This window comes from Streptomyces sp. NPDC001220, assembly GCF_053597895.1.
Map to the genome: position 1 here is coordinate 1 of NZ_JBSFJE010000029.1, position 55,167 is coordinate 55,167.

The window sequence follows — 55,167 nt, forward strand, 5'->3', positions numbered from 1 at the left end:
TCCACGGCCGAGTACTCACACCGTCCCGAACGGCTGAATCGTCACATCGGTCACGCCCGACCAGGACACCTCAACAAGATCGTGTTACAAGCTCTATGAGGCAAATTCGAGATCCGCATCACAGATCTGTAGATCACTACCCGCTTGCCGGTCAGCGCGGCGGTGAGCTGGTCGGCGATCTCGGCGAACGGCGGTGCCACCCCGGAGACCATGGCGTTGGTGATGCCGTGCACGGCGGTCGCCTCCGGCGGAATCGGCTCGCCCGGATCGACGAGCGTGCTCATCACGACGTCCCCGGACTCCCGTTGCACACCGATCTCCACGATCCGCGCCTCGGCGTGGATGCCCGTGGTCTCGGTGTCCAGCACGACCGTGTCCGGGTCGTCGAGAACCTCCCGCGCCCACACGGCCAGCTTGCGCTCCTGACGGAGCCGGGCCTGCAGTCGTCAGCCGTACGGCCACTGCTCCCAGGCTTTACGCCCGCTCAAGGCGGCAGCGGGGACGCCCAGTTCGATCAGCGCGCCGGGGTACACGCGCTCGTAGGCCGTGTTGTAGGCACTGGCGAGGGCGGCATCGCCGAGCAGCCACGGTGCTGGGGCTGGGGCGTGATCGAGGTCGAGCACAGCGAAGGCGCCTTCGAAACGGATGCGGCCGTGAAGGAGGCCGCGCTCCAGCAAGGTTTGCCAGCCGCGCCCGACACGCTCGATCTCGGTCATGCCCTTGGGGGTGTCGATGACGGAAGCAACGTCGAACCGGCGGGGTGGGATCCGGGCGTAGAGCTTCGCGACCAGCCAGGGCAGGCCCAAGATCCCCCCGCACTGCGATCCCGTGTGGAATATCAGCGGTTTTGGGGCAGCTGAGTCCGTACCCTGGACGTCCGAGAGTTTCAATTCATGCCAGGTGAGGACAAGTTGAGCGGAGAAGGCGTTGTCGTCGTAGCGACGTCCGTTGGGGTCGCTACGATCGACGAAGTGCCCGGCTTGATGCAGAAGATCAGGCCGGACTGGCAGGCAAAGAACTTGATCGAGAGGGTGCGTCGCATCCTGCCTGTCGATCCCAGCAGTGCCTGTCAGCGTCTGTTCAACGCCGCAGTCCGGGACCTCAAGGACAAGATCCTGATCGTGGGCGTTGGCATTGCCGGCGAGGCCGCTAGGGCGGCGAACCCGAAACTCCCGCCGATCCAGACCGCTGAGGACGTTGAGCATTACACGACCTCCAACTTGATCAAACTCGCCTACCGCATCGGGCTTCTCAGCCGCGCCGAGTGGCGCAAGATGACACGGGTATACGACATCCGCAAGGACCTGGAGCACGAGGACTCCGAGTACGAAGCAGCCTTCGAAGATGTCGTGTACACCTTCGTGACGTGCATCGACGCCGTGTTGTCGAAGGACCCGATCACGTTGATCGAGGTGCACGAGGTCAAGCAGATCATCGAGGCCTCCGGCCCTATCACGCTGGACACCCGCCTTCTGGCCGACTTCGAGCATGCCCCGGACCAACGGCAGCAGGAGATCGTCCAAGTCCTCGTGAGTACGGCTCTGAGCAACTCAGAAGCCGATGTCGTCCGTGAGAACGCCTATCTGGTGCTCCAGGAGCTGCGCGAACTCATACGAAACGGTGTGCGCCTGGCCGTCGCCAAGATCCTGCTGGACCGGCTCGGGCGTACCTCGCTGGATGAGCTCACCGTGCGTGTGGCCCACGCCGCTGGGCTGCTGCCCTACCTCCACAAGGGGCAGCGGAAGGACTTTTTCGCGAAGCAGCTCGCCAAGCTCAACGACATCGGCCACCACTGGAAGCAGCACGAGGCCCACGGCCCCGCGCTGCGACTGTTCGAGGAGTTCGGCGGTCTCACTGAGGTTCCGGACGACGTCAAGCCCGGGATCGTGAAGTGGATGGTGCGCTGTTACATCGGCGAGCCCGGTGGATACGGCGCCGGGATCAACCGGAAGGTGTTCTACAGCAACCGTGCCGCACCCATCATCAAGGAGCTGTTTCTCAACAGCCGCAGCGACATCCAGAAGATCGTTGAGGATCTTCAGTCCGATAAGGACATTCGCCGCTCCTGCGAGAACGAGCATGTAAACCGCCGTTTCCAGGACCTGCTCGACATCGTCAGCAGCTGATTGAGGTCCACGCCCCGGCCGCCGCCCCCGTGGAGGACCGAGGAGTCCTAGCGTCGCCCTTCCCGTCGGTGTCGGCCGTCGGCGTGGACTGAGCTGCGGTGGCCGAGGGTGAGGACTCGGCGGCGGGCTCCGGCTCGTCGACCACTGGCGCGGCCTCAACGGCCGTGAGTACAGCCTCCGCCTCTGCGACTACGGCTTCCTCCGTCGCGGGCGCAGCCTCGGAGGTCACAACCGTGGCCTGGGAAGCGGCGACGGCGCGGCGGTCGCGGTAGTCCTTCAAGACCTTCCACCCAGCCACCGGCACGCTGACGGCAAGGGCACCGAGAATGAAGGCTCGCCGCTGGCCTAGCCGCCGCCCGAGCTGGACGTAGGCCGCCCGTAGTGCATCAGGGCCTCCTAGCTTGCGTGCCTCCGCGCTGAGTTCCGAGTAGTCCCACATCGCGCTCCCCGCACCTTTCGCTGCTGTCCAGTAACGGCCTGATCATCCCAGGGCCAAGCTGACGCGGGGGCGGATCAGGACAACCGGCCTACCGGACCCTGGATCTGAGGGCGGGGCGTTGCCGAAGCTGCGACCGCGCTCTCACTTACAACCCCCGCTCCCCGGCACAGGAGCGCCGCCGAAGCTGCACCCGTACCGGGAGGCTCCGGTCGGGCGGCCGGTGCGCTGCGCGGGGAGGACCTGACTCCCCGTCCATCCGTGACGTTCAGCGGGGGATGGAACCAGACACTGGCAAGAAGGTCCCGAGGTTAAGACCGTGTCCTAGCGCTACGCCCGGGCTTGCGGTCCGCCGCTTCCTTGGTCGTCGTCTTCTTCGCGACCGACGTCTTCTTCGCGGTGGTGGTCTTTTTCACGGGCGCCTTCGTCGCGGGCGTCCTGACCAGCCTATTCTTCGCGGGCATCTCGTCAAAAACCGATCCCTTCGAACCGTGGCGACCGACGGGGAGTCCCGCCGACCGCCACCTGAATGACCGCCTCGGTCCGAGGCTGATGCCCCTCGGTCGGCACATCCTCGAACGCCTCGCCCTCGTCCACGTACTCCCGGGCCATGGTCAAACTGCGATGAACAACTGCGGGAGGGCGGCAATCGTGGCGTGCGCGGCACGGTGCCGTTCACGTCGCTCTGCCTCTGTTCGCACCGCCTGAGCTAGGGCAGCGACGGTATCCGCATGGCTGCCCCACACGGCCACTTCGCGTTCCAGGTCGACGCAAGCGGAATGGAACGCCTGTTGTGCTTCCTTGAATGCTTCCTGTGCGCGGGTCACTTGCTGCTGCTTGGTCTCCACCGTCTCAAATGGGCCAGGCGGATCACTCAGCTTGCTCCGCGCGTTAGCGAGCGACTGCGTCCGCTCGTTCAACACGCCCCTGGCCGCGAGGGCGGCCATCGCTGCCTCCGATGCGTCTCCCGTGACCTTGAAACCGTGAGTGGTATTCATGGTGACGGTGTCGCTCACACGATCCCCGGTGTAACTGGGGACCTTCAACCACTGCTCGTCGGTCCGTCCCGTCAACCATTCCAGGACATGGCTCGTCACGTGCCGGTCCGCCGCCGCGCTGTGGAAGGTCTGGGGCACATGGCGCAGCGGACCGCGGTCGAACTCTGGAGTCTGAGGCACTGCAGCGCGAAACAGGTCGGTACCGTGCTGATAGACGACGTGCCAGTGGTGAGCGGCATCGGCGCACTTGTCGGGGTGGTAATTCACGACACCCCAGAGTTCGCCGTTGAGGGTGCCGTCCTCGCTGATGAGCGTTCCCTGGCGGAGTTGCCGGAACACAGCGAGGGTGACCTGCTTGCCGCTGATCGTGAGCGTCCTCACCTCGACCGAGGCAGTCGTGATCAGCGCATTCTGGGTGGTGAGCTGCTTGCCTGCCACTGCTTCTCCTTGCTGGTATATGACAATGAGCACGGGAGATCTGTGCGGTGTTCACCTCGCGGTCTCGGAGCGGACAGCCCGGGGCCGTGTGTGCCCAGGTCTCGGTCACAGTCCGATGCCCTCGGTCGCGTTGTCTTCCCAGTCCCGCCCTCGTCTACGTACTCCCAGAAGACAACAGGGCAAGCTACCCCGGGGGAAAGGGAGTTACCTCCGCCGCCGGCGCAAGCAGAGCGTTTTCCGGCCGTCCTCGTCGGTGAGCGGAATCTCCTTGCCGGCCACCGCTGCGCGCGGCTGCCTGCCTTTCGCGGTACAGGTTCCGCAGCGTGACCAACATGTCGGGGTCGGCGTCGGCTGCCACGGCGTCCCAGGCCGTGGCAGCCGGGGCAACTCCGGGAGCGGCCGCGCGGTGCAGTGCCTCCCGCAGCGCCGTGCGGGCGTCTGCGACGTCCCGGGACGCCTGCTCCAGGCGATGCAGCGCCTTCCAGGCTTTGGGACTCAGGGACTTGTACCTGGCGACCGCGTCGACGATGCCCTGCACTGAGCTGCATGTGGGTATCCGCTGGCCGCTGAGCGCGTTCAGGAAAGTGCTCCGGCTCAACGACCCCGCCTCGGCGACGCGGGTCACCGACCCGCCGTCGCTCGCCGCGCCGCGTCCCGCGGCCTCCCGACAGGTTCGTCGAAACCCCTCTCGACGGCGCCGCCGGCCTTCGGGAGGCTCCGCCGCCGCGGCGCTGCCTGTGAGCCGGTGCGCGCTGCCCTCACGCGCCGCAGTTAGACCTCGATGTAGGCGACGACAACCACGGTGCGCAGCGCGGTGACGAAGTACAGGATGCGGACGGCTTCAACGTCGTCGGTGTACTGGCGCAGCTGGGGGCCGTCGATGTCACTGGGCAGTGGTTCGCCGATGTCGGGGTCGACGAAGATGACGACCACGGCGCGGTCCAGGGCGTGATGTCCGCCTCGCTGGTGATGTTCTCCAGCTGCGTGGCGGCGGAGTCGGAGAAGACGATCCGGGCACGGCGGGGCCCGTGTCCTTGGGGCATCAGGCGACGGCCGGCCGCTGGGATGCAAGCCGGGCGAGGTGCGCCTCGCGCAGCTCCTCCCACGGGGTGCAGTCCTCCACCGGGGCAGCCCGCTGGCTGCGATGTCTTCCAGGACGGCGGCGAACTGGTCGGCGCGCTCGCGGGTCTGGGCCGCGTACGCGCGGACCACGTCCGCGGCCGCGAGCTCCAGCTGCTGCCGGACAACTCCGTCAGCGGGGACCGGCTGGTCGGTCACACCTCCGCGGGCGCGGAGCGGACAGGAAGCAAAGTTGGGGCTAAGCCGTGCAGGACCAGCGACCGGTCACGTGGAACAGCGGCTTCTCCTGGTCGTTCTCCTGCTCGAAGGGAGCAAGCCAGGCGTCCAGCGTGCCGGAGGTCAGGCCGGAGTCAATCGTGACCTCCGCCTGCCCCTTGTTCCGGTCGTCGGGCAGGTAAAAGGCGTACTGGAAGTCGCCGGCCCCGTTCCCGATCACGGTGCTGTCCGGGGCCTTGTCCGAGGAGACCTCGAAACTCAGCGAGTTCTTCACGAACCCGACATCGGTCTCGTGCACCGCCGGGTACTTGCCCGGCTTCGGGGCGCCGAAGGAGTCACCGTTGCTCACGGTGATCTGCCAGTCGATACCCTTCAGGCGCACGATGATCTGCGCGCTCCAGGCACCGTCATCGGCCGGCATGACGCACTGGGTGACCCCATCGTCCGTGTTGTAGTCGTAGTGGGCTCCAGTCTTGACCGACTGGATCTTCAGCGCTCCACGTACCGTCCCCTTGATGTCCCCGCTGAATCGAAGGTCGGTGGTGACGGGCCGCGGCGCGGGTCTCTTCTTCACGGCCTGGTGCGCCTTGGCGGACGGATGCTTGCTGGACCCGTGAACCGGCGCCGACGAGACCGCGTGGGAAACGGTGTGGGACGCCTCTGGAGCAGCCGTGCACGCGCTGAGCGCCCCCAGCACTATCGCGGTACCTATGGCCGCCCCCGTAGCACCCCTCATCGCTCCCCCACGCGTAGGTGTCTTCTGCACGTCAGCTCCCCTCCGAGTACGCCTGCACGCACTCCTTCTTCACCGAGGGCGCGTACGCAGCCAGCGCGTCCACCGTCGTCGCCCGCTGGCCCTGCGCCAACTCCCGCACACCCATCTTCTGGTACTCCTCGTGGATGTCCCACGTCGGCGTCCCCTGCGCCTTGACGCCGAACTCGGCGAACGCCTCCTCCTCCGAGGCCGTTCCGGCAGGGGTATCCCCCTTCACCTTCCCGAAGACCAGCCTCAGCGCCTTGATCACCCCGACGAAGCACTCAGTCGCCTCCGGGTTGGCCTCGGCCTTCGCCGCGGTCGACTTCGCAGACGACCCTCCGCCGTCTCCCCCGCCGGCGCAGCCAGCGACGAGGAACACCGCGGCCACGGCCGCAGCGATCATCCCCTTGTTCACGAACCCCCCCAACGTCGTTCAGTCCTCTCTCGTAGCCAGCTCGGCCTCGCGCGCGTGGAGCGCCTTCTCCAGACGGGCCTCGGTCTGACTCGCGAGCGCGGTCAGGACCTGAGCGACCACCGCGTCCGGGAACCTGCCGGCCTCGTGCTTGATCTCGGCGAGCACCCACTCGGCACCCCTCCGGTACTCCTCCACCAGGCGCCCACCGAGAGCGGCGTTCATCTGCTCCATAGCCTTCTCGCCGGGCGTCAACTCGTCCGTCATTCCCATCTCCCAACTTCCCGGCACGGTTTTCAAATCGTCGATACTCGCCGGCCCGCCAGGGCCTACTTGCTCAACTCGCCCGGACGAATCGGGTGGTAGGCCGGCGGATGCACGGTCATACGGCCGGTGACCGACCGAACCGGCTCACCGTCCGCGCTCCGCGCTGCCCCGCCGTACAGCACGCGGAACGACTCCGCCTTCAGCGCCCGCCGCAGCAGGCTGTCCTCCAGCGTTCGCCAGTCGATGCTCACCGGGACACCTCCGGCAAAGCCGGCACCGCCGAGATGGAGTTGATGGTCGACTCCCACTCCCCGGTGTGCGCGTTCCTGTACCGAAGGTGCTGCAAATGGCTCATGTGTTCGTCCGGCACCCACTCGAACTCTCCGACCTCGTCCTGGTCGGAGTACTGGTGCTCCGCGAACAGCCTGGCCAGCTCGATGTCCGTGGATGTCTGCATGACGTACTTGCCGGTCATCACGACGTACGACACGGGGTTGCCCAGCGCCTCCCTCGCCCTGACGCTCTCCCAGAAGGGCTGGTACCTCTCGGCCGACTTCGTCAGTCCGACCCACTCGTCAATCCGCGGCTCGCTCACTTCGACCCCTCCAGCTTGCTCGTCATCGTCCGCCCCTTCGCCCCAACAACATGATCACGCCGTAGAGCCCGGACAGGTACAGGCTCATCCCGAACGCCGCTACCGGACCCATCACAAGCGCGACGTACAGCCACCGCCACACTGTGGGCGTCGGCATCACGCTGAGGCAGGTCCACTCCATCACGACCAGACTGAGGAAGTAGCCGGCGAGGTACGTCTCCAACCACTTCGGCATGCGCTACTCCGGCCCCTCGAACTCGTACCAGTCCATCGCCCCACCCTTCGTCATTCTCAACCCCCACGCGCGATCCCTATCGCAGCAATGAGTCCGAGTGCTTGCAGCGCTTTCCGGGATCGGGGTGCCGAGGACGGGGACACCTCCGGGGGCGCGGAGCGGACTCCGGGGCCTTGTCCGCGGAGGTCACGCATCTCGGAACACCTCCGCGGGTGCGGAGCGGACCTCGGGGGCGGCCCGCAGGACGTCGACGACATCGGGACACCTCCGCGGGCGCGGAGCGGACCTCCGGCGTCTGACCCTGCCCCATGCGAGCGGCGGGACACCTCCGCAAGCGCGCAGCGGACGACACGCGTCTCCTGAAGACGTACCAGAAGGACGGGACACCTGCGCGAGCGCGGAGCGGACCCTGGAGGTGGCCTGATGCCTGAGATGCAGATCGGGACACCTCCGCGAGCGCGGAGCGGACGCTTCGTCGGAGCGTGGCGCCGCGCCCTCTGACGGGACACCTCCACGAGCGCGGAGCGGACTCCTCCTGCCGGGCGACGACATCCTTGAACACCGGGACACCTCCGCGAGCGCGGAGCGGACCTCCCCTCGCTCTCCTCGCGCGCGTCCAGCGTCGGGACACCTCCGCGAGCGCGGAGCGGACTTCAACCAGCGGACCGCGCGCGCTGCGGGCGGCGGGACACCTCCGCAAGCGCGGAGCGGACGAGGGTCCGATGGGCGATCCGGCGCGCAGAATCGGGACACCTCCGCGAGCGCGGAGCGGACCGCTACTGGCGGCTCCGCGAGTCGGCCGGCACCGGGACACCTCCGCGAGCGCGGAGCGGACGACGACGGCCTCAAGGTCTGGTCACGGGACGACGGGACACCTCCGCGAGCGCGGAGCGGACCTTCCGACCCCGGCCGTAGATTTTGTCGACCGCGGGACACCTCCGCGAGCGCGGAGCGGACTGTACAACGCCGAAGACCACGCCCTGTACCGCCGGGACACCTCCGCGAGCGCGGAGCGGACCGGTCCAGCGCGATGGTGCCCGGCTGCCCCCACGGGACACCTCCGCGAGCGCGGAGCGGACACGGGCGCCGGCGGCACGGGCGGTTCCTACACCGGGACACCTCCGCGAGCGCGGAGCGGACTCGTTCGCCTTCGACAGAGCCCCCGTCGAGAACGGGACACCTCCGCGAGCGCGGAGCGGACGATCTCGTCCCCCTGGCCCCATACCGCGAGCAGGGGACACCTCCGCGAGCGCGGAGCGGACGGCGCGGGCATCTGGCCGGGGGCCGGGGGCTGCGGGACACCTCCGCGAGCGCGGAGCGGACCTCCACCTCGCGGCTCAGGCCAACCCGGGAGCCGGGACACCTCCGCGAGCGCGGAGCGGACCTCTCGGCCGCTGTTGGCGAGGTCCTCGGCGGCGGGACACCTCCGCGAGCGCGGAGCGGACCGTCGGACAAAGACACCGTCGGGACACTGGGGCGGGACACCTCCGCGAGCGCGGAGCGGACCCGGCCATCTCCTTCATCGAGCCGCCGAGGACCGGGACACCTCCGCGAGCGCGGAGCGGACCTGTTCCTTGCGCTACCGCGGGGGCGCAGCGACGGGACACCTCCGCGAGCGCGGAGCGGACTTCGCGTCCGGCGCGGTGTACATGGGCGACAGCGGGACACCTCCGCGAGCGCGGAGCGGACCGTTCCCGGTACGCCATCTCCCGGTGGCCAGGCGGGACACCTCCGCGAGCGCGGAGCGGACGGCATGGTCCGACTGTAGTCCTGCTGCGGGGACGGGACACCTCCGCGAGCGCGGAGCGGACGACGTGCCCAGCGGGCCCGAGGGGGTGCCGGACGGGACACCTCCGCGAGCGCGGAGCGGACCTCGGCGCTCTGCTCGCAGGCGGCGCGATCATCGGGACACCTCCGCGAGCGCGGAGCGGACCGCGGGATGGTCATCGTGGGTGCCACAGTTGCCGGGACACCTCCGCGAGCGCGGAGCGGACTGTAGACATAGTGAGGATCGAGGGCGCCGAGGCGGGACACCTCCGCGAGCGCGGAGCGGACTCGGTGACGACCTTGGTCTGCGGCGGGCTCGGCGGGACACCTCCGCGAGCGCGGAGCGGACTGCGGCATCGTCTCCCTGCCCGTCCAGATGAGCGGGACACCTCCGCGAGCGCGGAGCGGACACCAAGCTCATCGCGCTCGTCTCCGGCGACACCGGGACACCTCCGCGAGCGCGGAGCGGACATCCGCTTCGGGGTCTTCTTTGTGATCCGGAACGGGACACCTCCGCGAGCGCGGAGCGGACGCCCGCCATTTCCCTCGACTGCCCGGGAGTTCCGGGACACCTCCGCGAGCGCGGAGCGGACCTTCGGCCGCAAGCAAGTCGGTGAGCCCAGGACGGGACACCTCCGCGAGCGCGGAGCGGACACTTCGTGACCTGGTCTTCTAGGAGGGGTTTGCAATTTCTTGACTGGCGTTGGCGCGTTTGAACGCGATGAGGGTGAGGCCTTCGAAGTCGAGTGGGTCGCGGCGTTGGGGGCCAGCGGTATGGAGAGTGAAGCCTTGCTCGTTGGCAGCGGGATACGCCAGGACAGCGCTGCCTTCGGTGAGGCAGTCGGTGAGGGAGTTCCAGAGTTCGGTACGAACGCGAGCTGAGATGGTGCCGATGTAGAGGGTGGGGGTGACTTCGAGGAGCCAGCGGGTGAGGGCGCCGCGGAGGTGGTCTGGGACGGCGGTGGCAGAAATGACGGTCATGGCGGGCATCGCGGCGGGGCCTCTCGGTCAGTCGGGGGCGTGGTTGGTGCCGCCGGGAACGGCGCCGGTGACGGGGTCCCAGAGGTCCACGAGTTGCTCGTCAAAGTCCGGATCGTCGTGGGGTGAGGTGTCGGGTGCGAGCAGAGTTTGGAGGTCGCGTGTGATGCGGGGCATGAGGCGGAAGAGGCGGAGGCCGTCGCGGAAGGAGCGGCGGGCTTCTGCTTCCGGCTGGGTGGAGGCGTGGAGGGAGAAGGCGAGCGGGAGGGTGAGTTCGGCTTTGTAGAGGTCGGCGATGTCGTAGACGAAGGCTTGCTGGTTGCCGCTGTGGACGAAGCCGAGTGCGGGGCTGCAGCCGAGGGCGGTGATGGCTGCGTGGACGATGCCGTACAGGCAGGTGTTGGCGGCGGAGAGGGCGAGGTTGACGGGGTCTTGGGTGTCCCAGGAGTCGGGGTCGTAGGTGCGGCGGAAGCGTCCGATGCGGTGCTGTTTGGCGAGGAGTTTGTAGAGGGCTTTGACGCGTTGTCCTTCGAGGCCTCGCAGTTGCTGGAGGGTGGCGCCTGGTGGGGCTTGCCCGGGGCCGAATCGGTGTTCGTACATGGCGGTGGCGACGGAGAGGCGGCGGGTGTCGCCGGCCCAGGCGTGGGCCTGGTGTTCGAGCCAGGTGGTGGTGAGGTTGGCAGGGGTGGCGGTGGCATAGCTGCGTACGCCGCCCATTCCGCAGATCACGACCGTGGTGCCATGTCGGGCGAAGGTCGCCAGTGCGGGTGCGGTGATCGAGGTGCCGGGGCCCAGGAGGACGCAGGCGAGGGCTGCCGTGGGCAGGTAGACAGTTTCCCGGCCGCGTCGCTCGGTGGTGATCTCGGCGCAGACTCCGGTGTCGTCCTGGTGGACGCGCACGACGTCAAGATAGAGGAAGGACAGGGAGTCGATGACGCGCGGGAGCATGGCGATGGTGGGGGCGGCTAGGCGTCTGCGGCCTTGCCCTGACTGGGTGGGTGCGCTCATGTGGGGTCCGGTGCTGGGGCGATGCTGAGCAGGCCGCAGCCGTATGCCTTGCCGCGGCCGATGCCGTTGTGGATCGCGATGCGCAGCAGGTCGGGGTCGATGACGGTGGCGGTGCCGTCGAAGCGCACCCGGTGGTGGCGTACGCGGTTGCCGCGTTCCTTGCTGGTGGGGGTGTGGGGGCGTTGGTGGTCGTGGACGGTTTCGGCGGGCTGGGAGTGCAGGGTCAGCGGTTTGAGTCCGGCTTGGTCGGCTTGGCGGTGCCACCAGGCGTCGGCGGCTTCTCCGTGGAGGTCGACGACGGCGGGCAGTTGGTAAAGGGAGCGGGTGGTGGCTCCGGGTTTGCGGACGGGTGAGGCGGCGCAGCGGTAGCGGAGGGTGCGGCCTGGGGTGAGGGCGTCGAGGAGCTGGTCGAGGGGGCGGCTGATGAGGGTGCCGTAATCGTGGGGGAGGCGGTCGGTGGTGGGTTGTTGGTTGCTCTGGATGAGCAGGTGGCTGCCGGCCGGGGTGTCTTCCACGCGGAAGAGGACGCCGAAGCGGGTGCGTGCCTGGTCGGGGATGCCGTCGGGGAAGAGAGACATGACCCGGCGGTGGAGGGAGATCTGGCCGGCTGCGCCCAGTTCGCGTCGGGCCAGGGGGGAGGCGGGGCTGGGGGTGAGGCGGGTGAGCCACAGGGTCACCGGGGGCTCCTTTCCTGGAGGGGGCGCAGGGCGGGGGTGTAGGTGTCTGAGGTGTAGGCGGCCAGTGCGTGCAGTTGGCGGGTTCCGTAGCCGTGGCAGCGGTCGGTGGGGAGGGTGAGGGTGCGGCGGTAGAGGGGGCGGGAGCGGTAGCGGCGGCGGGCGGGGGTGAAGTCGAGGGGGGCGTCGAGGACGGTGGAGTGTTCCTGGCCGACGTCGTCGTGCGGTGGCCGGTCGGGGTCGGGGAGGCCGGTCAACGGCTGGTCGGACAGGAAAAGGACCGGGAGGGTCTGGTTTTCGGGGTGCTGAGTGCGGGGGGCGGGTGCGGCAAGGGGCAGGTGGATCAGGTCGTGGAGGGCGTGGGTGCTGTGGCCGAGGAGGAGGGGTCCGGCCGGGGGGCAGGAGCGGCGGCCGAGGTAGAGGGGCCAGCGGGGGGTGTTGAGGGCTTGGGTCCAGGTGGTGGGGGGTGGGGTGTGGTCGGGGCGGGTGAGGGCGATGGTGAAGGCGGCGTCGGCGAGGTACCAGCGGGTGCTGGTGAGGGTGGCGGTGTCGGCGCTGCGGCGGGTTCCGTCGGCGGTGATGACGCTGCGTGGGCCGCTGAGGCCGCCGCCGACGGTGTGGAAGTCGCGTAGCCGGGTGCCGGGGCGGTCGACGCGGACGGCGAGGCTGATGTCCGTGAGGTCGCCGAGGGGTTGGCGGCGTGGCCGGCCGAGGGCTGCGGCGAGCAGGCCGGTGACGGCGGAGCGGGTGGGGAAGGCGAGGGTGTCGCGGTCGTTGAAGTGGCTGTGCTCGCCCCAGGACTGCAGGGGTCCGGCCAGCCGCAGCAGGAGACCGGGCACGGGCGCTGGTGTGTTCATGCGCGGGTGTCCTGGAGCTGGCCGGTGGCGGCGTGGGCGACGGCGGCGGTGATGAGGGCGTCCAGTCCGTCGGTGCGTTCACCGAGAGTGTCGGGCAGGTCTTTGAGTTCGGGGCTGGTCCAGGCGCGGGTGAGGAGGTGGCTGGTGCCCAGGAAGGAGGCGGTGGCCTCGGCGTACTGGGCCAGGGCGTCGATGGAGGGGGCGGCGTTGCCGGTGTGGGCTGCTGCGCGCACGGGCTGTTCGAAGGCGGCGGCGTAGGAGACGGGCCGGTCGGCGCGGACGGCGAGGTGGACCAGGTGCGGGAGGGTGTGGGGGGCGGTGGAGTTCTTTTTGGCCTGCGGGACGGCGAGGGTGAATGCGGTCAGGAAACCGGCCAGGAGGGCCTGGATGTCGGTGTCGGAGCCGGCGAGGTTGGTGGTGAGTTCGTCGAGGTCGACGGTGGCGTAGCGGTAGAAGGTGCCGGCGCTGAACTCGGCGTGGCCCATGTGGGCGCTGCCGGTGGCGTCCTGCCACAGGGAGGAGACGTCGTCGACGGCGGTGAAGTAATCCAGATCGACGTCGGCCGCGTGGGTGGTCATGGCGTGGGCGACCTGGACGGCGCCGTCGACGCCGGCCTGGTCGACTTCGGCGAGCATGCGGCCGAAGAGGTTGATGACCGCGTTGCGGCTGCGCAGGATCGTGTCGATCTGCTGCTTGGGCAGGATCGAGGCTTTGATGTCGCCCTTCTTGGTGATGTCCTTGGCCCCCTCCAGCTCCTCACGGTGTGCGTCGGCGAGATCGGCGAGCTCGGTCACCGCGATGCCGGGGACGTAGATCATGGCGTTGGTCACGACCCGGTTGGGGACGGGCTTCTTGGGTTCGCCGGCTTCTTCGAGTTCGAACTTGCCGACAGCCGCCGCGACGTGGGCGCCGGCGCGTTCCGCAAGAGCTGGGGGCCAGTTGCGTGTGGTGAGTTCGGCGGTGACGGCGTGGGCGATGCGGCGGGTGCGCAGGGTGCTGTCGCCGGTGAGCCGCTCGAACTCCGAGCGGGTGGCGCGCTTCCAGCATTGGCTGCTGACCCTGGTGCGCAGTGCGTTGCCGTACAGGACGGTCTTGACGGAGTTGGTGTCGTCGCGGTTGAGGTTGGCGAACGGCACGGACTGGATGATGTGGATGTCGATGAAGCGGGCGTGGAGTTTCATGAGGGTTTCTCCCTGCGGTTGATGAGCTGGCGGGGAACGGCTGTTGTGGCTGGTCAGTCGGTGTCGGTGGGGTCGTCGGGCTGGTGGGTGTCGCGGGTTCGGGCTGCTGCTTCCAGGGGGGCGCGGCGGGTGCGGTAGTAGTCCTTCAGCCAGCGCCGGGCGGTGGTTTTGGAGCGGTAGGGCCAGGTGGCCAGGTCGTCCAGGAGGACGGCGAAGTCGACGTCGGCGCCCGCGTCCCGCAGGTGGCGGATGCTGCCGGGCAGATGACGGTGGATTCCGGGCAGGCTCTGCCGGGTCAGCAGGTTGAGGCGGGCTTCGGCCGTGTTCTCGGCGAGTCCGCGGCCAGCCTGGGCAAGCACGGCCCGGGCGTAGGAAGCGCCCAGGCTGTCCCTGGGCGGCCACCGGGGGCCGGCGGCTGCAGCCTGTCCGGCGACATCGGTGGCTGCGGCGGCGGGTTCACTGCCGGAAGGTGCGGTGGCATCCGGGCTTTCATCGCTGTCGGCGGTGGTGTGGAAGGAGTGGCGGGGCCGGTCTGCGATCATCGCGGCGACGGCGTAGAAGGCCCGCTCCTCGGCCTGCGTGCAGTCTTCCGGCAGCCAGGCGGCCACGATGCGGTGCAGGCCGCGTACGTCGTCAAGGTCACGACGCAGTCCTTTGCGCAGGGCGACGCGCACCCCGGGATCCTGGGCGCATCGGGTGGCGATGTGTTCCACGAAGGCCCGGTACAGGCCCGCGCGAGGCGGAGCTGGGGCGGGTGCGGGTGCGGGTGCGGTCATAGGGTGAATCTCCTTGGGCGGTCGCACAGGGATCGGGCGTGGAGGGGTCAGCGGCTGGTGCGGCGGGGGCCGTAGAGCTCGATACGGGCGTCGGCGACGGCACGGGCACCGCGCTGGACGTGGCACACCGGTGCGGTGACGGTGTCGTAGGCGGCTTCGGCGATCTTGAGAAAGGCGGCCCGGGCCGTGGCCGCGTCCAGACCGGCGTCGACCAGGAGGGCCCCGGTGCGGTCCAGCCCGGCGAAGCGGGCCCAGAACTCCTCCTCCGCCCTCGGCCAGTACAGGGCGGATGCCTGCTCGGCCCAGGCGTCGGCTTCCTTCGCCTTGGACTCGCGCATGTACAGGGTGCAGGCGCGGCGGGCGGCGTACTCGACGCGCCGTCCGTACATCTCGCCGTAGTTCCTGAGCCGGCCCACCGCCGACGCGGTGCCGGGGTTGTCGTTTTCGGCGTGGTCCAGGACGGGCGGGGTGAGTCCGGTGACGAACTGGCGGTCCTTGGCCTGGCCGTCCTGGTCGAAGCCGAGGGCCCGTACCGCGAGCGGCCTTACGGCAGCGTCGGAGATCTCCAGGGCGGTGCGGAAGACTTCGGGCCGGCGGGCCTGGGCGGTGCCGCCGGGCTCGGCGAGCAGGAGGGCGTCGACGTCGCGCCACAGCGCGCGCCCCGCGTCCGCGGGCCGGGGGTAGGAGTTGCCCTGCTGGCTGACCTGCCAGATCAGGTACGGGTCGGTGCGGGGCAGGCGGCCGTCACGGTAGGCCCAGGTGATGAACGCGTCCGAGACCATCGCCTGCTGCTGCGGGTCCGGGATCAGGAGCAGCGCGTGCTGGGAGGCGGCGGTCAGTCGTGAACAGGGACCTGCCGGGGCCGCGGGTGCGGCGGTGGGGTCGGGGAGGTCTTGCCGCTCCCACATGCAGGGGTCCTCTTCGCGCCGGACGTGCGGGTCGGGTTGCAGCAGGCCGGCCAGGAGTGACTCGAAGAGGGTGGCGCCCTCGGGGTGGTAAGAGAGGGCTCCGCGGAGCGGGCCCGCGATCATGCTGGCGGTGCTCTGGCCGTTGACGGTGCGGGCCGAGCCCCGCCCGGAAGGACCGTAGTAGTGCCAGGTCAGCAGACTCAGGGCCGCCTCAGCGGCCGGCGCCGGGTCCGGGGCTGCGTCCTGGACGTGGGAGAACCAGGCGTGGTTGTTACCCGAAGCGCGGGTGGGCACCAGCTTGTTGACACCCGCCGACTTCTGCGGGTCGCACTGCTCGAACAGGCGGGGATCCTGCATCCACGGGCGTACCGGGTCCAGCAGGTCGAAGCGCGGGCCCCACGTGCTGAAGTAGTCGCTGATGCCGTCGGCGGGCAGACGGCCAGCGTCGAAGATGTCCAGGCGCCGCTCCGACCAGTCCCGGCCGCTGCCATCGTCGTCGACATCGAGCCCGCACACCCGGGCGGTCAGCGCGTACAGCACCCGCAGCACCGCGGAGTAGGCGGGCGGTTCGGTGATCGCGAGCGCGCTGATCTGATGGCTGCGCTCCAGGACGGTCCGCAGCCCCACGCTCTCGGGAGGCGTGCCGTCCTCGGCCGTGAGGGCGGAGGCGATCCACAGGGGCGGCAGCCAGCCGGCTGTGTCGAGAGGGAAGGACGGCACCGTGACACTCACGCTCCTGACGGTGTTCGGACACAATGAGAGGCGGGGCTCCGCGCGTGCGGAGGTGTCCCCAGCGCGTCATGGACAGCGCCCCGGGCGATTCCCCCTTGTGGCCCGCGCGAGCGGGCAGTTCCACACCCGTCCCCTCTGTTCACCGGTCCGAGGGGAGGATGTGTGCTTCCAGTGAAGAGCGCTTCATGAACAGTAAGCAACCGGTTCGGGAGAAGTGGTCAGATACGTTCCACTCCTGTCGTGCGCGTGAACTGGATTGATCTGCCTGTCAGTTGGCCCGTCCACACCGGGTCACCGCCTTCGCTGCCTGAGCGGGTGAGGTGCAGGAGAACGAGGTCACGCAGGTGGGACTGGGTACGCCAAGCCGCCGGCAGAGCCGGGCGTTCGGCGGTGGGGGGCAGCCAGGTGCCGGGGACCGGGACGCTGCGGGCGACGATCCGGCGCAGCGCCGTCCGCGCCAGCGCGGCTTCGCCGGGCAGGGGGAGCGCCCCGTTCTCGTCGAGCGACGGTGTGCCGTCGTCCTGGGTGAACAGGAGCAGCAGCCGTCCGGTGTCGGCACCCAGCCGCGTGGTGAGCAGGTCGCCGACGGCCTCGGCCGTGCCCTGGCTGAGCCGGGAGAAGTCACCGCGGACCTGGTAGGGCGCGCTGATGCCGGTCATGGCGGCGAGGGTCTCCTCCGCGAGCCGGCTGCCTTCACGGCGCTGGTCCAGCAGATGCAGCCGGCGGGCCGCCGCGCCGGCGTCCTCACGGCCGGCCTGCTCCAGGTGCAGGGTGAAGTCCTCGGCGTAGACGGCGTCCACGAGGTCCTGGACGTCACCGGGCACGGCGACACCGGATGCAGTCTTGTCCCGCAGCAGGGCGGCCGTGCGCAGCAGCAGCCCGTGGTCGTACACGTCGCCCCAGGAGCGGGGCGGGTCGGTGGCACCGGCACTGTCGACGGGTTCCAGGACCACCAGGGCCGGCCGCTCCTCGGCCGCCGCCCACGCGGGCCGGCCGCGGGCGCCGCGGGCATGACGACGCCCGCGGCCAGCACGCTGCAGCAGCAGGGCGAGCGGTGCGAGGTCGCTGACGACCAGGTCGAAGTCGAAGTCGAGGGACTGCTCGACAATCTGTGTGGCCACCAGAACCGACGCCGGCCTGTGGGCTGCGGGCAGGTGAGGGGCGGGTTTGCCGTAGGCGGCCTCGCAGGCGGCGGTGATCTCCTGGCGCAGCAGACCGGGATACCGCGAGTGCAGCAGCCGGATCCCGCCCTCACGCCGCGCGAGATCCGGGAACGCCTGCTGCAGGTCACGGAAGGTCCGCTGGGCCTCCGCGACAGTCGTGCAGCACACCAGGGCCGTCCCGCCGTAGGCTGCGACCGGTGCCAGGACCTCGCGCAACGCGCTCCTGCGCCCGTCCGCCCGCAGCACCGTGCTGGTGTCCTTCACGTCCCAGCCCACCGGCCGCAGCGACAGATCCAGGGTGCGGGAGCGTGCTGTCCCCACCGCCCGCACCCGGGCGACCGTCCCGGTGCGCGCACCCGCGAACAACCACCCCGGATAGGCCGGGGAGACCTGGCTGGGCTCGGTGAAGCCGGCACCACGCCGGTAGGCATCCACCAGCGCGGTCACCGTCCGGCCCGTCAGCGTCGCGGACAACAGGACGACCGGGGCCCGCAACGCGCCGAGCCACTCCAGCAGCCGCACCATCAGCGTCTGCATCCACGGACCGTAGGCGTGCGCCTCGTCCACGATCAGCACCTTGTCCGCCAGCCCGAACAGCCGCAGCACGTTGTAACGCAGAGGCAGAACACCGGCCAGGACCTGGTCGATCGTGCCCGCACCCAGCGGGGCGGCGAACCCGCGCCGGCTCTGCCGCAGCCACGCATCCGCCTCCAACGCCGTCGCCCGGGAAGCACTGAAACCGCCCCCAGGCAGGCCGTCCTCGTCGGGGCCGGCCGGCCCCGGCGGAATGGGAATGGTGGCGTGCGGGGCGGGCGGGGGCGGCAGCCAGCGGTCGGCCGGCTCCACAACCGTGCTGGGTGCGCTGTCCATCACGGTGCTCAGCCAGGCCGCACCGTGCATCAGCAACAACGCCCGCTCCCCCGTCAGCACCCGCTCCGCGAAAGCACCGACCCGACCGAACATCGCGTCCGCGGTCGCCATCGTCGGCAGCGCAAAATACAGGCCCCGCGCCCCCGAGGCCCGCCCCATCACTGCTGCCGCGAACAAAGCCGCCTCCGTCTTGCCGTCCCCCGTCGGCGCCGTCACCACCACCAGCCCCGACCCCTCCCCGGCCACCGCCCCCGGCAGAGCCTCCGCAACATCGCGCTGCAGCGCGTTGGGAGGAAACGGGAACAGGTCACCGAAGTCCAGACCCGACTCCTGCGGGAACCGGGCCCGCCCGAGCCGGGCCGCCCACACCGCGCCCGGCGCCGCCTTCACCGCCCGCGCGAAGTGCTCATCCAAATCCCGCGGCCGTCCCGCCCAGTCCCGGCCCGGCAGCAGACGCCTGATCCAGCCGACATCACTGGCCAGCCAGTCCGCCAGCACCACCAGCCCGTACAAACGGACCGCCGTCTCCGCCGACAACTCCCCCGCCGGCACCGCCACACCCCCCACCACCCGGCGCAGCTCCAGCAGATGCCGGCGCCGCTGCTCCTGCCAGCCCCCCTCCCCCAGCCCCGTCTGATACCGCGACGCGGCCGCCGCCTGCCGCAACGGCACCACTCCTGCGAAGCATCCGTGATGGCCGCCCAGCCACTGCGCCACCTGATGCGCAAGACTCCCCGCCGGTGACCGGCCCACCCGATAGCCGATCTCCCCCAGCAGCCCCACCAGCGACCAATGCGTCCCCTGCTCATGCCGGAACCCCCGCAACCCCTCCGCACCCGCAGCCGCCACATACGACGCATCCCCAGCCACCGCCCTGAATGCTGTCGGCACCTGCGCCTGGAACACCGGAGTGATCTTCCCCAGATCATGCAGCCCAGCCCAGAACGACAGCACCGGCCGGGCATCCTCCACGCTCAGGCCGAGCCCGGAAGCGATCCGCCCCCGCGCCCCGTCATCCAGCAGCCCATCCCACAACGCCCCGAACACAGCCGCCGTATCCAGCAGATGACAGACCAACGGATACGGCCACGGCAACCCGCGCTCCTTACCCCACAACCGCACATCGACCAGCGGAGCATCCACGTCGTCCATAACACGCTCTTCTAACACCACCCACTGACAACACCCCCCGACCAGCACAATCCCAACTCACGGCACCGCAAGAAGAATTACCCTCGATGCCGAACTCAACGTCCAACCCGAACCACGACGTCGTGATCTCTACACGCCACCCCATAACCAGACCCACCACCCCACACAAGGCAAAGAAATGACCAAGACGCTCTAACACCGCAGGTGGCGAAGGGTCGGCTCCGCGCGAGCGGAGGTGTCCCGCTGCCCGGCCGCCGGGTCGGCATGTACTGCAAGTCGGCTCCGCGCGAGCGGAGGTGTCCCGCTGCCGAACCGGCGCAGGTGTGCCTCCTGTTCGTCGGCTCCGCGCGAGCGGAGGTGTCCCGCCCTCGATCGTGGTCTTGTAGCCCCGGTCGATGTCGGCTCCGCGCGAGCGGAGGTGTCCCGGTGACCATGGGGACCATCGCGTTCGTCATGGTGTCGGCTCCGCGCGAGCGGAGGTGTCCCGCTTGTCGTCATTCGCTGCGATCTCCCGGTCCTGTCGGCTCCGCGCGAGCGGAGGTGTCCCGTTCGGGGACTTCGTGAAGGAGTGGATGGGGGCGTCGGCTCCGCGCGAGCGGAGGTGTCCCGCGGCGCCTCGGGCTCGACGGTCGGCTGGTGCTGTCGGCTCCGCGCGAGCGGAGGTGTCCCGGAGTCGGGTACCCGCAACGCCGCGGTGACCCTGTCGGCTCCGCGCGAGCGGAGGTGTCCCGTCCAGTGGAAGATGCCCGACCAGTGGAACAACGTCGGCTCCGCGCGAGCGGAGGTGTCCCGCCCGGGGTCATGGTGTGCCGGGCGATGGCGTCGTCGGCTCCGCGCGAGCGGAGGTGTCCCGGCGGTCGTGCGGCCGCTGGCGACCGTCGTTCCGTCGGCTCCGCGCGAGCGGAGGTGTCCCGCTCCCGTCCGCCCAGTGCTGCCGGCCGATGACGTCGGCTCCGCGCGAGCGGAGGTGTCCCGCTGGCCGACGCGGACGGCGTGATGTTGATGAGGTCGGCTCCGCGCGAGCGGAGGTGTCCCGGCCGAGTCCGAGCCCGAGCAGATGGCGGCTCCGTCGGCTCCGCGCGAGCGGAGGTGTCCCGTGAGTGGGTTTCATGAGGGGACCCTGAGTGATGTCGGCTCCGCGCGAGCGGAGGTGTCCCGCTGCTGATGCACGCGCGCACGCTGACCGAGCCGTCGGCTCCGCGCGAGCGGAGGTGTCCCGTTGGTCCTGGGAGAGACCTGCCTGGTTACGAAGTCGGCTCCGCGCGAGCGGAGGTGTCCCGTACACCCCCGCCGACGTCAACGCTCTGACGCTGTCGGCTCCGCGCGAGCGGAGGTGTCCCGGTCGAGGACGCCAAGGACGCGGTCTCGAGGGCGTCGGCTCCGCGCGAGCGGAGGTGTCCCGTCGTCGGCGGGCGGCTGGGTGAACTCGGGGCGGTCGGCTCCGCGCGAGCGGAGGTGTCCCAACCGCGTCATGAGCCACATCGCCCCCGTCTTCGTCGGCTCCGCGCGAGCGGAGGTGTCCCGTCCCTGCTGTCCGGCGCCTGGAACATCATGAAGTCGGCTCCGCGCGAGCGGAGGTGTCCCGAGCTGGCCTACGCGGGTGCTGGCGCCCTTGCCGTCGGCTCCGCGCGAGCGGAGGTGTCCCGTCGTCGAGCCAGTGCAGGACGTAGACGCCGTCGTCGGCTCCGCGCAAGCGGAGGTGCCCCGTCGCCCTCGTTCACCGGGTCGCGTGGCATGGCATCGGCTCCGCGCGAGCGAAGGTGTCCCGATGTTTACCAGCTTGTCGGGCCAGTGGTGTCGGTCGGCTCCGCGCTAGCGGAGGTGTCCCGACGGGCCGAACACCGCGGCTCCTACCTCGCCGGTCGGCCCCGCGCGAGCGGAGCCGACCTCATGGCGACGACTTGCTTGATCAGCGTCATGTCAGATTTCGATGTAGGCGATGACGACCACGGTGCGCAGGGCGGTGACGAAGTACAGGATGCGGACGGCTTCGACGTCGTCGGTGTACTGGCGCAGTTGGGGGCCGGTGGTGTCTCCGGGAATCGCTGCACCGATGTCGGGGTCGACGGAGATGACGACCAGGGCGCGGTCCAGGGCGTGGATGTCCGCTTCCCTGGTGATGTTCTCCAGCTGCTTGGCGGCGGCGTCGGAGAAGGCGATCCGGGCGCGGCGGGGCCCGTGTCCCTGAGGCATCAGGCCACGGCCGGCCGCTGCGCGGCGAGCCGGGCGAGGTGGGATTCGCGCAGTTCTTCCCAAGGGGCGCAGTCCTCGGGTGAGGGCAGGCCGTTCTCGGCGATGTCCTCCAGGACGGCGGCGAACTGGTCGGCCTGCTCGCGGGTGCGCGCCGCGTACGCGCGGACCGCCTCGGCGGCCGCCGGCTCCAGCTGCTGCCGGACGGCTCCGTCGGCGGGGACCGGCTGGTCGTTCATCGGAGCCTCCAGACGCGGTACGGGGCGTGTGACACCACGGTATCGCCGAGCGGGTCAGCTGGGGGACCTCCTGGCGGTTTGGGCAGGGGTCCTGGTGAGGCCATCGCGACCGCGCCTTCCAGATCGCACGGTGGTACAGGCGGCGAGGGGGAACCTGGCGGGTCCGGGGTGGTGTCCAGGGGAGCATGAACGCTGACCTCCTCAACCCACTCGTCAGTGCTGCCGGTGCCGTGGCTCTCGTGTTCCTCGGGGCGGTGGGGAGCGACTGGCAGACGCGCCGTACGGAGGCGCGCAAGCAACTGGCCGATGACCAGGCAGAGTTGCAAGCTCAGGCCGATGAGCTGCTCGCTGCGGTGATCGCGGTCAAGGTGGCAGGCAATATGCACGATCGCGGGGTGGGCGGCTGGAGAACGCGACTGATCGTCAGCGCGCACGCGCTAATCCGGGCGACTGCGGCGCGGGAACGGGCAGGGCAGGGCCTTCCCGGCTTCCTCGCCCAAACCGGCGAGATGGTTGCGGTGCTCCGTCAGTGGGACCAGGAGTTCTCGGCAGCGGCGGACAGGCTGACCGCGCCCCTCAGCCGTCTCGGAGCTGCTGCCGCGCCGCTGATAAGGCGCCCGGAGCAAGCACTAGCCGAGGCGGCCCAGAACGTGCTCGCTGCGGTCGTGGACCGCTTCGACGACGAGGAGGTGGCGACGCAGGCCCTGACTGCGTTCCGCCGGGAGCTGCTCCTCGTCCTGGACGCGCCCGCCGCGCCTCGGCGCCGACTGTCCCTGCGCCGAAGCAGCGATAGCTAGGCGGCGAATCCGATGTTGGTGACGTACTCGTACTGGCCCCACTGGGAGCCGAGGTCGACCACCGCGTCGTCCACCCACGCGTTGTCCAGGGCGTCGTCATCGTCAGCGGCCCATGCGGCGACGATCCGGTCCCACCGCCGGACGTTCAGCGTCCGGTACTCCACCACGCGCTGCTGGGGCCGGGAGACTTGCGACTGGTTGAGCGGGTGGAACTCCACGCGGGTGCCGCGGCCGTCGCGGTTGAGGCGGGCCAGGAGGTAGCGGGCGACGTTCTCGCGCCGGACCGCGCGGTAGGCCTGCTCGATCGCGGCGAGGCTGGCGCGGGAGGGCTGGCGGGTGCCGGCGAGCCAGGCCCGGATCGTGCGGGGCGTGGCGGTCAGGCCCGCGGCCGCGGCGGCGGTGCGGGCGCGGTCGGATCGGGTGAGGTAGTGCAGGCGGGCGAGCAGGCCTCGGCGGGCGGTGATCGGGGTGGCGACGTACCCGGCGAGGGCGTCGAGCTGGCGGGCGACGGCTTCGTGGCCCTTGATGCCGCGCGCGCCGAACTTGCCGAAGTCGAGGTTGCGCTCGGGCATGTCAGGCCTCCTCCGGGGTCGTGGGGTCGGCGCTGCCGACGGTGTAGACGTCCTTGACCTTCACCTCGGTCACGCCGCGCCCTTCGGGAAAGATAGCGCGCCAGTCACCGGCCACGTGCAGCTCGTCGGTGCCCATCGCCCGCACCACCATCAGCCCCTCGTCGTAGGCGCGGTGAGCTTTGAACCACAGGTTCGCGAACGCCTGGGAGCGGATCAGGTGCATCCAGTCGGTCCGGTAGAGCTCCCGGTTGTAGTTCGACTCCCCCATGGTGGAGACGAACTTTGAGTACATCGCCTTGACGTACTCCAGCGTCACGTCGTCGCCGTCGGCGATCGCCTGGTCCCGGGCGTCCTTGAGGGTGATGCGGAACTTCTCCAGCAGGCCCTCCGTGGCCCCGGACGTCCAGGATTCGTGGATGACGGGCGGGTCGCACAGCCCGTACTTCGGGCCGGAGATCCGCAGCAGCAGGCGCAGGGTCGGCTCGGTCACCCACAGCGGGCCCGGTTCGTCACGCTGGCCGATCGGATTCGGGAGGTATGCGTCGTGGTCCCAGTCGGGCGGGGTGATCAGGTGGATGCCGGCGCGGCGCCGGTCGTGCTGGCCGCCCTCGGAGTGCTCCAGCTGTCCGAGCGGCAGATGCGTCTTCAGCGCCGACAGGTACGCCCCGTTGACGTCCAGCGCGGTCACCTCGTGGACGCCGGCCGGGAGTTCGGGACGGGTCCACTTCGGGCGGGCTTCCCACACCTGGTCCGCGCCCCGCGCGGTCTGCTTGCGCAGCACGTCCGGCAGCCACGGATGCGCGACCACGTCGTAGCGGCCGCCCTTGCGTGACTGGTCCAGCAGGGCCATCGCGTCCGGGATCGCCCGCTTCACCAGCGCCGCCGTCGCTTCCGCGACGTCCCCGCCGTGCTCGCCGAGCGCGGCCGCGACCGCCGAGATGATCCGCCCGGCGAGCGGGTCCGGGGCGTCGGCGGGCTGTACCCGGCGGCCGGCCGCTACGACCTTCACCCCGCGCGAGGCCTGCCGCGCCCCTTCGGCGCGGCCCCGACCAGGCACGCTCGCGGCCGGAACGGCCGCCGCGGGTGCGGGTGCGGGTGCCGGCTGCGGGGCCGGGGGTGTGGTGGCGCACTCGGCCGGGTCCAGGTGCTGGGGGAACCCGGCGACCTGGTGGTGGGCCGGCTGCCCGCACAGCACGCACGGCTGGGGCACGGCGAGTTCGTGCTGACCGTCGTCGCCGTCGCCCTGGCCGCCGGTGGCGGTCACAGCTGTCTCCGTCGGGCTGGAGCTGTCGGCGGCCGCCGCCGTGCGGCTGTCGAGCTTGGCCTGTGCCTGTTCCAGGAAGTACGCGTACCGCTCGCGGGACTCGCCGCCGGGTTCGCGGCCGGCTTCCCAGCCGCTCAGCGTCGACGCGCTCACGCCGACCGCGCGCGCCACCTGAGCCTTCGACAGGCCAACGCCTTCGCGCAGTTGGCGCCGAAGCTCCGGGCTTGGCAGCGGGACCTCTTCCTGCACCCCGGCGAGCAGCGCATCGATCGCCGCGTGGCCGGTGGTGGTGTTGTCCCGGTCCATCGGGACTTCCTTCCTTGATCGTCTGTGTGGGCGTCTGAGGGGCGTCCCCGGGGCCCGGCGGGGTTTTCCCCGCCGAGGTGCCTAGCGGGGCCGCACAGGGGCGTCCAGCAGGCCTACGGGCCCACTACGTCCGGGTGGCAACGTGGGCACTTCTCCCCAGTCCCCAGCTCTCCGAGCGTCCGGAACCGCGGATTGAGCCGGGCAGCAGGAGTGCCCTCGCCGCACTGCCCGCACCACTCCGGCACGACGGAACGGCCCTTGCTGACGGCAACCGGAGCGAGGGGGGCCTTGGACATTTCCACGTGCCGGTGCATGTCCGTCCAGCCACGTCCGGCCATCTCCTGGGCCCGGTCGCACAGCCAGGTCTCGGGGAGGCCCTGGCCCAGCAGCTCGACGGCTTGGCCCAGCAGCTTGGCCCGGGTCCCATTCAGCACCGGTCGTCCAAGAGCAGCAGCGTACGCAGCCACGATCCGGTCCCCTGCTGCTGTGCTCTGGTCTGAGCGCTCCCGCTGATGCGGGACCTCAGCCCCGGAAGGGTTCTCTCCCCCCATCGCAGCCTCGATCTCTCTCTCTCCGTCCGCAGAGACGTCTCCAGAGACCTCAGCGTCACCCCCGACAGGAGAGAGACCAGAGGAAGATCCAGAAGGAAAAACCAGAGGAACAACGCGTTTGACCTGGTCAGATGCCGCGAGCGGGTCGGAAATCCGACTCAACGGGTCGGAAATCCGACCCGCCGGGTTCGAAATCCGACCCGCCGGGTCGGATTTCCGACCCGGTTCCGGCTGCGGGTCGGAAATCCGACCCGCAGCCGGAGAGGCACCGCCTGAAGCCGGAGCGGTGGCGTGACTGGTGTCGTCTTCGACAAGGTCGGCGAGGGCGGTACCGAGGGCCTTCAGCTTGTCTTCGGAGTTTCGCCAGCCCGGGTAGCCCTCGGGAGCTCGGTCGTTGATCCGGATGCGGAGCGGCTTGTTCATAGCGCTTGCTCGGGACGACGTCTTAATGGGCAAGCCCTCCGGCGTGGTGACCAGACCGACCTTGGTGAGACCGTCGAGACAGCCCCGGATACGGGTCAGACTGCTCGGGCCACCGCTCGGACTGGGGACCAGCTCGCACAGCAGCTGAAGCGTGAGCACACGGACGTGGTTCTTGAACTTCTCGACCACCAAGCTCCGCAACACCAAGTAGACGCGCACGTCGGCGTCCTTGAGATGCTCGCACAAGGCGATCCAGTCCATGACGCGGGTGTCGTACCAGCCGTCCGTCTCTGGGCCGTACAGCTCGACTACCTGCTCAGGGGCGGCGGCCGACGCCTTTGGACGCGTCGGGGAGGACTTACGGGGCTTCGACGCGCTCATACCGCCCCCCTCGTTGGGAGGCCAGCGGCTGCCGGAACGGGAGCGGTCCGCGCGGTCGGCGAACGGTAGAACAGGCGGTGCAACTGGGTCATCTCCCCAGGTAGGGGAGTCGTGGCCAGTGAATGTGATCTAGTGCCTGGCCCGGAGTAGTGGCGTTGCGCTATGGGTTGCGCATACTCTGGGTATAGGTGACCACGCGGGCCAACGGCCCACGGGCATCACCCGGCAGACGAGGTCACCTCGCTGCTCACGACTCGGAGCTTGGTAGGCGAGCGAGTCGGACTTGGAAGCGGCTCCTGTTGTGGCGACAGGGGCCGCTTCGCATTTAGGGAGATCGGGAGTGCATCGGTCTTCTCAACCTGCCTCTTGGTGAGCCGGTTCCGGGGCGGACATCACTTCTGGGTACTTATTAGCCCAGCCTTCCAGAAGTCGGGCATAAGCTTCCAGGCGGCGACGGTGCGGCTTGGCCGTTCCGGTCTCCCAGCGGTGGAACGCGACCCTGGTGACACCGAAGACCTCGGCGACTTCTTCCTGAGTGAGCCCGTCGGCCTTGCGGAGACGTGCCCGGACTTCCGGCGGCGGCATGGTGTCCGGCCGCGCGAGTAGAGCGTCGACTGCATCAAGTAGGTCAGCCACTGTTCCCTCTCTCCTCACGTGATCCAGAACTATACATAACTCTGCACTCAGTGCTGTTGAGTTGGCGGCGTGTCGGGCGACGACCTTGCCGAACTAGGGGGTGCCCGAAGTAGCTAACGGGAGCCCGCTTCGGCGGGCAGAAGGCGGCCTACGAATCCGGCATCGCAGAGTCGCCTGTATGCGGCGGTCACGTGGTTAGGAACCGTCATTCTGATCATGAAGCCCTGCTCTGGGTAGATCAGGAGGCGCTGGAGCGAGCCGACAAGCATGTCGATGACAAGCCGTGCATCTCCGATTGATTCGACGTACTCATTGAGTGCTACGGGCGTGGAGGCACTGATGACCTCGACTTCCGGCCACAGCTTGCGGGCTGTCGCGTACGCTCGCCGCTCTTCGTACGGCTTGGTGACGAGTAGTACAGAGGACACGTCGACGCCAGCAGCCTCCAGCAGTTGCTTTGAGTACACGATGTTCTGCCCGGTGTTTCGGGCGCGAGGTTCGACCAGAATTGCGGAATCTGGCACGCCGAGCTCCAGAGCCCGCTCCCGGTAGTGCACGGCTTCACCACGAGGCATCACCGCTTGTGTGGTTCTGCTGGTCGCTCCGGTAAAGAGAATCAAGGGTGCTAGGCCACGGTGATACAGAGCGGACGTTGTCTCTGCGACTCCGAGGTCGTGGCTTCCAAGGCCGACGGCGACGGAGCACGGCCGAAGTTCATGGTGCATCTGCTGGAAATCCCAGAGCACACGGGCGTCGGACCACGACTGAGCATCGATCACTGCGGCCTCCTGGTGGCATTGGCCGAGTCAGGGACGGCGAAGGTGTACTCCCAAGCGAAGCGCGAGGCGGCATGCACCCCAATCGCGAACTCCACGAGGGTGCCATCGGCTGTATAGGTACGCCGGTGCAGTTCTACTACCCATTCGCTGGCGGCGAGTTGAAGAAGCGCAGCTTCGTCTGATGTGGCTGGGCGCGCGAACAGTTGTTCGCTCATGTGGTCGATTTCGTAGCCAGCGTCGAAGAGGACTCGGAATCCTCCACCTCGGCCGGCGGGGCCTGGGGTTGGGTCGACGAGTCGTGTGCCTTGGACTATCTCGGGCAGGTAGTAGCTCGTGAGGGTGTGGGTTGGCTGGTCGCCTTCCTTTACGAGACGTGCCCGGGCGTATACCTCAGCTGTGTCGGTCAGGCCGTAGGCGGATGCCACAGTCGGCGGAGCAACGATCCGTTCGACGGTCTGGGTCTGCTCATTTCTGCGGTAGGAGCGTCCTGAGGCAACTCGGTCGGCGATGAAGGCCACCTCGTCGCTGTCGCGCCATTTGGCCTTGTCGTAACGCTCGATCCCGAGCCGCTTGAGAGGGGTGGGTGGCCGTACGACCGTGCCGTGACCGCGTGACGATGTAACGAGGCCTTCGGTCTCGAGTGCCTTGTATGCGGCGTGCACTGTCGACTTCGACCCTGCACCAGCTTCTACAAGTTCACGGATGTGAGGAAGCTGCTGGCCCGGCGTGTACTCCCCGCTTCTGATCTTTTCGGCGATCCGGTCCGCTAGTTCCCGCCACTTCGGCGCCATCCTCACCCCTTTCGTTGAGATCAGTGAACCACAGTCCTGGGACTGTTGACAGTCCTAGGACTGTGGTGTCACAGTCATGCCAGTAACTCGACAGTCCTAGGACAGTGGAGTTGGCTAGTGCTACTGCAAGACCGCAGGAAGCCCCTTCCCCTGGTAGTTGGGGAGGGCCGAGGTGATAGCACCACCAAATCCCCCGGCTCATGGCTCCTGTAGTGCACGAAGCAGCGCAGATGTGCTGTCCGTCCGTCAGGACGCCCGGGCCACGGCCTGTGCGCCTGGCGGGCCGAGAGGACACCGCGACGCGTCCCGCCCCTCCGATACGAGGAGTCATCGTGACCACGACCGCCACCCCGACGGCCCGCAAGCGGTGCCGCAAGACCCGCACCAAGCGCGTCAACCCTCTCCCGCCGATCGTTCTTTCCACTTTCCCGGCCAACGAGATCGACCTTGCGCCCGGCCGGGAGCACATGGTCTGCCCCGAGTGCCGCACCTGGTGCCCGATCACCGGCATGAACGGCACCCCGAAGCTGGTGCCCCACCACACCGACCCCGCCGGCACCCCGAACGCCCGCCGCTGCACGGCCGGCAGTGACCGCCAGGTCGACATCGACATCACCCTCGAGGACTGGCGCACGCGGCTGATCGAGGCCCGCCCCACCACCGCGTCCCGCCGCGCGACCAAGGTCCTGCCCAAGCCCAAGACCACCTCGACTCCGGCCGCGAGCCAGCTCACGCCCGCCCCGCTTACTGTCGAGACGGTCCGCCGTGTGTTCCGCCAGCACCAGCAGCAGTGCCGGGCCTGCAGCGGTGAGATCACCGGCCGCGACGGACTGCCGCTGCCCTGCCGCGACGGCGAGTGCCTGGCTGTCACCTTTCTCCGCATGCTCCGCCAGGAACCCCGACGCCGCGCCGTCCGCGACTTCTTCGCCCAGGAGCGGCGCCGGTTCGACCGTCAGTACGCGGCCGACGCGTTCGCGCAGAGGGCCTCGCAGTGGGCCACCGTGCTCCCGAAGGTCCGAGACGCCGACACCACGCGCGCGCAGCTGCCCGCCGGGGACGCCCCGACAGACAGCCCCGCGGTCCCGCTCACCACGCTTCACCCCGCACGCTCAGCGCGCTGACCATCCAGACGAACACCACGGCCCCGGGCCATCCCGAGCAATCGGGATACCCGGGGCCGTGGTCGTCCCTGACATCCCAACCCGCAGTTCCTGCGCTGCCCGTCGTCGACCAGCCCGCTTCACTGCGGGCCTGGTAGTCGGCGGAGTGCGCAGGACGCACTCACGCGATGGACCCCCGGGGTGGCCGCCCCGGGGGTCCTGTCGCAGGTCACCCTGTCTGAGAGGACGACCCGCATGCACAGCATGTCAGCCGTACCGACCCTGGACACCCGGCCTCCGCTGCCGAGGCGGCCGCTCCCGCACGAGAAGACGCCGGACCGGCCCGCCCCGAGCGGCGGCCGCCCGCACCCGCAGCGTGACGCCCGTGTCGATGCCGAGATCGGCCCCCGTGCGGTCGGCGCGATCTACCAGACCAGCATCAGCGCGTACGAGGTCCTGGCAGTCATCCGCGACCCCGAGCGTGCGAGCGCACTGCTCAAGCGGACCGCGCTGTGGGCGGTGATCGTGCGCGACATCATGCGCGCCGACGCCGAGCCGTACGCGGTCGGCGACACCTGGACGACCTCGGACCACCTGGTCCGCGAGGGCCGCACCCCCGCGTCGTACGTGCCGGCTGCCTGACGATCCGCCACGGTCCGCCTCCCGCCCCACGGCGGGTGGGAGCGGGAGACGGGCCGTGGCTGGCTGTCCGGCCAGTCACATGCGGCGGTCCCGGAGGTAGAGCTCCGGGACCGCCAGTACAGGCACTCGTGAAGGGAGTCCCTGTGATCGACAGCATGACACGCACCCGCCCCGCCCCGGCAGACCAGGACGCCAACCGCCGGCTGGGTGAACACCTCCTGGCCGTCGTTCGCGAGCAGGACGCCCGGATCCCCGCCGGGCGGCGCGCCCCGCGCACCGTGGCGGAGATGCGGGCCCGGCTCGCCGCCCTCAACCTGGACGACACGGAGCAGGACGCATGCGGCATGTGCGGGCGCTGGTCGACGTGTAGCGCGTGCCGTGGTCAGCAGCTGGCCGTCGCCGTCCCGGCCGGGACGGAGGTCCGCTGATGACGCGCCGGTTGATCGCTACCGCGTTACGTCTGGTCGTGGCCGTGAGCGGCCAATGCTCGGTGTGCAGCGCGCGGTTCGAGGGCTGGTCGGGCGGAGTTTGCGATGCCTGCCGGAACGCCGGGCACTGACGCCGTGCCCGACGACCTGCTCACCCGCTACCAGGCCGCGCACACCGCGTACCGCACCCACCGCGACACCTGCACGTCGTGCACCGACACCAGCCGCTGCCGCACCGGGCAGCGGCTGTACGAGTCGTTCGCCGCGTTGCAGGACGCCTACCTCAACCGTCTGCGCCAGCAACGGCGTTGACGGTTTCCGCCAGTCCGGCATCGCCACCTCTGCCGACTGCCTGACCCGCCCGGCCCGGCCTCGCCCCCGTCGGCGGCCGGTCCGGGCGCGGTCTAGGGGAGCCGCGCAGCCGCGCGACCGACTACCTGCCGGGAGGTCTTGATGCCCACCCTCACCCCCACCGTTCCCGCCCCGACCGGGCGCCTGCCCCGCTCGCTGTGCCGGCACCCCGAGCTGTGTCCGTCGGCGGACAGCGCGGACCGGGAGGCCGCCGTCGTGCAGGTTGCCCACCCCGAGCAGGGCTGGAGCCTGCTCTGCAACGGCGTGCTCGTGTTCGAGGATACCGGTGACTTGCTGCCCGACGGCCGGGTCGTCGCCCCGCACCGCCCCGTCTGACTCCGCCCGCTGCGCGGCCGTTTCGGCTGCACCGGCCGCCGTTTCGGACCCGCCCGCCCCCGTTTCGGGAGCGGGCGGATTCGTTTCGGGCGCGCCCTGACCGCCCCCTTCGGAGGCCCCCATGACGATCACTGAAGTACCGCGCCAGGCGGTTCCCGACACCCCCGTTTCGGCTCCACCGGCCGCCGCTTCGGACGCACCCGGCTTCGTTTCGGGAGCGCCGGAGTTCGTTTCGGAGACGGACAACCGGAACACGATCAAGCCCGGCCGGGACCGGCTGATGCTGGTCCTGTCGGCGGCCGCTGCGATCGGCGGCACGCTCGTCGGGATCATCGGTTTCGCGATGTCCTACAGCACCCTCGCCGAGGTCGCCCTGAACTGGGGATTCAGCCCCAAGCTGGCGCCCTGGTTCCCGGTGGGCGTGGACGCGTCGATCATCGCGTTTCTCGCGCTGGACCTGTACCTGATCCGCAAGGACACTCCGTGGCATCTGCTGCGGGTGGCCGCGCACACGATGACGGCCGCGACGATCTGGTTCAACGCCTCTTCTCAGGGCGAGATCGGCGCCGACCCGGTCCGGGCTGCCAGCCACGGTGTCATGCCGCTGCTGTTCGTGATCGGGGTGGAAGCCGCACGGAAGCTTTTTATCAAGAAAGTGCAGCTCGAAGCCGGTACGGCAACGGACCGGATCCCGCTGCACCGCTGGATCCTGAGCCCGCTCGGGACGCCGCGGATCTACCGCCGGATGCGGCTGTACGGGGTCACCTCCTACCCGGAGATGACCCGCCGGGAGCGGGACCTCAAGGGCTACGAGCAGTGGCTGAGGCGCAAGCACGGCGGCAGCCTGGACGTGGCGAGTGAGGATGAGCGGCTGCCCATGACGATGGCCGCCTACGGCTACACCGTCGCCGAGGCCCTCGCGCTGCCCGAACGACAGGAACGCGAGGCGCAGGAGCGGGCGGAGGACGCCGAGCGCCGGCGCCTGGAGGCACAGACCCGCCAGGAGCAGGCGCAGGCGCGGGCGGAGGCCGACCGGCTGAAGGCGGAGGGCATGCTCGAAGCCGTCCGCGCACAGGTTGAGGCGGAGACGGGGCAGGCCCGTGCGCAGGCCCGTGCGCAGGTCAGCGCTGCCGAGCGGGCTGCCGAGCGGGAAGAGGCGGCGCTGGAGACGGCGTTGCTCGCCGAGGCCCGTGCCCGCGAGGCCGCCGCCGAGCGCGAGGCGGCACAGGCCCGTGAGACGGCCGCTGCCGCGGATGTCCGCGCGGCCGAATTGGAACGCCAGGCAGCCGAGAAGCGGAGGCTCGCGGCGGAAGCCGATCGGGCGGCCGCCGCCGAGACGCAGGCGATCGAGACAGCCACGATCGCCGACGCCCGCAGGCGTGCTGCCGAAGCCGACAAGGCTGCTGCCGAAACCGAAGAGGTCGCTGCCGAAACCCGTCGCCGCGCTGCCGAAGCCGACCGGCTGAAGGCGGACGAAGAGGAGCGGGCGGCGACCGCGCGGGCCGCCGCGCAGGACGCTCGGGAGCGTGAAGCCGAAACGGAGCTGCGTGTTGCCGAAAGGCGGCTGGCCGCTGCCGAAATCGAGCGGCGTGCGGTCGAAGCCGAGGACGCCGCGCGGCTCACCCCGCGTGAGCGCGCGGTCCGCAGGGTCGCCCGCCTGGCGCTCGCGGCAGGCCTGGTCCCGATCGGCCTGTCGGACTTCGAAGTCCAGCGTGAGCTGTGCCGGTTGATCTCGATCGCCGACGTGCAGAGCGCGTGCGACGTGTCGTCCACCGACACCGCGTCCCGCTACCGCGCCGAGGCCGCCGCGCTGATCGCTAACGGCTACCACGTAGAGCAGTGACCAGCACGGACACACCGTCCGGCACACACCAGTGAGGGCCAGCCCATCGGAAGTGGGCTGGCCCTCGCTGCGACTGCCGGAAGCAGTCGACAGCCCCCAGTAGACCAGGAGGAATCCCCACGTGACCAGCAAAGACATCGCATCCCGCGTCACGCACGGCGTGCAGGCTCTGGCCGTGCCGGGACAGCGCGAGGGCTGGCAGGCCGTGCACCGCGGCAGCCTGCTGAACGATGCGCAGTCCTACGACGGGCTCGCCGACGCGCTCCAGGCCGACGTGAAGGCCCGCCGCCTGCCCGGTGACCTGCCCTTCGGCCTGTCCGCCGCGTCCCGGGCCCGGAAGCGTGCCAAGCCGTTGCGGGACGCGGCGCGGGCCCTGCGCAAGGCCGCCCGCGCCATCAACTCGACGGCGGCCGCGTACGAGGAGACCATGCCGGAGGTCGTGCTCCAGCGCCGCAAGGACAAGGCGCTGGCCAAGGCGGAGCGCAAGGCGGCCGTGCACGCGGCGGCCCGTAACTCGGCTGAGCAGACGCTCCAGCGGCTCGCCCCGGCCGGGCAGAACGACGACCAGCCCGGCGGGGCGCCGAAGCTGCTGGGTGACTTCTTCGGCCAGCAGAAGCGCGGTGCCTGATGGCCGCCGGCCTCTCGCCGAAGCAGGCCGCGCACTGGAACCGCCGATTCGAACAGGCCCGCGCCGAGGGCCCGGAGAGCTTCTTCCGGGCCTGGCACGACCTGGTGAAGGTCGCCGCGCTCCAGAAGGTCAAGAAGTCCGGCGACCACAGCACCTTCAACGTCCTGTCGCAGGAGTTGGAGCGCCTGTACCGCGCTCACTGCCAGTGAGCTTCAGCGTCATCATCACCGTCATCATCACCGCCGGAACGTCCTTGACGGGGGGGCCCAACCACGTGTACGCGTACGCGTGCGAGGCCCTTCCCTCTCATCACGGACGGTTACCAGGAAGGGAGGGGCCGTGTCCGACGACGAACGCCCGGACAACGTCCTCACACTCCCCCGGATCGGCTCCCCGCCGCCTCCGGATCTGCCCCCCGCACCCGACCTCACCACCCCCGCACCCGCCGATCCCGGCGACGGCGCGGGCGTTCGAATCTCACCCTGGGACGCCCCCGAAATCCCCCACGCGCCAGCCGCCCCGGACGGGGCGGCGGTACTGCGCAGCGAGGGCACCAATCCGCCCAGCCCGCCCGACGCGGGAGCACCCCGGGCGGGCGCACTCTCGCTCGCGGCGGTCCTCGCTATCGCCCTCGCGGCGTTCGAGGGCATGCAGACCTGGATCACCGAGGCGGTCCCGCTGCGGGCGGAAGCCGCCCGGCACCGCCGCGAGATCGAGCTGCTCGCCGCGAAAGCCACCGCCGACGCGCAACGGCTGGGAGCCGAAGCATCGGCGATCCGCCGCCGAGGCGTGCCGTCCGGCCACGACTACGGCCGTTCTGTGTTCGGCAGCGGCGGTTCCGGCGGCCGCGGCCGGGGCGGCGCCTTCGGGAACGGCACCTTTGGGCGCGGCAACGGCACGGGCCCGGGAGGTCGGTCCGGACCGGGCCGGGCCAGCGGTTCGACGCTGGGCAGCACCGGCGCCGGCCGAACCAACACAGGCCGGACCAGCACCGGCCCGTCCGGCCCGTCAGGCCGGGGCAGCGGAGGTTCCGCCGGCGGCGGCTCCAGCCGCACCTTCGCAGGCGGCACCCGCAACGGCGGCCCCGGCGGCGGTCCGGGGAACGGTTCCCGGGGCGGCGGTACGTGGGCAGGCCGCAACGGCGGCGGGTCCGGCGGTAGTTCCGGCGGTTCGAGCGGGAGCGGCGGCCGCCGGTCAATGGGCCGCAAGGTCGCCGACTGGTGGTCCAAGGGCAGTCAGGGCAAGGCTGCTGGCGGTGGGGGCGGCGGCTCCAGGCCGTCCGGCACCTCCGGGGGCGGTTCCGGCGGCACCGCGTCCAAGGGCGCTCTGCGCAACGCCGTGCGCCGTGCGCAGAAGGGCAAGGGCGCCCCGACGTTCTGGGAGGCGGCCGGGGACCAGCTGAGGAACCGGTGGAAGGGCCGCCAGACGAACACGGGCGGCACTGTCGGGGGTACGGGCGGCGGCTCCGGCCGGGCTGCCGGCGCAGGCCCCGGGCCGGTCAACAACGGCTGGAAGCCCGGCGGCCGGACCACGTTCCGGCAAGCCGTGTACGAGACGATCGGCGACCGCTGGAACAAGCGCAGGGAGGACTGGAAGGCCAACGGCGGCCCCCGCCGCAAGCGGACCGACTTCCGCCAGTCCCCCGGCGCCCGCCCCAGCAGCAAGGGCACCAGCGACAAGGGCAGCCGCGGCGGGGGCGGGGACGCGGACGGTTCCCCGGGCTGGACCTGGGCTCGGTCATCGGCGTTCGACACCGACGACGGACCGGACGTGGTGATCACGGTGGAGCAGGCCGGTCCGGCCCGCTCGCACGGCACCCGCTGGGAGCCCACCCCGATCGCCCCGCCCGGCCCGCAACTGCCGCGCACCGGGCCCCCGGTCCTGCCCCGCGCACCGCAGCGTCCGGCCGGGTCCCGGCCCGGCACCACCCGCCCCAAGGAGGCCATCCCCATGCCCGCTTCCCCCGCCCGCACCGGCACGGCGGGTGTCCCGGCCGCCGTCGGTATCCCCGGCCGGATGGCCGCGCAGCACGCTACGGAAATTACTCTCGGGGGCGCGCTCGATGCCCTGTCGAAGCTGGTGTCTGCCGGGCTGACCACTTACGACGCCTGCGTCGAACTGGGCAGGCAGGCCCGGCGTCTGCTCGCCGAGCTGGAGGCGATGGCCGCGGACCTCGCCGTGAACCACAACGTCAACGGCACCCGTACCAGGACCGCTCACGCCGAACTGATGGAAGCCGTCACCGAGATGGTCGGGTACATCGACCGGATGGCCCGGTCCTCGCTCGCGGCGGCGGAAGCCGCCGAAGCGGAGGAAACGGCGATGGCCCGGCACTACCGGCCCACTCAGGCAGCCGCGCAGGACGCGGGTCTGCACACCCCGTCCGCACGCGTCCACAACGAGAACTGAGAGGAGACGTCGTGGGAGAGATTGCACCTGCGGTCGGCGCGGACGGCGCCGCCAACGGCTACCAGGCCGTTGCCGTGAAGTTCCGGGCGCTCCAGAAAGCCAGCGCCGACCTGTTCGACGCAGCCGAGACCGTCGCGCAGTCGATGCGCGACGACTCCCGGTTCGCGATCGACGTCGCTGAGCTGTGCGCGCTGGCGGAGGTCGACCCCCGTCACGTCATGACAGTTGTCGAAGTCGGCGCCCGGTTCGGTGAGGTCGTCGGCGGCTGTACCCAGCTCATGGGTGCCGCCGACCGGGTCCACCAGGCCGCCCGGCAACTTCAGCATGAGCACCAGGCGGAGTACGGCGGTGTGTGGGAAGCCGTCACCACCAGCCCGGCCCGGCAGGCCAAACCCGGCTTCTACCGGTCCTGACCGCCGCCTGCACCCCCACCCCGTACCACCCGCCCCGAAGGGGCCGCACCCGCACAGCGGGACGCGGCCCCTTCCGCTTTCCGGAAGGACTGAACTGCTGTGATGCGCAGGATGCCCACGCGGGCGAAATGGGAGATGGGCGCCTACGGGGTATCCACCGCAGCCCTCGCCGTGCTCCCCAACCTCCACCAGCCGGCCGCCCACCTCACCGCCGCCGCGATCGGCGGCGCCAGCATGTGGCGCCTGTACCGGCACACCAGGACCGGCGACCTCCGCCGGACCGTGCGCAGCGCACAGCGGCTGCTCGGACCGGTCACCGGCAGCGCCGTCTACGCCGCGGCCGCCATCACCCCGGGCACCCGCTGGTGGGAGATCCCCCTCGCCCTCGGCTGGGGCGGCCTGATGTCCGCCTGGCTGCCCGCCACCCGCTCCACCTGGACGCCCGGCGACATGACCGCCGTCGCCTACCCGACCGGGTTCGAGGGACTGGTCATGCGGCTGTGGGACCAGCACCAGGTCGCCCCCCACACCCACCTGGAGAACATCCGCCAGACCATCTCCAGCGCGCACCCGGACTTCGAGTGCGAGATCGTCGCCCCGCAGGGCACCCCGGTCGGCCGCATCGAGGAGGAGGCCATCGCCGCGGCATTCGGCGTGCCGACCCTCGCGGTGACCATGCGCGAGACCACGCACGGGCCCGGCCGGATCCTGCTGACCGTCGCCCCCACCGGGGAGTCCAGCCGGAGCATCGAGTCGCTGTGGGAGACGCTGGTCGCCCGCCCCGGCGGCGCGATCCCCGGCAGCCGCGTCCTGCGCATCGAGCAACGCCCCGCACAGAACGGCATCCCCGCACGCGGCATGATCCTGGCCGAAGTCGAGCCGGGACAGGTCGCCCGCGTCTCCCACGAGCAGCTGTGCACGGCGTTCGGAATCCGGTCCGAAGAGATGCGGCTGGTCACCGAGACGCACGGCAACGAGGTCCTGGTGACGGTGTACGAGTCGGCGCCCCTCGCGTCCGGCCGCAAGGCCACCCGGGAACTGCTCACCCTGGACGCGTACGGCCGGTACACGATCGGCACCACCCCCGACGGCCGCGACGCCAAGGTCCACATGCGCAGCGCGTCCGGCACCCTGCACGGCTTTCTCGTCGGCGTCACCGGCTCCGGTAAGACGGTGGCGCTCGCGCTGATGTGCGCGGCGTGGGCGCTGGCCGGTCTGGCGACGTGGGTGACGTCCGCGCGGCCGGACGCGCAGATGTCCGCTGTCGGCCGCTACGTCGACCGGCAGAGCGCCGGCGCGGCGTTCACCTGGTGGATGCTCAAGGCCGCCGTGGCGCTGATGGACCTTCGGGGCGAGATCAACGCCGAGGCCGGCCACGACTTCTCCGCCCACTCCCCCTACCCGGGCCTGATCCTGGTCCTGGACGAATTCAACAGCCTGGTCGGTGACGACCTCCTCGGCGACGACATCGCGTTCATGACCGACGTCATCGCCCGCGAGGGCCGCAAGTTCGGTATCGGGATTGTCTTCGCCGGACAGTCCCTGAACCTGGACAAGCTGGGCGGCGCGGCCTCCCTGCGGGACCAGGTGCAGGGCGGTATCGGCGTGGTCCTGCGGATCACCGGCGGGATCGCCGCCCGGCAGGCCACCGGCGGACTCGCCGGTGACCACGACCTCGCCCCCATCCCCGACCGGCTCGGCTCCCACGTCTCCCTGCTCGACCGGATGATGGACACCGCGCAGGACGTCCCCGGCGCCGCCACCCAAGGCATGGGCCACACCGTCACCGGCTCCAGCGCGCAGATGATGCGCACCCTGTGGGCGCACCTGCCCGACGACGGCAGCCCCGACGGCCTCGGCGACCTGTTCCCTGAGGGCGGCATCTTCCAGCTGACGGACCGGGAGATCGAGCGGCTGACCGAGCTGGGGTTGTGGCACGACTGGACGATCGAGCCTCCCGTGGGCAAGAAGAAGTCCGGCGGGGACGACGACGACTACGGCGACGGCGACCTCGGGATCGGCGTGTTCGCGCCGCCGCCGGTCGTCCAGCCCGCCCGCACCAAGGCGCCCACGGTCAAGGAGAAGATCCTGGCGGCCGTCGACCGGGAGATGACCACCAAGGACATCCGGGACCTGGTCGACGCCGCCGCCGGCACCATCCGCAACGCCCTGTCGGACCTGGTCGCAGACGGCCGACTGCGCCTGGTCGACCACGGCGTCTACGGCCCCACCACCCCCATCGCGGGCGAGACAGGCGAGGGCGGTGCAGGCCCCCTGGACACCGCCGCCGACGTCCTGCTCACCGCCGCCGAACTGGTCATCACCACCCAGTTCGGTTCGGTGTCGATGCTTCAGCGCAAGCTGCGCACCGACCCGGGCACCGCGGCGCGGGTCATGGTCGCACTGGAGCACCTCGGAATCGTCGGCCCCGCCGACGGCAGCAAGCGTGAGGTTCTGGTCGCCGCCGACGCCGTTGACGAGGTCCTGCGCGAGATCCGCGCCGACCTCACCATCACCGTCGACTGACCCCCGCAACCCCGCCCGTTATGCCGCCCGGCCCGCCCGCCGGGCGGCACCCACCCACACCCCGGAAGGGACCACCCCGTGGTCGTCACCGTCTCCCTCGCCCTGGTGCTGTTCGTGATCGTCGTCGCCCTGCTGCGCGGCGGCTCCGTCACCACCCCCGCCGCGCTCACCTGCATCGCGCTCGGCTTCGCCCTCGCCTCCACCGGCCTCGCCCCCGCGATCAGCGACGTCTTGAGCGCTGTGGCCGGCCTGTTCTCCCGCACCTGACCGGAGCCCCCCCGCCATGACCGTCTCCGTCCGGCCCGCCACGGCACCCCCGCCTCCCGCAGCCCCCGCCCGCACCAAGGCGGAACCCGGACTGGAGGCCCGGCTCGCCGCCCGCCTCGCCGACATGACCGTGCGCCTGGAAGAAGCTGCCGTCGCCCACGAGGTCCGCACCGCGCACCTGTCCACCGACCCTGTCGACCTCGCCGACGTCATCACCGCTCCCTACGCCCCCGCCACCGCCCCGGCCACGGTTCCGGCGCCCACCTACCGCACACCGGTCGCCGCGCTCCTCGAGCGCGCACAGCACCGCATGGAGACGGCCGGATGGTGCAAGGGCGCCCTCACCGACGAGGCGGGCGCCGTCTGCCTCATGGGCGCCATCCGGATCGAGGCCCGCGGCGACGCAGGCCTCGCCGGGCAGGCGGAGACCGTCCTCCTGGACGCGATCCGCCGCGAGTTCGGCGATGACGTCCCGTCCGTGCCCTGGTTCAACGACCGGCAGCACGACGGTCGCATCCCGCTGCGGATGCTGCGCCGGGCGGCCGGCCTCGCCGACGCCCGGATCCTGTAGCCCGGTCAGTCCAGTTCGATGACGAGGCGTCCGTCGCCATCGACCCACGCCGGATAGACCAGCCCGCCGACGATCGCACGGTTGACGTACACGATCACGTCCGCGTCGACGTCGATGAACAGCACCCCGTCCTCATCGGTGAACGCCTGCCAGACCACACCGTCATGGTCGATCACCGCGTCGAACTCCACGGCCATACCGGCGCCCCCTCATCCGTTCTCGCCCCAGCGTGACGCACACGGCCTCACCCGGCCATCCCCTTCCCCCGTCCGACCCCACGTACCCGCACGCCACCCGGACACCCTGCCCGGCCCTCGCCTCCGGCCATCAACCGGCGGGCGAGGGCCGGACAGGCCGCCCGGCCTCCCGCACGATGGTCCGCCCGCTGGTGGCGGAACCGCCACAAGCAACGACCGCACCCCGCCGGCCGCCACGGCCAGGCGGCGATGCGTCATGTCCCCAACTTCTCTGGAGGACCCGCCCGTGCTCATCCCCCGCCCACGCCGCCGGATCGGCCGGCCCCGCCCCCAGCGCCCCGGCCCCCGCTACCCGCACCGCCCGGCACGACTGCCCGGCACCTGGAACCGGTGATGCCACGCACCCGGAAGCGGCGCCGCCGGGAAGTGGTCCGGACAGCGCGCGACGCGGCCCGGCTCCCCGAGTACGACCGCACCGCCGTCCCGGCCGGGCTCGTCACCCGCCGCCAGTTACGCGACCTCGGACTCAGCCCCGGCGGACACGACCCGGTCGCCGTCCTGCGCTGCAAGTGGTGCTCCTACCGGCCGCAATGGGCCTGCAACCACCCCACCCGGGCCTGGCTGTTCGCCGTCGCCGCGGCCGTCCCCAAGCGCGTCCCGAGCCTCGCTCAGGAGCGCGCGCTCGACCACGCGATGGCCGCCCGGCAGACCTGCCCCGGCCCGTGCGGCAGGCGCTACTACCACTGCCTTCCGCTTCGGACCCTCGGCACCTGCCTGGAGTGCTTCGACGGCACCCCGGCCGCTCCGGACAGCTACACCCTCGCCCGATAGCTCTGCCCTGGGGCAGGCACAAGGCGTCCAAACACATGCGCCTGCCCCGGGTCCTCTGCCCGCACGAGACGAGAGAGACCTCCCAGTATGAACCCGGCCTTACTCGCGCATGCCCGGATCGGGCAGCGCACCCTCCTGATCACCACGGCGGCCGTGCCGCTGACCGGCTGGACCGTCCACGCGGTCGCGCTGCACCGGCAGTTGGCCGCGTCCCGCCGTGACCCGCTGACCGGCCTGCTGCGCCGCGACGCCTACACCGCCCGCGCCCGCCGCATCCTCGCCCGCCATAGCGGCCGTGCCGCCGTGGTCCTGGTCGACGTCGACCACTTCAAGACGGTCAACGACACGTACGGGCACCCGGCCGGGGACGCGGTCCTCGCCGCGACTGGGGCCCGGCTCACCGCATGGGCGGGCCCGCACAGTGCGGTCGGCAGACTCGGGGGCGATGAGTTCGCCGTCGTCCTGGAGCTGGAGACCGGCGCCCGCGGCCGGCGCTTCGAGCAGCTGCTCCGCATGCTGTGCACGCCGGTCGTCCTGGACGACGGCTACACCGTCGACGTCGCCGTCTCGGTTGGCGCCGCGTCCCCGGCCGCGACCGGCAGCCGCGACCTGAGCACGCTGCAGCGGGCCGCCGACGCGGCCCTGTACGCGGGCAAGCACTCCGGCCGTGTCACCCTCGCGACCCGCGACGACGTCACAGTCCCGTCCGTCAACGGCCGCCGCGACGGCCGCCCCGGCACTCACGCATGGGGGCAGGCCGCATGACCCTCTACCGCCACGGCACGGAAGACCCGCGCTTCCCCCGCCCCCAGAGCACGATCGCCACCCGCTGCCAGCGCACCCCAGCCCTGTTCGACTTCGAGCGAGGCGACTACGCCCGCAAGGTGCCGGAGCTGGCGCAGGCCCGCAGCGCGTGCGCACGATGCCCGCTGGCCGCCGACTGTCTCCTGTGGGCACTGGTCAACAAGGACGTGACTCCGGTCGGGATCATCGCGGGCACCACGCCCCGACAGCGCACCCAGCTGCGGTCCCGCCTGGCGGCCCGGCTCGGTCCTGACTGGGTCGACGTCCTCGCCGACCAGGAGCAGGCCCGTAAGGATCGGACCATGGCGCCGGACCGTGCCGCATGAGCACCGCCACCCGGGCCACGGTCGCGGCAGAGAACGGCGCAGTAGAGGACCGACCCGGCAGGAAGTCGCTCGTGCCCGGCCTGGTCCCCGCGCCCGGCGCCCTCCTGGACCGGCGCGATCCCCGCCACTTCGACCACCGCAGGACCAAGCCGTGCGCGCTGTGCGGCAGTCCGACACCGATGCGCTCCCATGCAGGCGAGGCCACGCACAAGGTCTGCGCTGAGGCCTGGATCACCAAGAACCCCGGGGAAGCGAGAGCGTTCGGCCGGTTTGCCTCCGATGCCCAGCCCAAGTCCAGCGACCCCGGCGACCACGCCTGACCCCTGCTCGATCACTCCGCACGGAGGGCTCACCCATGAGCAGCACCCCCCGCGACCGCGCCCTTGCCTACCCCGAACCGCCGGCCTCGCTGTGCTGGCACCGCCACGGGCCGACGCCCCGGCCGCTCACCCCCGAACAGCAGCGCCGCAACCGCGAGCTGCTGACGCTGGCGCTCGCATCGCGTACCCCCCGCCCCCGCACCTCGCGCACCACGTCCCGATCGGAGACACGATGACCAGCCCGCTGCCCCGCACCCGCCCGTTCGCGCCGGACAGCCCGCTCGCCGTCCTGCTCGGCATCGCCACCGACACGGCCGGACCGGACGACGACGAGCAGCGCGACGACGCCGAAACCGCCGCCGCCCACCACGTGTACTACGCCTACTCGGAGACGCTCGCCTGCGTGGTCGACGCGGTCGACTGGCAGGGCTACCCGTCCGTCACCGTCGACGGCCGCCGTCTCGAACCCTCCGCCGTGGCCTGGCTGGACGGCGGCGCGTGGCTGCACCACACCCTCCGCATCACCGTGGACGACGGCGCCCAGGACATCCTGACCCTGATCGTGCCGTGCACCTGCGGACGCGGCTACGTCGACATCACCCTCGACACCGAGGGCGTTCTGGTCGACGTCCTCACCGACCTCGCCCCCACCCAGGGCCGCTCACCGCACCTCACCGAGTGCGCCGTCGACTGCGGCAGCATTCGTACCGCCGCGGCCCTCTACCCGGCCGTCTCCTGACCACCAGGGCGGCCCGCCCTGCGCACGGTGGGCCGCCCCCCGTTCCTGCACTCCGACCGGAAGGACCCCTTGCCCACCGACCCCACCTCCCGCCCGGCGATCGTCGTCCTGTGCGGATCCACCCGCTTCTGGGAACAGTTCGCCGAGGCCGCCCTGTACGAGACGGCCGCCGGCCGCATCGTCCTCGCCCCCGGCTGCAACCTGCGGGAGCCGCACGCCCTGTGGTCGACGCCCGACCGGGCCGACCGTATGAAGCGCATGCTGGACGACCTCCACCTGCGGAAGATTGACCTCGTCGACGACGTCCTGGTCGTCAACCCCGGCGGATACATCGGCGACAGCACCCGCCGCGAGATCGAATACGCACGCACCCTTGGCAAGGAGATCCGCTACACCCAACCCGTACCCGACGGGAGCGACCATGCCTGACCGTGTACCGATCGTCTTGGTGTCGTTTGGGTTCCTGCACCTCGAAACCGACCACCAGGGCCGCCCCGTCTTGCCGGAGGCTGACCGTGTCGAGGACGTCCGAGACCGGCTGCACGAACCCGCCGCCACCCGCGACATCCTCGACCTGGACGGCCACCACCGACCCGGACGGATGACCCTTGGACGCCGTTTGACGTCCTCGCCCGGGTCGGACCGTTCCCAGCTACGGTAGACGCCCATGAGTGCCTACGACCGTGCCGTGCAACGCGCCCTCGCCGCCACCGGCCACACCGACCTCACAACCGGTCAGCTCGCCGCGCTCCTCGACCGCACCGAGGAAGCCACCCCGCACGCACAACACCTTCAACGTCTCCACCCCGGACACGCCACCACCCGCAACCGCCTGCACGCCGCTGGCATGACCTGCGCACAGATCGGCCTCCACGACGACGGCGACCCGGAGTTCCTCGACGCACTGCTGGAGGAACTCGCCCACACATAAGCCCGGCAACAGCCCTTCACGGCCCGGTACTTCCGCAGCTTCGGAAGTACCGGGCCGTGAAGATCGGGCCAGGGGACGTGTCCCCTGGCCCGATCTTCACGAGCACAGGGCCCACTTGCTAGCCCTACTTCTCGATGACGAAGTAGATGGCCCGGTGCTCATCCACCCTCTCCAGCAGGCCACTGTCCGCCAGCCGTCGGTACACCTCTCGGATGTACTTCTCGGAGGGGTGGTAACCGGCGTCTCGCAGGGTTTGCATTCCGCGGCTCGGGTCCCACGTTCCGCCGAGCGCGCGAACGGACTTCTCCAGGGACTCTCGCTGGGTGTTCTCAGCCTTCTGCACCTTGGCCATGTGGTTGCGGATGCTTTCAGGGGCGCCCTTGTATTCGCAGTGGTCGCACTTCTTCCAGGCGCCCGCTTCGACGGCTGCGTCGGTGACGGGGTTGTCGGGGCCGTAGCCCTGGCTCTTGAGGAGTTCGGCGACGGAGCTGTTGTGGTGGACGGCGAGGTAGGCGGCTTCGGCGATCTTGTCATGACCGGCGGCGAAGGTGCGTCCGTAGCCGATGGCGGTCTGGCAGCCGCAGTAGCAGCGGTTGGTGGTCGCGGTGTCTGTCATGCCGTCAGGTTAGCTACCCCGGAAACTCCTAGCAAGTCTTGGAAACCCTTGGATGTCTAGGGTGATAGAAGGCGGGTGGGCTATGGAAGCAACAACTCGCAATGGGCGAGAGAACAGGCGGCCGGCACCGCGCATGCGCACTCACCAACCTCCTCGCGCAACGCCTCACCGACCGGAACATCCCCACAGCAACTCCAGTACCTGCACGCTCACCTCCCACGCGTCCTGAAGAACTGAACTACCAACAAGGGCCCGGTCCCCCGCATCCGCGGGGACCGTGCCCTTCCTGCGTTCCGGAGTCAGTCATAGGGCGGTGCATCCTGTGCCGACAGGGCGTTCGTCAAAGCGGCGTAAAAAAGGATCGGCCCCGTGAGCGGCACCGGGGTGCTGCGGAGGCCCGTGCCGGACCGCACCACGGCCGGCGACGCAGCCGCCACTGCTCTGACCTGCGACGGCACTCCTGGGGAGGAAGGCGAGGGTCGCGTCTAAGCTCCCCTTATCCGACGCGACAAACCGGGATATGACGCCGGGTCAGGATGAAGGGCGGGGACCGTATGACGCCGAGCGGAAGCACTCGGTGCGCAACGCCAAGATCCGCTACGCGGACGACCCCGAGATCTGCCCGGCCCGGGCCTGGATCGCCTACCGCACCCGGCTGGCCGCCGAGCACGGCGAGTCGGCGACCGACCCGTCGGCGCCCGCGTTCGTCGGCATCGACCGCTGGGGCCACCTCACCGGCGGCATGGGACCCGACTCGGTCACCCGTGCCATCAAGAGGATCTCCAGACGGGCCGGGATGCCGATCGCCTGGACCGGGCGTTCCCTGTGCATCGGCCTGGCCTCCGTCGCCCGCCACCACGGCAAGGACAGCATCACCATCGCCGACCAAGGCGGCTGGGCCCGCCACTCCCGCTCGATGCTCCACTACATGCAGATCAACAACGGATGGAACGACAACGCCTCCGCAGGCGCCCAGTCCCGGCTCGGAACCGCGGGCGCCCGCCTGTAGCCCTTGCGCCGCCCGAGTCATCAGTGCCGCAGTCAACCTCTTCGAGCTCAGTCTGGAGGCATCCGGACTCCCCGTCATAAGACGTGGCTTCAATTCGCCGTCGCCGCGTTCGGTGGGCCGCACAACCGTGACGTAGTGGGTGCACTGGCCCGTCGCCTTCAGGTAGCGGCGGGCCAGTGTCTCGTACGGATGGTGTCACCGGCCGACGGTGCCCAGCCGCGGTGTTTTCTGCGTCGTCCCAGTTCAGGGCTATGGATGTCACCGATCACAGTTCCGCAAAGGATCTCTGAGGTTCTCTTGCGGGCTCCGAGGGGGCCAGCGAGGGAGGGTGGTTGCCGGATTGGTCACATCTCGCAGGGATTGCGTCTGCTGATCTCTTGGTCGGTATACAGCATTCAAGGTCATGAATAAGTCAAGGATTATATAAGACAAGAGATTTGAGGAAGATCTGAGCGCGCGTTAGCCCAGGTCAGAGCCGGAGTCGTTAACCTCCGCGACAGATAGCTCCTCTTACCTCACCCTCCACACGGGATGCGCACGCATCCCTCACGGTTGTCGGAGGGGCATAGATGAGACACAACCTGTGGCGGGAGGGGTCGCCACGCCGAACAGTCCGGCTCAGACGGACTGCCATGACGGTGGCTGTCGTACTGGCGGTCGAGACCGCGCTGATGTCGCTGGGGACGGGGGCGGCCTTCGCGACTGATTCTGGTACGCCGGAGGCGACGACGGCTTCGGACACGTCCAAGCCTGCGGCCTCGTCGGCGGATTCGGAGGCCTCCGCTCTGCTGATGGCGCGGTTGCAGGACCGGAAGATCGAGGTGCTGTCGGAACGGATGACGGACTCGACGACGTATGCGCTGCCCAGTGGGGAGCTAGAGACCGACGCGTACGCCGGTCCAGTGCGGGTGAAGGAGGACGGGGCCTGGAAGGACATCGATACCTCGCTGTCCGACACCGGCGCGAACCTCACTCCGGACGCGGCCGCGGCAGACATCGCGGTTTCCGACGGCGGGGACACGCATCTGGCATCGGTGGCGAAGGGGAAGGATTCCTTCGGGCTGGGCTGGGAGGACGCGCTGCCCACGCCGTCGGTGAAGGACAGCACTGCTTCCTATGATTTGGGCAGCGGCCAGACCCTGTCCGTCACTGCACTCGCGCAGGGCTTCTCCGAGAACATCAAGCTGACCCAGCAGCCGGATGATGACACGGTCTCGTACCGCATCCCTCTGGAACTGGACAGCCTGAAGTTGTCCCAGACCGAGTCTGGTCATCTGCTGCTCAAGGACTCCGACGGCAAGCTGGTAGCTGAGGCCCCAGCGCCGATGATGTGGGACGCGTCCAAGGACGAAGCGTCGGGTGAGTCTGCGCACCAGTACCAGGTCGCGACAAAGATTGAGACTGCGGACGACGGCTCCCAGACCCTGGTCCTGACCCCGGACAAGACCTTCCTGTCGACCGCGACGTATCCGGTGACGGTCGACCCGACCACCACGCTTGCGGTCACCACCGACACCTGGGTGCAGAACCCGGACTACCCTGACTCACAGATCTCCTCGCAGGAGCTGAAGTCGGGCACGTATGACGCCGGCAGCGACACAGCGCGCTCGTACTTGAAGTTCGACACGTCGAAGTTCAAGGGCACGCACATCACCTCGGCCACGATGTCGCTGTACTCCTACTACTCATCCAGCTGCTCCAGCTCCGCGTCGACCCAGGCCAAGCGGCTCACGTCCGCGCTGGACACCACGACCCTCACCTGGGGGGCGCAGCCGTCGACCACGACGATCAACATGGCCTCCAACACAGGCCACTGGGGCTACGACTCCTCCTGCGCCGCGAACTGGTCGAACTGGACAGTCACCGGCATGGTCCAGGACTGGGCTAACGGCATTGCGAACAACGGCATCCAGCTGCGCAGCTCGGACGAGAAGGACTCCACCAACTGGCGGCGCTTTCGCTCGGCCAACTACACGACCTCTGGCTACGCGCCGAAGCTCTCGGTGACCTACAACTCGTATCCGTCGGTGCCTGCTTCGGTCGCGATCTCGCCCTCGCAGGTCAACGCCTACAACGGTGTCCGGTACGTCACCTCGCCCACCCCGACCCTGTCGGCCAAGGTGACCGACCCGGACGGCTCCAGCACCAAGGCCCAGTTCGAGATCACGGCGGATCCGGCACACCCGGACACTACCTACTCCTACACCGGTACGTCGTCCTCGGTGGCCTCCGGTTCGACGGCCAAACTGACGATTCCGTCCGCCTCCGCCCTCCCCGCCGACACCCATCTGCGCTATCGGGTCCGGGCTTACGACGGCACCGACTTCGGCTCCTGGTCCGGCTACACGACGTTCACGCTGAACACATCAGCCCCCGCCGCCCCGACGGTCGCCTGTGACACGTACGAGGAGAACGGCTGGACGACGAAGGCAAGCGGTGCGGTGTCATGCGCGGTCGACACTTCGTCCTCCGACGGCGCGGGCTACTACTGGGGCCTGGACGACAGCACCCTGCCGAACAAAAAGCTGGACACCACCGACGGCAACGGCGGTGACGCGGCCACTATCAGCATCGACCCGGTCAACGGCTGGCACACGCTGTACGCCCGCACCGTCGACTCCGGCGGCAACCTGTCCTCCGCCACCACCAAGTACTCCTTCGGCGTGGGCACCGACGGCGCCGCGGTCCTGTCTCCGAAGGACGGCGACACCACCGCCCGCCGGCTTACCCTGTCCGCGAAGGGCCGGACCTCCTACACGGGCGTGACCTGGCAGTACCGCCGCGGCGAGACCGACGACTGGCACACTGTCCCGGTGGGCGACGTCACCGCCTCCGGTGACACCGTCTTGTCCTGGCCGGTCTCCGTCACCGACGGCACCGCCACCAATCTGGTCTGGAACACGGTCGGTTCCCTCACCGAGGACGGCGCAATTCAGCTCCGTGCCGCCTTCACCGACGGCACCACCACCGGCCACTCGCAGACAGTCGAGGTCACCATCGACCGTGACGCCGGGGCCGCCCCGACCGCTCAGGTCGGACCCGGCACCGTCAACGAGCTCACCGGCGACTACACACTGTCGGCCACCGACGCCTCAGCTTTCGACGCCGATGTCGAGCGCGCCTATTCCTCACGGGCCAACGACAACGACACCGAAGGCCAGGCTCAGACCTTCGGCCCCGGCTGGACGTCAGCCGTCGACGCCGCCGACAGCACCTACACACAGATCCGCAAGACCTCCGGCACATCGGTGGAGTTGCTCAGCGCGGACGGCAGCTCGATCGCCTTCACCGCCACTTCCGGTGGCGGCTGGCAGCCCGAGACCGGCGACGAGAACCTGACCCTCACCGGCACTCTCTCCGGATCGAAGTTCACGCTCACCGACACCGACGCAGACACAACGGTGTTCAGCAAGGCGGCGGACACGGCCACCACCTGGACGCTGTCCTCGTCCGCGACCGCAGTGGACGACTCCACCGTCACCACTGTCTCGGAGACCGTCCCCTCGGGCAGCCAGACCCTGGCCCGCCCCAAGTACGTGATCTCGCCGACGGCCGGCGTGAAGGAATCGACCTGCCAGGCCGATCCATCCACCAAGGGCTGCCGAGTACTGGAGTTCGTGTACGCCACCACGACCACCGCCACTGACTCGGCATTCGCCGACTACACGGGCCAGGTCAAGGCGATCACGCTGTGGGCCACCAACCCGGGCGCCTCCGCCGCCACCGCCGAAACCATCACCTCCTACGCATACGACGCCTCCGGCCGGCTGCGTGAGGTGTGGGACCCGCGCATCAGCCCCACGCTGAAAACTCGGTACGCGTACGACTCCGACGGCCGCGTCAGCACCCTCACCCAGCCCGGTGAGCTGCCGTGGACCTTCGCATATGGCAAGGCCGGCTCCGCCGCGACCGCGGGCGCGGGAATGCTGCTGAGCGCCTCCCACGCGGCCCTGGCCGAGGGCAGCGCGAGCACCACCTCGGGCACGGCGACCACCAGCGTTGTCTACGACGTCCCGCTCAGCGACGGTAACGCGCCCTACGCCATGGATGCCGACACGGTTGCAAGCTGGGCCCAGCAAGACGCCCCGACCGACGCGACCGCCGTCTTCCCGGCTGACTCCGTGCCGTCGTCCCACACCGGAAAGGACCTGGCGTCCGGCGACTACGGCCGCGCCACCATCACCTACATCAACGCCGACGGCCGGGAAAGCGACTCGGCGGCGCCGGGCGGCGCCATCACCGCCACCGACCACGACGTGTACGGACACGAGATCAGCAGCCTGACGGCCGCCAACCGCGCGCTCGCGTTGGGTACTTCCAGTGGTGCCTCCAGCGAACTGGCCGGACTCGGACTGACCGACCTGGCTACCGCTGACCGCGCCCGGCAGCTCGCCACCGTCTCCGAGTACTCCACTGACGGCGTGCGGCTCTTGGACGTGTACGGACCGCTGCACGAGGTCACCCTCACCGGCGAACTCAAGGGAGACGGCGGCACACTGCCCGCAGGCTCGGTGGTTCCCGCCCGGTCGCACACCTCGTACACCTACGACCAGAACCGCCCCGGTGACGCGGCGGTCTCGGACCTGGTAACCACCACGCAGACCGGAGCCTCCGTCGCCGGATACTCCGCAGACGGCGACACCCGCACCATCACCACCACCTACGACTGGTCGACAGGCCAGCAGCTGGCAGTCGCCGGCGGCGCCACCACCAACACCGTGACGGCCTACGACGACGCCGGCCGGGTAGCCACCACCCGCACCGCCGGCTCCTCCGGCTCGGACGCGGACACGCTGAACTACACCTACTACACCGCAGACGGCTCGGGCACCTGCGGCAGCCACCCCGAATGGGCCGGGCTGCTGTGCCGTACCGCACCCGCGGCCGCGATCACCGGTGGCGGCAATAACCCGACTGAGGCGGTCACCACCACCTACACCTACAACCGTTGGGGTCAGGCCACCACCAAGGCGGAGACCGCCAACGGCGTGACCCGCACCACCACCATCACCACGGACGCCGCAGGCCGGACCCTCAAGAGCGAGGTCACCGGCGGCACCGGCAAGACGACCCCCAACACCAGCTTCGCCTACGACAAGGACAACGGGCAGATCGCCTCCCAGTCCTCAGGCAGCCAGACCGTCGCCTACACCTACGACGCTCTCGGACGGCTCCTGACCTACGACGACGGCACGGGCAACACCACGACCCGGGCCTATGACGCCCTCGACCGGACGGTGAAGACCACCGACTCGGCTCCTTCCACCGTGACATACGCGTACGACACGGCGGGCAACGTGAAGAGTCTGGCGGACTCGGTCGCCGGCACGTTCACCAGCGCGTACGACGCCGACGGCATCCTCACGTCGCAGAGTCTGCCGGGCGGGTACAGCCTGGCGGTCAGCACCGACACAGCGGGCAACGAGACCGGCCGGCAGTACACGGCAAGCGACGGCACAACCGTCGCCGCAGACACAGCCGCGTACTCGGCGGACGGACAGCAACTCGGCGACACCCAGACCGACGGGCCAAGCGTCGACACCGCCTACACCTACGACGGTACCGGCCGCCTCACCCAGGCCGCCGACACCACCGCCAGCGGCTGCACCACCCGCGCCTACACGTTCGACAGCAACAGCAACCGCACCCAGCTGAAGACCAGCTCGGACGACTGCAACAGCAGCACCGACAACACCACCACGATCACCACGCCTTACACCTACGACTCGGCAGATCGCCTGGTCAACAGCGGCTACGCATACGACGCCCTTGGCCGCACCACCACCGACGGCACCACCGCCCTGTCCTACTACACCAACGACTTGGTCGCTTCGGAGACCGTCGGATCCACACGCAACAACTGGAGCCTTGACGCCGCTTACCGTCTCGGCACGCAGACGACCCAGACTCAGGGGGCTGACGGCACCTGGACTGACACCGCTTCGGTCACCAACCACTACGGGTGCGGCTGCGACAGCCCGACCTGGAGCAAGACCGGCAGTACCCTCAGCCGCGTTGTTCGTGACGTCACGGGTGATCTGGGGGCCACGACGTCGGCAAGCGGGAACATCGTCCTCCAACTGACCAACATCCACGGGGACGTCACCGTGCAGCAGCCGCTGGACACGTCCGTCGCCAGCACCGTCCAGCACTACGACGAGTACGGCAACGCGCTGGACAGCACCGCCGGCGGCACCTACGGGTGGCTCGGAGGCTACCAGCGTCCGTCGGGCACCCTCAGCGGCGCTGTCCTGATGGGTGTCCGCCTCTACGCGCCTGCCGTCGGCCGCTTCCTCAGCACGGACTCTGTCTACGGCGGCAACTCTGATGCCTACACCTACCCGAGCGACCCGGTGAACGATCTGGATCTGACGGGCCAGTGGACGTGGTCTACGCACTACTACGGCATCCGATTCCGGCTCAACAAGAGCGAGACCTTCCACGCCGAGAACTACGCCTGGTGGGCCGACCACGCGGTCGGTTTCGCCGCGGTCGTCGGGCTGGGAAAGAACGCCTGGCTTGACTTCTTCACGCTGGACGCCGTGGTGATCGAGCGCAAGGCGAAGTGGGCCAACAAGGTTCACCACTGCCTCGAACTGCGCTGGCCTTGGGCGTACCCGGGACTGATCCCCTACACCTACTGGGGCAAGAAGAACGGCTGTAAGTAAGCCGGCCGAAAGCTGAAAGGGTGGCGGGAGGGAGGATCACCCTTCATCCCGCCGCCTCCCCGACCTTTGAGAGGTACCCATGTTGATCATTGAAGTGGTGCAGGCGGTTTTCATCATGGCTCTGCTCGTCACCGACGGCAGATCCGCCATGAAGCCCCTGGCGGTATGGACCGCGGTGGGGTTCACCGCGAGCCAGATCCTCACCGGCCGCGACGACGGACTGGCCGACATCTTTTTCAGACTGTGCATCGCCGTGTTCGCCACCATCGCGATAGACCGCTGGAGGTCCGAGCAAGAACGGCCCCTATGGTTGGCCGGAGCAGCCTGCCTGTTGAGCGGTGTCCTCATCGGCTGGGTTGCCTGACACCGCACGCGTTGAGACGACCGGCCCCTCGGCCAACTACACCGCCGGGAAAGCCGGCGGCGCCGGTGGCGAGCAGGACGTCGGTGACGACAGCAGGGGACGCAGAACGCAGGATGTGACGTCCTCGGGCCTGCGAGCACGGCAGGGTATTGGTCCGCAAAAGCGCATGCGCACTCACCAACCTCCTCGCGCAGCGCCTCGCTGACCAAGGCATCCCCGCCGCAACTCAGCACCTGAACGCCCACCTCCCACGCGTCCTGACGCACTGAAGCACCGGCTACAAGGGCCCGGCCCCCGCATCTGTGGGGGCCGGGCCCATTTTGCGTTCCGAGCGTGGTCAGGCAGCTTCGCCAGTGGCCTGCGGGCGGTCGTCCAGGACGATGGTGGTGACCTGCGCACCGGCAGGACGGCCGTGGGTGGTGTCGGTAACGGCCAGTTGTGTGCGTCGGTAGATCGCGCAGGCCAATGCCCAGGTCGCCATGTCCTCCTCGTCTTGGACGCTGGTCTCGCGGACCTTGCGCATGGTGACGAGGTCGGCCAGCACCGAACGCCCGGAGAGGAAGGTCTCGATCATTCCGTCGTCGAGGTCGTTGATGCGCTCGGGCACGCGGAAGTGAGAGTGCTGCGAGGTCTGCTCGATAAGGAACGACCACGTGTCCCGATGGCAGATCACCTTCGCCGAAGCGATACCCGCGGCCTGCAAGACGCTCTGGGTGTGGTGATCGCGGTCCTTGCGCCGCTCCTGGTCGCGATGCCCCAGGGGTGCGATGGGTGGCCTCCAACTTGGGGCCCGCCTCCGCACCGGCCTTGACACCGGGAAAGCCGACTTCGACCTTCACCTTGCCGTCACCGCCGCGGCGGAACTCCACATTCAGCGTCAGCTGTGCCTGCTCCACCTCGAACCGCAGTTGCTGGCCGGCCCCGTCGTCCTGCGCGGCATACAGCTCACGCCGCAACTCCATCAACGCTTCCGCCAACGTGACCTTCGCGTCCACGCAAACCCCCCATGCACTGCGCCGAACTGGCGCCCCCGGAAAACAATCAGCATGTCGTAGCCGTGATACTTCCCGCAGCGCTTCCGCACCGTCGCAGTGGCGGGCCCGGCCCGCGAGCCGCCCCGTGCCGACCGAGAGTGCATCTCCCCGGTCGGCGTCGGTACGAGCTCCGCAGCGTCCAGTGGCCAGCCCAAGGTGTCAGAGTCACACCGACGATGTCGGCACCTGCTTGACACCGAAAGACAACCTGATCAAGGTTCTCGTCGAGTGGACGCCTATGCACGGCCGATCCCCCACACAACGCGGTTGCTCTCAGCTCCGCCTCATCCAGCGCTCGTTGTGCGCAATTGCCAAGGCCGTCTGCGCCTGGCTTTCGCGGTGGCGGTCGCCGGTGTTGCGGAAGATGGTGGCGGCCTGGTTGTGGGCGTTGATGGCTTCGTCGAAGCGCCGTACCCTCTGCAGGACGGTGCCGAGGTTGATCAGCGTTGTGCCTTCGCCGTGGCGGTCGCCGAGTTCGCGACAGATGGCCAGGTCCTGGTTGTGGGCGTTGATGGCTTCGTCGAAGCGCCGTAGCTGTTGCAGGGCGTTGCCGAGGTTGTTCAGCGCCTGGCCTTCGCTGTGGCGGTCGTCGGTGTCGCGGTAGATGGTGGCGGCCTGGTTGTGGGCGTTGATGGCTTCGTCGAAGCGCCGTACCTCCTGCAGGGCGGCGCCGAGGTTGTTCAGTGTGGTGCCTTCGCTGTGGCGGTCGTCGGTGTCGCGGAAGATGGTGGCGGCCTGGGTTAGGGCGTTGATGGCTTCGTCGAAGCGCCGTAGCTGTTGCAGGGCGTTGCCGAGGTTGTTCAGCGCCTGGCCTTCGCTGTGGCGGTCGTCGGTGTCGCGGTAGATGGTGGCGGCCTGGGTTAGGGCGTTGATGGCTTCGTCGAAGCGCCGTACCTCCTGCAGGGCGAGGCCGAGGTTGTTGAGCGCTCCGCCTTCGCGGTGGCGGTCGCCGAGTTCGCGGTAGATGGTGGCGGCCTGGGTTAGGGCGTTGATGGCTTCGCCGAAGCGCCGTACCTCCTGCAGGGCGAGGCCGAGGTTGTTGAACGCTCCGCCTTCGCGGTGGCGGTCGCCGGTGTTGCGGAAGATGGTGGCGGCCTGGGTTAGGGCGTTGATGGCTTCGTCGAAGCGCCGTACCTCCTGCAGGGCGTTGCCGAGGTTGTTGAGCGCTCCGCCTTCGCGGTGGCGGTCGCCGGTGTTGCGGAAGATGGTGGCGGCCTGGGTTAGGGCGTTGATGGCTTCGTCGAAGCGCCGTACCTCCT

Annotated in this window: 56 protein-coding genes, 3 pseudogenes and 2 CRISPR repeat arrays; of the genes and pseudogenes, 26 read left to right on the forward strand and 33 right to left on the reverse strand. The window is 69.8% G+C overall.

Features of this window, described 5'->3' with window-relative positions:
• Positions 1 to 50: 50 nt before the first annotated feature.
• On the reverse strand, positions 51 to 368 hold the full coding sequence (locus tag ACWDGI_RS41675) for a 3'-5' exonuclease (protein ID WP_450768256.1): 318 nt from the start codon (positions 366 to 368) through the stop codon (positions 51 to 53).
• Between the two features lie 78 nt (positions 369 to 446).
• Positions 447 to 806 (reverse strand): hypothetical protein, encoded by a 360-nt coding sequence (locus tag ACWDGI_RS41680; protein ID WP_450768257.1) that lies wholly within the window; start codon positions 804 to 806, stop codon positions 447 to 449.
• 165 nt (positions 807 to 971) lie between these two features.
• On the opposite strand from ACWDGI_RS41680, the gene ACWDGI_RS41685 reads away from it, so the two are divergent.
• Positions 972 to 2,126, forward strand: coding sequence for a hypothetical protein (locus tag ACWDGI_RS41685; protein WP_450768258.1), 1,155 nt, complete (start codon positions 972 to 974; stop codon positions 2,124 to 2,126).
• Here ACWDGI_RS41685 and ACWDGI_RS41690 read toward each other — a convergent pair.
• From ACWDGI_RS41690 to ACWDGI_RS41785, 20 genes and pseudogenes are all read right to left on the reverse strand, one after another.
• Positions 2,116 to 2,565 (reverse strand): hypothetical protein, encoded by a 450-nt coding sequence (locus ACWDGI_RS41690; RefSeq protein ID WP_450768259.1) that lies wholly within the window; start codon positions 2,563 to 2,565, stop codon positions 2,116 to 2,118. The genes ACWDGI_RS41685 and ACWDGI_RS41690 overlap by 11 nt on opposite strands.
• 611 nt (positions 2,566 to 3,176) lie before the next feature.
• The gene (locus ACWDGI_RS41695; RefSeq protein ID WP_450768260.1) at positions 3,177 to 3,998 is read right to left on the reverse strand and encodes a hypothetical protein; all 822 of its coding nucleotides are present in this window, start codon (positions 3,996 to 3,998) and stop codon (positions 3,177 to 3,179) included.
• Positions 3,999 to 4,769: 771 nt separating this feature from the next.
• A pseudogene (locus tag ACWDGI_RS41700) lies at positions 4,770 to 5,041 on the reverse strand (hypothetical protein).
• Positions 5,041 to 5,276, reverse strand: a pseudogene (locus ACWDGI_RS41705) (hypothetical protein). The pseudogenes ACWDGI_RS41700 and ACWDGI_RS41705 overlap by 1 nt, the downstream one beginning before the upstream one ends.
• A gap of 40 nt (positions 5,277 to 5,316) precedes the next feature.
• Positions 5,317 to 5,868, reverse strand: a complete 552-nt coding sequence (locus ACWDGI_RS41710) for a hypothetical protein (RefSeq protein WP_450768261.1) — start codon at positions 5,866 to 5,868, stop codon at positions 5,317 to 5,319.
• A 193-nt stretch (positions 5,869 to 6,061) separates the two neighbouring features.
• Positions 6,062 to 6,466: a hypothetical protein gene (locus ACWDGI_RS41715; protein ID WP_450768262.1), complete on the reverse strand. Its 405-nt coding sequence runs from the start codon at positions 6,464 to 6,466 to the stop codon at positions 6,062 to 6,064.
• Positions 6,467 to 6,484: 18 nt separating this feature from the next.
• A complete protein-coding gene (locus ACWDGI_RS41720; RefSeq protein ID WP_450768263.1) occupies positions 6,485 to 6,730 on the reverse strand; it encodes a hypothetical protein in 246 nt (81 codons plus the stop codon).
• Positions 6,731 to 6,792: 62 nt separating this feature from the next.
• On the reverse strand, positions 6,793 to 6,981 hold the full coding sequence (locus tag ACWDGI_RS41725; RefSeq protein WP_450768264.1) for a hypothetical protein: 189 nt from the start codon (positions 6,979 to 6,981) through the stop codon (positions 6,793 to 6,795).
• Positions 6,978 to 7,325 (reverse strand): hypothetical protein, encoded by a 348-nt coding sequence (locus tag ACWDGI_RS41730; RefSeq protein WP_450768265.1) that lies wholly within the window; start codon positions 7,323 to 7,325, stop codon positions 6,978 to 6,980. The genes ACWDGI_RS41725 and ACWDGI_RS41730 overlap by 4 nt, the downstream gene beginning before the upstream one ends.
• 22 nt (positions 7,326 to 7,347) lie before the next feature.
• Positions 7,348 to 7,560, reverse strand: coding sequence for a hypothetical protein (locus tag ACWDGI_RS41735; RefSeq protein ID WP_450768266.1), 213 nt, complete (start codon positions 7,558 to 7,560; stop codon positions 7,348 to 7,350).
• A 135-nt stretch (positions 7,561 to 7,695) separates the two neighbouring features.
• Positions 7,696 to 9,981: a CRISPR direct-repeat array (repeat unit 29 nt; unit sequence CGGGACACCTCCGCGAGCGCGGAGCGGAC).
• A gap of 18 nt (positions 9,982 to 9,999) precedes the next feature.
• The gene (cas2e, locus tag ACWDGI_RS41740) at positions 10,000 to 10,317 is read right to left on the reverse strand and encodes a type I-E CRISPR-associated endoribonuclease Cas2e (protein ID WP_450768267.1); all 318 of its coding nucleotides are present in this window, start codon (positions 10,315 to 10,317) and stop codon (positions 10,000 to 10,002) included.
• 18 nt (positions 10,318 to 10,335) lie between these two features.
• Complete coding sequence (gene cas1e / locus ACWDGI_RS41745; RefSeq protein WP_450768268.1) at positions 10,336 to 11,313, reverse strand: type I-E CRISPR-associated endonuclease Cas1e; 978 nt, start codon at positions 11,311 to 11,313, stop codon at positions 10,336 to 10,338.
• The gene (gene cas6e / locus ACWDGI_RS41750; RefSeq protein ID WP_450768269.1) at positions 11,310 to 11,990 is read right to left on the reverse strand and encodes a type I-E CRISPR-associated protein Cas6/Cse3/CasE; all 681 of its coding nucleotides are present in this window, start codon (positions 11,988 to 11,990) and stop codon (positions 11,310 to 11,312) included. Before cas6e ends, cas1e begins: the two co-directional genes overlap by 4 nt.
• Positions 11,987 to 12,844, reverse strand: a complete 858-nt coding sequence (cas5e, locus tag ACWDGI_RS41755; protein WP_450768270.1) for a type I-E CRISPR-associated protein Cas5/CasD — start codon at positions 12,842 to 12,844, stop codon at positions 11,987 to 11,989. The genes cas6e and cas5e overlap by 4 nt, the downstream gene beginning before the upstream one ends.
• Entirely contained in the window at positions 12,841 to 14,025 is a 1,185-nt protein-coding gene (gene cas7e / locus ACWDGI_RS41760) for a type I-E CRISPR-associated protein Cas7/Cse4/CasC (protein ID WP_450768271.1), read from the reverse strand. The genes cas5e and cas7e overlap by 4 nt, the downstream gene beginning before the upstream one ends.
• Positions 14,026 to 14,078: 53 nt before the next feature.
• Positions 14,079 to 14,801 (reverse strand): type I-E CRISPR-associated protein Cse2/CasB, encoded by a 723-nt coding sequence (locus tag ACWDGI_RS41765; protein WP_450768272.1) that lies wholly within the window; start codon positions 14,799 to 14,801, stop codon positions 14,079 to 14,081.
• A 47-nt stretch (positions 14,802 to 14,848) separates the two neighbouring features.
• On the reverse strand, positions 14,849 to 16,441 hold the full coding sequence (casA, locus tag ACWDGI_RS41770) for a type I-E CRISPR-associated protein Cse1/CasA (RefSeq protein ID WP_450768273.1): 1,593 nt from the start codon (positions 16,439 to 16,441) through the stop codon (positions 14,849 to 14,851).
• Positions 16,442 to 16,659: 218 nt separating this feature from the next.
• Positions 16,660 to 19,626 carry a CRISPR-associated helicase Cas3' gene (gene cas3 / locus ACWDGI_RS41775; RefSeq protein WP_450768274.1) on the reverse strand — a complete coding sequence of 989 codons (2,967 nt, stop codon included), beginning with the start codon at positions 19,624 to 19,626 and terminating at the stop codon, positions 16,660 to 16,662.
• A gap of 214 nt (positions 19,627 to 19,840) precedes the next feature.
• Positions 19,841 to 21,455: a CRISPR direct-repeat array (repeat unit 29 nt; unit sequence GTCGGCTCCGCGCGAGCGGAGGTGTCCCG).
• Between the two features lie 91 nt (positions 21,456 to 21,546).
• Positions 21,547 to 21,819 (reverse strand): hypothetical protein, encoded by a 273-nt coding sequence (locus tag ACWDGI_RS41780; protein ID WP_450768275.1) that lies wholly within the window; start codon positions 21,817 to 21,819, stop codon positions 21,547 to 21,549.
• Entirely contained in the window at positions 21,819 to 22,055 is a 237-nt protein-coding gene (locus ACWDGI_RS41785; protein ID WP_450768276.1) for a hypothetical protein, read from the reverse strand. The genes ACWDGI_RS41780 and ACWDGI_RS41785 overlap by 1 nt, the downstream gene beginning before the upstream one ends.
• A gap of 185 nt (positions 22,056 to 22,240) precedes the next feature.
• Here ACWDGI_RS41785 and ACWDGI_RS41790 point away from each other — a divergent pair, with 185 nt between their 5' ends.
• A complete protein-coding gene (locus tag ACWDGI_RS41790) occupies positions 22,241 to 22,852 on the forward strand; it encodes a hypothetical protein (protein ID WP_450768277.1) in 612 nt (203 codons plus the stop codon).
• Here ACWDGI_RS41790 and ACWDGI_RS41795 read toward each other — a convergent pair.
• From ACWDGI_RS41795 to ACWDGI_RS41820, 6 genes are all read right to left on the reverse strand, one after another.
• Positions 22,849 to 23,424, reverse strand: coding sequence for a transcriptional regulator (locus ACWDGI_RS41795; protein ID WP_450768278.1), 576 nt, complete (start codon positions 23,422 to 23,424; stop codon positions 22,849 to 22,851). The genes ACWDGI_RS41790 and ACWDGI_RS41795 overlap by 4 nt on opposite strands.
• A 1-nt stretch (position 23,425) precedes the next feature.
• Positions 23,426 to 24,994 carry a helix-turn-helix domain-containing protein gene (locus tag ACWDGI_RS41800; protein ID WP_450768279.1) on the reverse strand — a complete coding sequence of 523 codons (1,569 nt, stop codon included), beginning with the start codon at positions 24,992 to 24,994 and terminating at the stop codon, positions 23,426 to 23,428.
• Positions 24,995 to 25,107: 113 nt separating this feature from the next.
• Positions 25,108 to 26,349, reverse strand: coding sequence for a hypothetical protein (locus ACWDGI_RS41805; RefSeq protein ID WP_450768280.1), 1,242 nt, complete (start codon positions 26,347 to 26,349; stop codon positions 25,108 to 25,110).
• Between the two features lie 354 nt (positions 26,350 to 26,703).
• Positions 26,704 to 26,985, reverse strand: coding sequence for a helix-turn-helix domain-containing protein (locus tag ACWDGI_RS41810; protein ID WP_450768281.1), 282 nt, complete (start codon positions 26,983 to 26,985; stop codon positions 26,704 to 26,706).
• Positions 26,986 to 27,098: 113 nt separating this feature from the next.
• A complete protein-coding gene (locus tag ACWDGI_RS41815) occupies positions 27,099 to 27,764 on the reverse strand; it encodes a YdcF family protein (RefSeq protein WP_450768282.1) in 666 nt (221 codons plus the stop codon).
• Complete coding sequence (locus ACWDGI_RS41820; protein ID WP_450768283.1) at positions 27,761 to 28,555, reverse strand: GntR family transcriptional regulator; 795 nt, start codon at positions 28,553 to 28,555, stop codon at positions 27,761 to 27,763. The genes ACWDGI_RS41815 and ACWDGI_RS41820 overlap by 4 nt, the downstream gene beginning before the upstream one ends.
• Before the next feature lie 332 nt (positions 28,556 to 28,887).
• Between ACWDGI_RS41820 and ACWDGI_RS41825 the strand changes: the two genes are divergently transcribed.
• From ACWDGI_RS41825 to ACWDGI_RS41885, 13 genes are all read left to right on the forward strand, one after another.
• Entirely contained in the window at positions 28,888 to 29,676 is a 789-nt protein-coding gene (locus ACWDGI_RS41825; RefSeq protein WP_450768284.1) for a hypothetical protein, read from the forward strand.
• A gap of 234 nt (positions 29,677 to 29,910) precedes the next feature.
• On the forward strand, positions 29,911 to 30,297 hold the full coding sequence (locus ACWDGI_RS41830; RefSeq protein ID WP_450768285.1) for a hypothetical protein: 387 nt from the start codon (positions 29,911 to 29,913) through the stop codon (positions 30,295 to 30,297).
• 155 nt (positions 30,298 to 30,452) lie between these two features.
• Positions 30,453 to 30,725, forward strand: a complete 273-nt coding sequence (locus ACWDGI_RS41835) for a hypothetical protein (protein WP_450768286.1) — start codon at positions 30,453 to 30,455, stop codon at positions 30,723 to 30,725.
• Positions 30,726 to 30,830: 105 nt separating this feature from the next.
• Positions 30,831 to 31,037: a hypothetical protein gene (locus tag ACWDGI_RS41840; RefSeq protein WP_450768287.1), complete on the forward strand. Its 207-nt coding sequence runs from the start codon at positions 30,831 to 30,833 to the stop codon at positions 31,035 to 31,037.
• Positions 31,038 to 31,232: 195 nt separating this feature from the next.
• On the forward strand, positions 31,233 to 31,412 hold the full coding sequence (locus ACWDGI_RS41845; protein ID WP_450768313.1) for a DUF5999 family protein: 180 nt from the start codon (positions 31,233 to 31,235) through the stop codon (positions 31,410 to 31,412).
• 121 nt (positions 31,413 to 31,533) lie between these two features.
• Complete coding sequence (locus tag ACWDGI_RS41850; RefSeq protein ID WP_450768288.1) at positions 31,534 to 33,255, forward strand: DUF2637 domain-containing protein; 1,722 nt, start codon at positions 31,534 to 31,536, stop codon at positions 33,253 to 33,255.
• A gap of 121 nt (positions 33,256 to 33,376) precedes the next feature.
• Positions 33,377 to 33,883: a hypothetical protein gene (locus ACWDGI_RS41855; RefSeq protein WP_450768289.1), complete on the forward strand. Its 507-nt coding sequence runs from the start codon at positions 33,377 to 33,379 to the stop codon at positions 33,881 to 33,883.
• Positions 33,883 to 34,092 (forward strand): hypothetical protein, encoded by a 210-nt coding sequence (locus tag ACWDGI_RS41860; RefSeq protein ID WP_450768290.1) that lies wholly within the window; start codon positions 33,883 to 33,885, stop codon positions 34,090 to 34,092. Before ACWDGI_RS41855 ends, ACWDGI_RS41860 begins: the two co-directional genes overlap by 1 nt.
• A gap of 130 nt (positions 34,093 to 34,222) precedes the next feature.
• Positions 34,223 to 36,292: a hypothetical protein gene (locus tag ACWDGI_RS41865; protein WP_450768291.1), complete on the forward strand. Its 2,070-nt coding sequence runs from the start codon at positions 34,223 to 34,225 to the stop codon at positions 36,290 to 36,292.
• 11 nt (positions 36,293 to 36,303) lie between these two features.
• Positions 36,304 to 36,705 (forward strand): hypothetical protein, encoded by a 402-nt coding sequence (locus ACWDGI_RS41870; RefSeq protein ID WP_450768292.1) that lies wholly within the window; start codon positions 36,304 to 36,306, stop codon positions 36,703 to 36,705.
• 111 nt (positions 36,706 to 36,816) lie between these two features.
• The gene (locus ACWDGI_RS41875; protein ID WP_450768293.1) at positions 36,817 to 39,231 is read left to right on the forward strand and encodes a DNA translocase FtsK; all 2,415 of its coding nucleotides are present in this window, start codon (positions 36,817 to 36,819) and stop codon (positions 39,229 to 39,231) included.
• Between the two features lie 78 nt (positions 39,232 to 39,309).
• On the forward strand, positions 39,310 to 39,498 hold the full coding sequence (locus tag ACWDGI_RS41880) for a hypothetical protein (protein WP_450768294.1): 189 nt from the start codon (positions 39,310 to 39,312) through the stop codon (positions 39,496 to 39,498).
• A 16-nt stretch (positions 39,499 to 39,514) separates the two neighbouring features.
• On the forward strand, positions 39,515 to 40,069 hold the full coding sequence (locus ACWDGI_RS41885; protein ID WP_450768295.1) for a DUF6197 family protein: 555 nt from the start codon (positions 39,515 to 39,517) through the stop codon (positions 40,067 to 40,069).
• Positions 40,070 to 40,074: 5 nt separating this feature from the next.
• Here the strand turns inward: ACWDGI_RS41885 and ACWDGI_RS41890 are convergent, their stop codons facing one another.
• Positions 40,075 to 40,266, reverse strand: coding sequence for a hypothetical protein (locus ACWDGI_RS41890; protein WP_450768296.1), 192 nt, complete (start codon positions 40,264 to 40,266; stop codon positions 40,075 to 40,077).
• Between the two features lie 393 nt (positions 40,267 to 40,659).
• Here ACWDGI_RS41890 and ACWDGI_RS41895 point away from each other — a divergent pair, with 393 nt between their 5' ends.
• The 8 genes from ACWDGI_RS41895 (at position 40,660) to ACWDGI_RS41930 (ending at position 44,217) form a co-directional block, all read left to right on the forward strand.
• A complete protein-coding gene (locus ACWDGI_RS41895) occupies positions 40,660 to 41,097 on the forward strand; it encodes an RRQRL motif-containing zinc-binding protein (protein WP_450768297.1) in 438 nt (145 codons plus the stop codon).
• An 87-nt stretch (positions 41,098 to 41,184) separates the two neighbouring features.
• Complete coding sequence (locus ACWDGI_RS41900; RefSeq protein WP_450768298.1) at positions 41,185 to 41,862, forward strand: GGDEF domain-containing protein; 678 nt, start codon at positions 41,185 to 41,187, stop codon at positions 41,860 to 41,862.
• Positions 41,859 to 42,227 (forward strand): WhiB family transcriptional regulator, encoded by a 369-nt coding sequence (locus ACWDGI_RS41905; RefSeq protein ID WP_450768299.1) that lies wholly within the window; start codon positions 41,859 to 41,861, stop codon positions 42,225 to 42,227. Before ACWDGI_RS41900 ends, ACWDGI_RS41905 begins: the two co-directional genes overlap by 4 nt.
• A complete protein-coding gene (locus tag ACWDGI_RS41910) occupies positions 42,224 to 42,547 on the forward strand; it encodes a hypothetical protein (protein WP_450768300.1) in 324 nt (107 codons plus the stop codon). The genes ACWDGI_RS41905 and ACWDGI_RS41910 overlap by 4 nt, the downstream gene beginning before the upstream one ends.
• Positions 42,548 to 42,582: 35 nt before the next feature.
• Complete coding sequence (locus tag ACWDGI_RS41915; RefSeq protein ID WP_450768301.1) at positions 42,583 to 42,783, forward strand: hypothetical protein; 201 nt, start codon at positions 42,583 to 42,585, stop codon at positions 42,781 to 42,783.
• Complete coding sequence (locus tag ACWDGI_RS41920; RefSeq protein WP_450768302.1) at positions 42,780 to 43,286, forward strand: hypothetical protein; 507 nt, start codon at positions 42,780 to 42,782, stop codon at positions 43,284 to 43,286. The genes ACWDGI_RS41915 and ACWDGI_RS41920 overlap by 4 nt, the downstream gene beginning before the upstream one ends.
• 69 nt (positions 43,287 to 43,355) lie before the next feature.
• A complete protein-coding gene (locus tag ACWDGI_RS41925) occupies positions 43,356 to 43,715 on the forward strand; it encodes a hypothetical protein (protein ID WP_450768303.1) in 360 nt (119 codons plus the stop codon).
• Positions 43,716 to 43,953: 238 nt separating this feature from the next.
• Entirely contained in the window at positions 43,954 to 44,217 is a 264-nt protein-coding gene (locus ACWDGI_RS41930; RefSeq protein ID WP_450768304.1) for a hypothetical protein, read from the forward strand.
• A gap of 124 nt (positions 44,218 to 44,341) precedes the next feature.
• On the opposite strand, the gene ACWDGI_RS41935 is transcribed toward ACWDGI_RS41930, so the two are convergent.
• Positions 44,342 to 44,833, reverse strand: coding sequence for a hypothetical protein (locus tag ACWDGI_RS41935; protein ID WP_450768305.1), 492 nt, complete (start codon positions 44,831 to 44,833; stop codon positions 44,342 to 44,344).
• Between the two features lie 577 nt (positions 44,834 to 45,410).
• Between ACWDGI_RS41935 and ACWDGI_RS41940 the strand changes: the two genes are divergently transcribed.
• The 3 genes from ACWDGI_RS41940 to ACWDGI_RS41950 all read left to right on the forward strand — a co-directional run bounded on the left by ACWDGI_RS41940 (position 45,411) and on the right by ACWDGI_RS41950 (position 52,874).
• Positions 45,411 to 45,842 carry a hypothetical protein gene (locus tag ACWDGI_RS41940; RefSeq protein WP_450768306.1) on the forward strand — a complete coding sequence of 144 codons (432 nt, stop codon included), beginning with the start codon at positions 45,411 to 45,413 and terminating at the stop codon, positions 45,840 to 45,842.
• Positions 45,843 to 46,474: 632 nt separating this feature from the next.
• The gene (locus ACWDGI_RS41945; protein ID WP_450768307.1) at positions 46,475 to 52,510 is read left to right on the forward strand and encodes a DNRLRE domain-containing protein; all 6,036 of its coding nucleotides are present in this window, start codon (positions 46,475 to 46,477) and stop codon (positions 52,508 to 52,510) included.
• A 79-nt stretch (positions 52,511 to 52,589) separates the two neighbouring features.
• On the forward strand, positions 52,590 to 52,874 hold the full coding sequence (locus ACWDGI_RS41950; protein ID WP_450768314.1) for a hypothetical protein: 285 nt from the start codon (positions 52,590 to 52,592) through the stop codon (positions 52,872 to 52,874).
• 337 nt (positions 52,875 to 53,211) lie between these two features.
• Here ACWDGI_RS41950 and ACWDGI_RS41955 read toward each other — a convergent pair whose 3' ends face one another.
• The 3 genes and pseudogenes from ACWDGI_RS41955 to ACWDGI_RS41965 all read right to left on the reverse strand — a co-directional run.
• The gene (locus tag ACWDGI_RS41955; protein ID WP_450768315.1) at positions 53,212 to 53,577 is read right to left on the reverse strand and encodes a hypothetical protein; all 366 of its coding nucleotides are present in this window, start codon (positions 53,575 to 53,577) and stop codon (positions 53,212 to 53,214) included.
• Between the two features lie 73 nt (positions 53,578 to 53,650).
• Positions 53,651 to 53,869 (reverse strand): annotated as a pseudogene (locus tag ACWDGI_RS41960) (trypco2 family protein); the annotation flags it as partial.
• Positions 53,870 to 54,181: 312 nt separating this feature from the next.
• Positions 54,182 to 55,167: tetratricopeptide repeat protein (locus tag ACWDGI_RS41965; RefSeq protein WP_450768308.1), on the reverse strand; the 986-nt coding region annotated here is incomplete at its 5' end.

Excerpts from the sequence above, each read along its gene's own strand:
- ACWDGI_RS41690 (WP_450768259.1), bottom strand. The coding sequence starts at position 2,565 with ATGTGGGACTACTCGGAACTCAGCGCGGAGGCACGCAAGCTAGGAGGC.
- ACWDGI_RS41720 (WP_450768263.1), bottom strand. The coding sequence starts at position 6,730 with ATGACGGACGAGTTGACGCCCGGCGAGAAGGCTATGGAGCAGATGAAC.
- ACWDGI_RS41735 (WP_450768266.1), bottom strand. The coding sequence starts at position 7,560 with ATGCCGAAGTGGTTGGAGACGTACCTCGCCGGCTACTTCCTCAGTCTG.
- cas2e (WP_450768267.1), bottom strand. The coding sequence starts at position 10,317 with ATGCCCGCCATGACCGTCATTTCTGCCACCGCCGTCCCAGACCACCTC.
- cas1e (WP_450768268.1), bottom strand. The coding sequence starts at position 11,313 with ATGAGCGCACCCACCCAGTCAGGGCAAGGCCGCAGACGCCTAGCCGCC.
- cas5e (WP_450768270.1), bottom strand. The coding sequence starts at position 12,844 with ATGAACACACCAGCGCCCGTGCCCGGTCTCCTGCTGCGGCTGGCCGGA.
- cas7e (WP_450768271.1), bottom strand. The coding sequence starts at position 14,025 with ATGAAACTCCACGCCCGCTTCATCGACATCCACATCATCCAGTCCGTG.
- ACWDGI_RS41765 (WP_450768272.1), bottom strand. The coding sequence starts at position 14,801 with ATGACCGCACCCGCACCCGCACCCGCCCCAGCTCCGCCTCGCGCGGGC.
- cas3 (WP_450768274.1), bottom strand. The coding sequence starts at position 19,626 with ATGGACGACGTGGATGCTCCGCTGGTCGATGTGCGGTTGTGGGGTAAG.
- ACWDGI_RS41780 (WP_450768275.1), bottom strand. The coding sequence starts at position 21,819 with ATGCCTCAGGGACACGGGCCCCGCCGCGCCCGGATCGCCTTCTCCGAC.
- ACWDGI_RS41785 (WP_450768276.1), bottom strand. The coding sequence starts at position 22,055 with ATGAACGACCAGCCGGTCCCCGCCGACGGAGCCGTCCGGCAGCAGCTG.
- ACWDGI_RS41790 (WP_450768277.1), top strand. The coding sequence starts at position 22,241 with ATGAACGCTGACCTCCTCAACCCACTCGTCAGTGCTGCCGGTGCCGTG.
- ACWDGI_RS41795 (WP_450768278.1), bottom strand. The coding sequence starts at position 23,424 with ATGCCCGAGCGCAACCTCGACTTCGGCAAGTTCGGCGCGCGCGGCATC.
- ACWDGI_RS41800 (WP_450768279.1), bottom strand. The coding sequence starts at position 24,994 with ATGGACCGGGACAACACCACCACCGGCCACGCGGCGATCGATGCGCTG.
- ACWDGI_RS41805 (WP_450768280.1), bottom strand. The coding sequence starts at position 26,349 with ATGAGCGCGTCGAAGCCCCGTAAGTCCTCCCCGACGCGTCCAAAGGCG.
- ACWDGI_RS41820 (WP_450768283.1), bottom strand. The coding sequence starts at position 28,555 with ATGGCGCCGAAGTGGCGGGAACTAGCGGACCGGATCGCCGAAAAGATC.
- ACWDGI_RS41830 (WP_450768285.1), top strand. The coding sequence starts at position 29,911 with ATGCACAGCATGTCAGCCGTACCGACCCTGGACACCCGGCCTCCGCTG.
- ACWDGI_RS41835 (WP_450768286.1), top strand. The coding sequence starts at position 30,453 with ATGACACGCACCCGCCCCGCCCCGGCAGACCAGGACGCCAACCGCCGG.
- ACWDGI_RS41840 (WP_450768287.1), top strand. The coding sequence starts at position 30,831 with ATGCCTGCCGGAACGCCGGGCACTGACGCCGTGCCCGACGACCTGCTC.
- ACWDGI_RS41850 (WP_450768288.1), top strand. The coding sequence starts at position 31,534 with ATGACGATCACTGAAGTACCGCGCCAGGCGGTTCCCGACACCCCCGTT.
- ACWDGI_RS41860 (WP_450768290.1), top strand. The coding sequence starts at position 33,883 with ATGGCCGCCGGCCTCTCGCCGAAGCAGGCCGCGCACTGGAACCGCCGA.
- ACWDGI_RS41875 (WP_450768293.1), top strand. The coding sequence starts at position 36,817 with ATGCCCACGCGGGCGAAATGGGAGATGGGCGCCTACGGGGTATCCACC.
- ACWDGI_RS41885 (WP_450768295.1), top strand. The coding sequence starts at position 39,515 with ATGACCGTCTCCGTCCGGCCCGCCACGGCACCCCCGCCTCCCGCAGCC.
- ACWDGI_RS41890 (WP_450768296.1), bottom strand. The coding sequence starts at position 40,266 with ATGGCCGTGGAGTTCGACGCGGTGATCGACCATGACGGTGTGGTCTGG.
- ACWDGI_RS41895 (WP_450768297.1), top strand. The coding sequence starts at position 40,660 with ATGCCACGCACCCGGAAGCGGCGCCGCCGGGAAGTGGTCCGGACAGCG.
- ACWDGI_RS41900 (WP_450768298.1), top strand. The coding sequence starts at position 41,185 with ATGAACCCGGCCTTACTCGCGCATGCCCGGATCGGGCAGCGCACCCTC.
- ACWDGI_RS41905 (WP_450768299.1), top strand. The coding sequence starts at position 41,859 with ATGACCCTCTACCGCCACGGCACGGAAGACCCGCGCTTCCCCCGCCCC.
- ACWDGI_RS41910 (WP_450768300.1), top strand. The coding sequence starts at position 42,224 with ATGAGCACCGCCACCCGGGCCACGGTCGCGGCAGAGAACGGCGCAGTA.
- ACWDGI_RS41915 (WP_450768301.1), top strand. The coding sequence starts at position 42,583 with ATGAGCAGCACCCCCCGCGACCGCGCCCTTGCCTACCCCGAACCGCCG.
- ACWDGI_RS41920 (WP_450768302.1), top strand. The coding sequence starts at position 42,780 with ATGACCAGCCCGCTGCCCCGCACCCGCCCGTTCGCGCCGGACAGCCCG.
- ACWDGI_RS41930 (WP_450768304.1), top strand. The coding sequence starts at position 43,954 with ATGAGTGCCTACGACCGTGCCGTGCAACGCGCCCTCGCCGCCACCGGC.
- ACWDGI_RS41935 (WP_450768305.1), bottom strand. The coding sequence starts at position 44,833 with ATGACAGACACCGCGACCACCAACCGCTGCTACTGCGGCTGCCAGACC.
- ACWDGI_RS41945 (WP_450768307.1), top strand. The coding sequence starts at position 46,475 with ATGACGGTGGCTGTCGTACTGGCGGTCGAGACCGCGCTGATGTCGCTG.
- ACWDGI_RS41950 (WP_450768314.1), top strand. The coding sequence starts at position 52,590 with ATGTTGATCATTGAAGTGGTGCAGGCGGTTTTCATCATGGCTCTGCTC.